The organism is Shimia sp. (assembly GCF_022448905.1).
Lineage (GTDB): Bacteria > Pseudomonadota > Alphaproteobacteria > Rhodobacterales > Rhodobacteraceae > Shimia.
In genome coordinates this window covers 56,330-113,482 of record NZ_JAKVCW010000009.1, presented here as the reverse complement: position 1 = coordinate 113,482, position 57,153 = coordinate 56,330, and the positions used below count along the sequence as shown (strand labels likewise).

Below are 57,153 nucleotides of genomic sequence, written 5' to 3'. Positions count from 1 at the left end.
AATCACCGTTGCGCCTTTTTCAAGTGCTTCAGCAAGCAGATCGCGAAACCCTCGTCCCTCGGCTTCCTGCTTTCCAAACTTGTTGAGCAGAAAAACATCAAAGTCGGCCTGCATGGAGTGCCCAACCGCGGTCACGGCAGACGCCATCGCATCTGGGTCCAACCGACAGCCCTTGGCCTCTTTGCCGAGATTCTGTGAAATCCGAATGATCGGTCCATCGGGCAGCACACGAACATCCATGTCGCAGCCATGGTATGATCCGCATTCTGTGTTGGTTTGCACAATTCCGCGCGCCGTCAGGCCACGCTCTTCCAGCCGCGCCGCGAGATCTGACAGCAGCAAATCCAGTTCGCCCCGTCCGTGGGCCATCGTGTATGCAATTTTCATCATGAGTCAGTAGATAGGTATGTTGATTGGGAAAGCAATTGCGATCCCAGTGTGCGGGTTACTCAAGGGACTTGGGCAACAGCTTGTTGATCAGGGAAACCAAAAACGCGGTCGAAATACCGAAGCACAGAATGCCGGTCACGCCGCCAAAGGCACCAAACACGCGAAACTCCACTGGCAGGACTACGTCGCCGTAGCCAACTGTGGTGTAGGTCACGAGTGAGAAGTAGAGCGCGTCATAGAGGAACTCAAAGGCGTCCATGTAGAGCAGTACAGCGGCCCAGAGCCAGACCTGGACTGTATGTGAGCTTACGATCATGACAAACGCTGCCCCTACCACAGTTACGGTGCGCACCATACGGTTGCGGTTTTTGACCCATCGGCCAATGTGCGCCAATGCCTCGATCATACCGGCCAGTAGTCCGACGTGGATAAGTGCGCAGGCACTTAGTACTACAGAGCCCCACAGCAACTGGTCGTGTTGGCTCATAAAAAGTGTCTCTGGGATCATAGCATCGCTCTTGATTGTCGATGCAAGTTGCCATGGGCGACTACAGGGCACAAGCCGGTCACAAGGTCACAAGGTCACATCGTTTCCACGCAGTGACGCCGAAACGCACGCTTCAACATGTCCAGTTCTGCGCGCAGAAGGTCAATCTCAGCGCGCAAATCGCCTGCCAGTGCTTCGCCTGCAATAAAGCTCACTGTATCGAGGCGCTTTTCGGTGGATTGATCTGTGATGACAACGGTTTGCACCCCATCCGACAGGCTCTCTTTCGGGATCGGGAAGCGCAATCGCCAGAGACCAGCTTCCTCCGTCTGGTCAATTGCTACATCGGCAACCGCCTCGCCAAGGTAGGTGACGTGCACCTGCGGCTTTGGTGCGGATGCCTCCATTGTCTTAAGGGTCCCTTCCCAAACACCTTCGAACAGGCGTGTCTTTGTCAGTGTGAGTTCGCTCATCTGGGCATCCTCAATAAGTGTTTAGAACTCGGCCCGCGGTCGGCGGGAGAAGGTGACATCCCTTAGGACAACCTGGTTCATTTCGGGACCCTCAAAGATCAGGTCGATCCACATTTTCTCGACGCGTTTTTCGTTGAGGTTGGAATATGCAAGATCAAACTCGACCCGAATGTCCTCGGCCTGCAAAGGGAGTTCGCGCACAATCTGTTCGGTATTCGGCCCGTGACGAATGTTCAATCGCGCAAAGATCTCCAGCGGCTTTTCCATTTCGACAATCGTGTCCATGCGCACCACATGCTCACGTTTCAACCCGGAGACCGCCTCTTGTGGCAAGTCGATCACCAAAGACAGGAACGAGCCATCAAACCGGAAAACATCCATGCGCAAACCAAAGGGCGCGAGGTCTTTTTCCCGATGGTTTCGAAGTTGGCGCAAGGTAAGTTCGGAGATCCGGCAGTCATGAAAAAGCGTTACCTCTTCGCCAAGCATTTCCTTGTTTTGTACAGCCGCGCGCCCCTTGGCCGGAATGGGTTCCCGCCACAGTGCGGGGCGCCAGGACCAATCCGTCCCATGCGGCTTTGGAAAAGCGTTTGAACCGATGATTGGCAAGGCCAACCGGCTCTCGGACACCGCAATAAGTGTATCCAGATGTTGCCGGAGAGTACGCGCGCGACGACGTTGGGCTCGGAGTGTAGCCAAATCGGTCTCGGACGCTTTGCGTGCATTGCGAGCCCAATAGCGCGCAAGACCGGAATGAAGCGCCTGCTGAAAGAAACGTCTGCTTTTTGCCATCTGCCCTGGAACCATGACCTATTGTTGCTGGCGGAGAAACGATCTGCGGCCTTCGTTCTGATTATTTAGCGAAATGCTTACGATAGGACAAATGGGCTTTCACTCCGTTCCTCATGAAATTTCAGTGTGTTGCATGCGCTCAATCGCCGTTGCGCAACAAAATAGGGAAAATTCCGCTTCGAATAGAACGCAAAACCCGCGTAGAAACAGAGTTTGGTGCTGATTTCGAGGCACGACATTGATTGCAATTTCTGACGTAGCGTCTTATCTCATCCCGAATTGGAACCAGAGGACTCCGATCACATGAACTGGATCACAAACTACGTCCGCCCGCGGATCAACTCGATCTTTTCTCGCAGAGAAGTTCCAGACAATCTCTGGACCAAATGTGATGAGTGCGGGACGATGTTGTTCCACCGCGAATTGAAGGCCAACCAGAACGTTTGCACGCAGTGTGACCATCACATGGCCATTTCGCCACGTGATCGTTTTGAAGCGCTTTTTGATGGCGGCGTATTTGTTGAAGTTGAGGTTCCAGAACCGGTTGCCGATCCGCTGCAGTTCCGCGACCAGAAGAAGTATCCGGAGCGCATGAAGGCCGCGCAAAAGAAAACCGGCGAAAAAGAAGCCATGTTGGTGGCGGAAGGTGAAATTGGCCGGACCCCGATTGTTGCGGCCTGCCAGGACTTCTCTTTCATGGGCGGCTCCATGGGCATGTACGTCGGCAATGCCATTATTGCTGCTGCTGAGCGCGCCATCGCGCTACAACGCCCATTGGTGCTGTTTTCTGCAGCAGGTGGCGCACGGATGCAGGAAGGTATCCTGTCTCTGATGCAGATGCCGCGCACAACCGTCGCTGTGCAAATGCTGAAAGAAGCGGGCCTGCCCTACGTTGTTGTGCTCACGCACCCGACCACAGGCGGTGTGACGGCGTCCTATGCGATGTTGGGTGACGTCCAGATTTCCGAGCCAAACGCCTTGATCTGCTTTGCAGGTCCGCGTGTGATTCAGCAAACCATTGGCGAAAAGCTCCCGGAAGGCTTCCAACGTGCAGAATACTTGCTGGACCACGGCATGCTGGATCGCGTGACCAAGCGGACCGAGCTGAAATCCGAGTTGGTGACGATCCTGCGGATGCTCATGGGGATGTCGCCGGCCGTAGCCGGAGATTTGCCCGCGCCTCAGAAAGCCGAAGAAGTGGCCGAGGCACCTGAAGAAAAAGCCGAAGAGGCGAAAACGGAATAATACGGTCGCGAATGCGTCGTTGGAAATGGGCTTTCGGCATGTAAACCGGAGGCCCGTTTTGTTTAGAACCACCAAGACTTTCGGAGCACACTATGGGCACTCCCGCAAACACATCCGACGCGATCCTCGCGCGCATGATGGCGCTTCATCCCAAAATCATCGATCTGACCTTGGACCGGATGTGGCGCTTGTTGGAGGCGCTTGGCAATCCTCAGGAAAAATTGCCGCCGGTTGTGCATTTGGCAGGCACCAACGGCAAGGGCAGCACGCAGGCGATGATCCGCGCCGGCCTGGAAGGGCGTGGTGACAAGGTACATGCCTACACAAGCCCTCATCTCACCCGATTTCATGAGCGCATCCGTCTGGCAGGAGAACTGATTGATGAGGCACATCTTTCCGCGGTTCTGGACGAGTGCTGGGAGGCCAATAACAAGCTAAACATCACCTATTTTGAGATCACGACCTGTGCCGCCATTCTGGCTTTTTCCCGCACCGCAGCGGATTACACCCTGCTGGAGGTCGGATTGGGCGGTCGATTGGACGCAACCAATGTTATCGATACACCAGAGCTCACAGTGATCATGCCTGTATCCAAGGATCATGAGCAGTTTCTTGGCGAAACCATTGCGGAAATCGCCGCCGAGAAAGCCGGAATTCTCAAGCGTGGGGTGCATTGTGTAGTGGGGCCGCAATGTGATGAAGCAATGGACGTCATCGAGCAGGTTGCCGCGCGCGTGGGAGCACCTCTCATTGCCTATGGCCAACATTGGCACGTGTATGAAGAACGCGGTCGTCTGGTGTTTCAGGACGAACGTGGGTTGCTGGACCTACCTTTGCCGGCGCTGGCTGGAGACCATCAAATCCAGAATGCCGGGGCTGCGCTTGCGGCTCTTCGCCATTTGGGAGCGGACGAGGCTGCTTGTGAAGCCGCCGTGCGCAACGTGAGTTGGCCGGCTCGGATGCAGCGGTTGAAAGAGGGGCCGTTGGTTGAGGCCGCTGCGGGTGCGGAATTGTGGCTGGACGGCGGACACAATGCAGCCGCTGGTAAAGCCTTGGCAGATGTGATCTCCAAACTGCCAAAGCGTCCCACACATTTGGTGTGTGGCATGCTGAACACCAAAGACATCCTAGGATATTTGTCTCCGTTGGCTGAGGTGTCGGATACTTTAACAGCCGTTTCAATCCCGGGTGAGGCAAACACGTTGCCTGCAGAAGAAACCGCCCGCGCGGCACAGGAAGCTGGATTTAAGGCGGGTGAAAGCGCAAATGTGTTGCAGGCCGTGGACGATATTGCGTCTCGGTTTCCTAAAGGCCGCATATTAATCTGTGGCTCGCTCTACCTTGCTGGCGCGGTGTTGCGAGAAAACGCCTAAACACCGTGCAAGCTTGGCCTTGCCAGTGAGGTAGCCGAATCACCCTGTTGACTGATTCGAATCGGTACACGTATAGTTGTCCCAACGTCTCTTTCGCCAAATTGAAATCTAAAAGCGAAGCGACCCTTGGACAGGCAGGCAGGAAAGTGGGGGGCGGACAGCCCCCCTTATAATGTGCAGGCTAATCAGCTGACCGGATGAGTGTGTATTCCAGCTGCGCTGGAGGCCGCGTCATCGCGATTTCCGGCTCTGCAGAACTTTTAATTACGGAGGCAAATTTGGCCGCCAAAGTTGTTTTTCACCTGCCAAAGCAGTTCCACGACAACTACCTTGAACTGACTCATCTTGCCCTATTTCACAAAATTCACGAGTTGGTCACAACGCGTGGCGGCGAAATTGAGGTGCGTCGGCGCCATGAGGCCTTGCGCGCGCCACAAAGGACGGATTGGTCCGACTATCTGGAAGCGGAAAACCTGCATATTATCGAAAACGGAATGGTGCAGCAGGCTAACGCGCTGAACACAGCGTTGGCTTACATACCTCCTTACTTTCATCTCGATGCAAAGGGCGTTCTTGCCGACAGCAGCGCAGGACATGTCGCCTATGACCCTGCAACCGTAAATACCGTCTTGGCGTCCTCCAAGTTCCGCAGTTTGCAAGACAGGTTGGTAAAGAAGCGCCGGTCGCGGTATGGCCCGAAAGAGGACGTTACCGAAATACCGGAAGGCTGTATTGCGGTGTTTCTTCAGGGCGATAACCCTCATCGCCAAGGTACTGCCTATTGTGACAATGAAACTCTGTTGCGCACCGTCGTCGAAAACGCCGAGGGGCGGACTGTGGTGGTGAAAGCCCACCCGATCAGCAAACAATTGGATGATGCGCAACTGATCCTGCAGCTATTGCAGGAAGGGTTGCCGGTAGAAGGTACAGACGCAAATGTTCATGATATCCTGCGGCAATGTGCGGTCACCGTGAGTTATAATTCTGCGGTGGCAATCGAAGGGTTCTTGCATCTCAAACCCGCCATTCTGTTTGGGAAGTCGGATTTCCACCATGTATCGGAGACGGTTCGAACACCCGAGGATTTTCCCAATGCTCTGAGCGCGGCTCTGACAGCGAAGTACGACTATGCGAAGTACCTGCATTGGTACTTTTCGCGGTTTGCAGTGTCGGTGGACGACTGGTTGTTGGATGACAAACTGGTGCAGATTTTTGGGGCAACGGGCTTTTCCGAAGAGCGGCTGGGTTTCCAGACATCTGTTCAAAAACACCAGAGCAATCAGCAGGCATCGCAGACCAAAGCGGCGATTTCAGAAACTCAAAGGCTTCTTAAGGGCCTTCCTGACGGGGCTAACATAAAGCTTCGACGCGTTGTAAGTTTAGACAACTCCTACCAAGAGTTCATTGGAAGACATGGGGATCAAAAACTTCGTATTTGTCGGCATCTTTCCGATGGCGGTCGCCAGGAAGTGCAGGGTCGTGTCGCTGAGATCGGCCGGCTAACAAAAGCCTTACGATTGGAGCACTGCACGGTTGAAGAGGCGGTGCTTTCGTATCCGGAATTTGGGGTGTTGTGCCTTTCGCAGGCGCCAGGCGTACCGCTGGCTCAGAAAATCGCGGGGGCGGCTGGCTCAAGACGCGCCAAGTTTGTGCGCATGGGCGCGGAATGGTTACGGGAGGCCACGTCGGGTCGGGTAAAGCACACAGAGTTGGCGTCGCTGTTCCGTCTAAAGCTCCTGAAAGAGTGGTCCCTGGATAACATCGAGGATGTTAATGATTGCGGGTTGTTGGAGCAGCTCTTGTCCAACTTTTCGAAACGTGCGCGCCAGGTAAAGGGAATGGAAATTCTTCAGATTGAAGGGCAGGGGTGGTTTTCTGCAGAGAACCTGATGTTCAAGGATGATGTCTTGTGCGGCATAAACATCCGTGAAGCGCATTGGACGTCTGTGTCACGTTCTGCCGCTCAGTTTCTAGTAGATGTGCAGCTGCGTTATCCTTTGAAGGCGGAAAGGCGTCGCTTTGGTTTGGCTCAAGATGATTGGCGGGCATTCCTTTTGTCAAATCTGGTGCCGGAAGCTGAGCGCCGAACTGCATTGCCTTTCTTTGTCGCAGAGCAATTGTTTCGGCGGTTTGTGTCTGATTATCGCCAACCAGAAATCAGAGAAAACGCACGCGATGCCATACGCGCTTTCTTGAGCTAAATTTTTTCTGACAAATCGTGGCGTTTCCTCGAAGATTACCACTGAGAGGCAGAGGAGGCGCCCATGCAGGTCGTTCAAGAGTTTCCATATGAGGTTGTTGAAGAATCTCATCTTTGGATCAAGATGCCGGATGGCATCAAATTGTCAGCTCGTGTTTGGCGTCCGCAAACGACAGAGCGGGTGCCCGCAATTCTGGAATATCTGCCTTATCGGAAGCGTGATGGCACCGCAGAACGCGATGCGCTGACACTTCCCTACCTTGCGGGACATGGCTACACCTGTGTGCGCGTGGACATGCGGGGGTGTGGTGACAGCGAAGGGTTGTTTGAAGACGAATACTCACCGCAAGAGCTTGACGATGGTGTTGCCGTCATTAAGTGGCTGGCAGCACAGGATTGGTGCAACGGAAACGTTGGAATGATGGGGATCAGTTGGGGGGGCTTCAATGGGTTGCAAATTGCCGCCTTCGCGCCGCCAGCGTTGAAGGCCGTTGCCAGCTTATGCTCGACCGTGGATCGCTATGCCGACGACATCCACTACAAAGGTGGGATCATGCTGGGCGAAAACCCAGCTTGGGCTGCAACAGTGCTGGGGTGGTTTGCGTTGCCCCCTGACCCCGAAATTGTGGGAGACCGCTGGCGTGACATGTGGCTGCACCGTTTGGAAAACACGCCTTGCTTGGCCGAGATATGGACACGGCATCAAAATCGCGACGAGTATTGGGAGCACGGCTCCGTTTGCGAAGGATATGATAACATCAAGGCGGCGGTTCTAAGCGTTGGCGGGTGGCATGATGGTTATCGCAACACGGTGTCTCATCTTGTCGAGAATCTGTCTGCGCCGGTGAAAGGACTGATCGGTCCCTGGAACCACAAGTATCCGCATTTCGCTGTACCTGGGCCACAAATCGATTTCTTGGGGGAATTGCTGGCTTGGTGGGATTGCTGGCTGAAAGGCAAAGATAACGGCGCAGACAAGTTTCCGGATATGCGCCGGTGGCTGATGGATGGCGTGGCTCCGGCGGTGCAGTACGATCATAGGCCTGGCAGATGGATTGCCGACGCGGCAGGTAAACCTTCTGATGTCCTGTCCTTGCATCTGGTCGGAGACACGCTGTCTGACACTATGGCGCCAGTGGGACGACAGGTGTTGCCCGATTTGGCGTGCGGTCAAATGGCGGGGGAGTACTTCCCATTTGGCTTTGGCCCAGGTGAATTACCGGACGATCAACGGCAAGATGACCTGCGGAGCTCGTGTTTTGACAGCATTGTACTGGAGGAGCCTCTGGATCTGGTGGGGGCGCCAAAGCTGCAGCTGAAGCTCACCTCGGATACATCCAAAGCGCAGCTTGCCGTTCGGCTATGTGATGTGCATCCGAATGGGGAAAGCACCCTCATCTCACACGGATTTCTCAATCTAAGGCATCGAAAAGGGCATCACGCAAACGTGGATGTGCCGGTCGGGAGTGAAATCGACGTGGAGGTGGTTCTGGACCAATGCGCTTATCGCGTTCCGGACGGTCACAAACTACGTGCTGCATTGTCTACAAGCTACTGGCCTTTTGTCTGGCCGGAAGCAGAGCTGGCCACCTTGGAGCTCCATGAAGGCACGATAATGCTTCCAGTTCGCGAGACCACTGACGGAGATGAGTGGACTTTTGATCGTCCAAAGTCTGCCAGCCCAAGGGAGACGGAACGGCTTACAGAGGGGCGCGAAAGCAAACGCATTGTGCGGGATGTAGGGCTTGGCAAGACGACGCAAGAAATTGAGAGCGATAGCGGATTGCTGCGGGATTTGAACATAAACCTGGTGAGCGGCACAAAACACTGGGAGGAATTTTCCATTGTTGATGGAGACCCAACGTCCGCCTGTGCCTCCTTTGCCTGGGAGCGCCACATGTCGCGCGGTTCGTGGTCCGTTGTGGTGAAAGCGGATTTGGAAATGACGGTAGATGCGGATCATTTCTTTATCAAAGCTAACCTGCGCGCCGAAGAAGGCGACATAGAAGTCTTTCACAAGGCTTGGGATGTTTCCGTGCCGAGAGAATGAGGGCCGCGTAAGAAGAAGCCCGCTTAAAAGCGGGCTTCCAAAAAGTTATCTAACAACAAATACCGATTGCTTCGCGTGTCGCGATATTCGGGCAGCGTTTGGCCCGATCAAATAGTCTTTCAGCTGCGATTTGTGGGCGCCCACAATGATCGCATCCGCCGATACGGCCTCGGCCTCCTTGAGGACCAAATCATAGATCGTGCCTTGATCCACATGCAGGCGCACGTTTGCGACATCCGCAAAACGCGCGGATGCCCAGGTCTCCAGCGCCACCTTGGCTTCCTGAAGGATCGCCTTGTTGTGGTCCGAGCTAAAGAACGAGCCAACAATCGACATCCCGTAATCCGGAACCACATTCATAATATGCAGCTCCGCACCGTCGCGTGTGGCCATGGACTTGGCAACCTCGGCCGGACGTTCGGACCCTTTCAGGTCATTTACGTCCACTGTCAGAAGTAGGGTCTTAAACATATCGCGTCTCCCTAGAATGCAGGCTGCGTGGCGCGAGGCCGCTGAATGAGCATCAGACCGGCCAACAACAGAAGCGCCGGAATGAAGAACAGCTCTTTCGGCATCCGCTCGTTTTCAACTTCCACTTGGGAAATCACCACTGGCGTATCACCGTAGTAGTCATACTCGGTGCCCAAAGACCCGAAGTACGGCGTGCCTGGGAACGGTTCTTCAAGGAACAGCTTGCCGTCTTCTTCAAATACAGTCAGCCCGTTCTCCATCATCGCGGCATCAGGCTCACCGCCCGGATAGACCATGGTGATGGTGGTTGCCCGGTTTTCGCCGGTGTCAAAATCGGGTCCTTCAACTTTGAAGCGGATCAAGCTGCCTTCCGGTTGCTCGCCGACAAGCTGCACAGCCTGTGGACCACTGACGCTTTGATACTTCTCTGTCACCAGATCTAGGAAGAAGTCCGGACGGAACAGCATAAAGGCGATGAAGAGCAAGGCTGCACTTTCCCAACGTTTCGACTTCGCGATGAAGTAGCCCTGCGTGGCGGCTGCAAATATCAACATCGCGATCAGGCTGATGAAAAACACCAGCACTGCTTTTGCCAGCCCCACATCGATCAGCAGCAGATCGGTGTTGAAGATGAACATAAATGGCAACAAAGCGGTCCGGATATCATAGGCAAAGCCCTGAATACCGGTCTTGATTGGATCGCCGCGAGAGATGGCCGCTGCGGCATAGGCCGCCAAGCCCACAGGAGGCGTGTCGTCCGCAAGGATGCCGAAGTAGAACACAAACATATGGACCGCGATCAACGGTACAACGAGACCTGCTTGTGCCCCAACGCTGACAATTACCGGCGCCATGAGCGAGCTTACCACAATGTAGTTCGCTGTGGTTGGCAGGCCCATGCCTAGGATCAGAGACAGGATTGCCACCAACACCAGCAGGATGATCAGGTTACCGCCTGAGATGACTTCAATGACCTGCCCAATCACTTGGTGCGCTCCGGTCAAGCTGATGGTGCCGACAATGATGCCGGCAGCGCCGGTTGCCACGCCAATTCCAATCATGTTGCGTGCGCCCATGATCAGGCCCTGCACAAAGTCAGCCCAGCCAACGGAAAACGCGGTGTTGAGCGCGGTTTCGCCTCGGAAGAAGGCTTTGATCGGGCGGTGTGTCAACGCGACAATGATCATGAAGATCGTGGCCCAGAAGGCCGAAAGCGCCGGTGACAAACGGTCAAGGTTTTCCGTTTTCACCATCAGGTTCCACACCAGAATGAAGATTGGCAGGGAATAGTAGGCACCGCCCAGAAGTGTCGGGGTCAGGCGGGGCGCTTCCAGCGGCGCATTGGGGTCATCCATCGCCACATCTGGATACTTGGAGGCCAAGTACAGTAGTGCGAGATACATAATCGCCAGAAGAACAATCGCTGCATAAATACTATCACCCATCACAGGATCGAGCAGGTTACGCACGCCAATCATCACGAAGGTGATTGCTGCCAGACCGAGGAAGCCGGTCAGGAACAGAACCATAATCATGATAGGCCCAATGTGACGACCGGCCTTTTTAAGGCCCTTCATCTCCATTTTCAAAGCTTCCAGATGCACAATGTATAGCAGCGCAATGTAGGAAATGACGGCGGGTAGGAACGCGTGTTTGACCACATCAATGTATGGGATATTGACATATTCCACCATCAGGAACGCCGCCGCGCCCATTACAGGCGGGGTCAACTGGCCGTTGGTAGAAGAAGCGACTTCAACCGCCCCGGCTTTTTCAGCAGGGAAGCCAATGCGCTTCATCAAGGGAATGGTGAACGTACCGGTTGTCACTGTGTTGGCAATCGAACTACCGGAGATCATGCCGGTCATCATCGAACTCAAAACCGAAGCCTTTGCAGGTCCACCACGTAAGGCGCCAAGCAAAGCAATCGCGACTTTGATGAACCAATTGCCGCCACCAGCACGGTCAAGAAGTGCGCCGAACAGCACAAATAGGAAGATCATCGAGGTCGACACGCCTAGGGCGACACCAAACACGCCTTCGGTCTGCATCCAGTAGTGGCCAAGAGCCTTGGAAAGCGATGCGCCTCCATAGTTGGTGATGTCGCGCACCCATTCAGAGTTGCCACCAAAGAAGGCAAACAACACGAAAGAGCCTGCGATGATCACAAGAGGCAGCCCCAAAGAGCGGTAGACACAGATCATCAACACCACCATGCCAATTGCTGACATTGTGATGTCGGCGGTTGTCCAAAGGCCGGGGCGGTCCGCGATCTGGTAGCGGAAAACAACGAGGTACAAACAAGCGCCAACGCCCAATGCGATCAGCGCCCAATCATAAAGTGGGATACGATCACGTGGCGACGACTTGAACATCGGAAAGGCCAAAATGGCCAAAGCGATGGCAAAGGCCAGGTGGATGTAGCGCGCCTGTCCCACGATGTTGGCAAACCCGGTAAAGCCGGTTGATTGCGCCAGGACACCTGGAAGTTTTGATGCGATGTAAAGTTGAAAAAGCGACCAGATGATGCAGATCGCGATGATTAGTTGACCTTGAAAACCTTCGGCGTTGCGTGCGCCAGTATCGACTTCCGCAACCAGCGCGTCGGCTTTGGCCGCGCCATCATTCTGATGATCTTGAGCCATAATCTTCCCCGTTGAACCCCTTGTTGAGAAGCGCCCCGAAATGGACTTCGGGGCGCTTCCAATACTTGTAAACTCAGGCTGACCTTACTTCAGTCCCAGTTCCATGTAGGCCTTCTCGGCACCTGGGTGCAGAGGTGCGCTGAGGCCGTCCTTGACCATCTCGGCTGGGTCCAGGTTTGCAAACGCAGGGTGCAGCTTGCGGAAGTCTTCCACGTTTTCCATCACGGACTTGGCGACAACGTAGACAACTTCGTCAGGAATGGTCGCGGAAGTCACGAAGGTTGCGCCAACACCGAAGGTGGTGGTGTCGCCATCGGTGCCTTTGTACATGCCACCCGGGATGGTTGCGACGCGGTAGAACGGGTTGTCAGCAACCAGCTTTTCGATTTCTGGGCCGGTTACGCTCACCAGGTTTGCGTCACAGGTGGTGGTTGCTTCTTTGATTGCCGCGGCTGGGTGGCCGATGGTGTAGATCATTGCATCGATGTTGCCGTCACACAGCTGCTTCGCCATTTCGGAACCTTTGTACTCGGTTGCCAGAGCAAAGTCGTCCATACCAATGCCATATGCGTCCATCACCACTTCCATGGTGGCGCGCTGACCGGAACCAGGGTTGCCAACATTTACACGCTTGCCTTTGAGGTCAGCAAAGCTGCTCACACCGGCGTCGGAACGCGCGATGACAGTGAATGGCTCAGGGTGAACAGAGAACACCGCGCGGATATCCGGGAACGGGTTGTCAGAGAATTTGGAGGTGCCGTTGTAGGCGTGGTGCTGCCAGTCAGACTGCGCAACGCCAAATTCCAGCTCACCAGCTTTGATGGTGTTGATGTTGTAGACAGAACCGCCGGTGGATTCCACAGCACAGCGGATGCCGTGCTCTTTGCGGCCTTTGTTGACCAGACGGCAGATTGCACCACCGGTTGGGTAGTAAACGCCGGTCACGCCGCCGGTGCCGATGGAGATGAACTCCTGTGCAGAGGCACCTGCAGAAATGCCCATGGAGGCGATAATGGCCGCACCGGCCAGTTTCAGTTTCGAAATCATCTTAGGCTCCCTAGTTGATGATAGTATTGAAATTTCAGTCTTTTTGTCTTTAGTCCACCCAGAAATCACCCAGGCGTTGATTGTGTCGCTCAACCTCTCGGATGCGCTCGTTTGTCCCTTCGCCGGACTGGGCCACCAACATTGCAACCATCGACTCCATTAATGTCAGAGTCGCCGCATAGGACGAGAAGAATTGTGGACTATCTGACGGAACAATAAAGGGAAAAGTTGCGAATTTGATCGCAGGACAGGCGTGGCTGTCACTGATCACGATGGTTCTTGCCCCGATTTGCTGTGCTGCTTCCACCGCTCGGACTGCCCGCGCAGCATATGGCGTCTTGGTGACAACCAGCAAAACGTCGTCTGGCCCCATGGCGGCGAGTGATGCCCCTAATGAGGCGCCCATACGGCCTGCCAGTGTCCAAGTCGTCGAGAAGTAGTTCGTCAGATAGGCCATGTATTCAACAATCCCGGTGGAGCCAAAGGCGCCAAAAAGCACCACGGATTTGGCCTCTGCCAGGGCGTTCACAGTTTTTTGTAATCGGTCTTTGTCTAGCGTATCGACGAGGGTTGTGATGTTGGAAATACAGGCCGCGGCTTGCCGGTCGTAGATCGGCACCGCTTCATCTGAGTCGTCTTGTAGTCTTTTAACCCGCTGGGATAGCGATTGGGATCGCTCTCCAACGGAGTCCCGACATAACTCCCGCAGTTCTTCATAGGTTTCAAAGCCTAATACGCGGGCCAGTCTGGAAAGGGTCGCGGGAGATACACCACTCGCAGCAGAAATTGCCCGCAAGGATCGCGCGGCTACGTCCATTTCATTGGCCAACACATAGTCGGCCGCAGCCCGCAGCTTGACGCTCAGGTCGGCATAATTGCCCGCTACCCGTTCCTGAAGACGGTTTGATCTGTTCACGAATCCCTCCACTTGACAGGATTTATCCAGATGTTTTAGCTCGGGTCAAGATTCGAAACGTTTGTTTCAAGATGTTCTGGCTTATCTCAACTTGGAAAGCTTCAAAGATGCCCAAAGACAGCATCACTACCCGTCACCAGCCTGCCGAATTGCCGCCTCTCAAGGTCACCGTTGCCCCCAATGGGGCGCGTAAGACCAAACGCGACCATCCCATGGTGCCGGTTACCATTGAGGAAATCGCGGCCACCTCAGCGGCGTGTTTAGAGGCGGGGGCGCATGAACTGCATTTGCACGTGCGCGACAAAGATCAGAAACATTCGCTGGATCCTGGATTGTACCGGGAAGCGATGGCCGCTGTGTCCGAAACGGCACGGGGGCTTCAGATACAGATCACCACGGAAGCAGCCGGAATGTACGGCGTCCAGGCCCAACTCGAAACCGTCAAGCAACTGGTGCCAACCGCAACCAGTGTTTCTGTGCGCGAAATGGCGCGAGACGAGCGCGTTGCCCACCGCATGTACGGCTTTGCGCAAGAGGCCGGAGTTCATTTGCAGCACATCCTCTACGACTCAGAAGATATTCACCAATACAAGGCCTGGTTAGCCAATGGAGTCATCAAGCCAACACAGCGCGATGTCTTGCTGGTTCTTGGCAGCTATGAGCCGCTCAAAGATGCGCAACCATACACACTTCCAGGGCTCCTAAACCTGTTGGGGGATGATGTGACATCGTGGACTGTCTGCGCCTTTGGTCCAACGGAGCAACGTGTTGTGCGCGACGTGTTGCGTTTGAAAGGTCACGTGCGGGTTGGGTTTGAAAACAACCTACACAAAAAGAACGGAGAGCTGCTCCGCGACAATGTAGAAAGCGTGTCGCTCGTTGTACAGCACGCCACCTCTTTTGGGCGACCATTGTTAGAAAAGGTGCAAGTTTCATGAGCCATGTATTTCCACGACACAGCCGCAAGTCGCTCCCAACTGTGGCCAGAGGAGAAGGTGTGTTTCTTTACGACACGGAGGGCAAGGCGTATTTTGATGGTTCGGGTGGCGCAGCTGTCAGTTGTCTTGGGCACTCTGATCCGGCCGTGATCGAGGCGATCAAGGCGCAACTTGATGCCACCGCTTTCGCGCATACCGGATTTTTCACGTCAGAGCCTGCGGAGGAACTGGCTGCCAAACTTATTGCCAATGCGCCCGGAAACCTGGATCGGGTCTATTTGGTGTCTGGCGGCTCCGAGGCTATGGAAAGTGCCCTAAAACTTGCGCGCCAATACATGCTGGAAAAAGGTGAACCGAAACGCCGGCACGTGATTGCGCGCCGTCAAAGTTACCATGGCAATACCCTTGGTGCGCTGGCAACAGGCGGCAACCTTTGGCGTCGCGAGCCGTTCTCGCCCTTGCTGATGGAGACCCATCATATCGTGCCGTGCTACGCCTATCGCGGCCAAGAAGTGGACGAAACAGGTCATAACTATGGGCAGCGGGTTGCGCAGGAGTTGGAAGACAAGATTCTCGAACTGGGTCCGGAAGAGGTACTCGCCTTTGTGGCAGAACCTGTGGTGGGCGCAACTTCGGGTGCAGTCCCGCCTGTAGAAGGCTACTTCAAGAGGGTCCGGGACATATGTGATAAGTACGGCGTCTTGCTCATTCTTGATGAAGTTATGTGTGGCATGGGGCGAACAGGCTCTTTGTTCGCCTATGAGCAAGAGCACATTAGCCCAGATATCTGCGCCATCGCAAAAGGTTTGGGGGCAGGGTATCAGCCAATTGGCGCAATGCTCTGTACCTCTGAGATTTACAATGTGATCAGAGATGGTTCAGGGTTTTTCCAACATGGGCATACCTACAATGGTCACCCGACCGCTGCAGCTGCGGCACTGGCGGTCGCGAATCGGTTGATTGATGACGATGTGGTATCCAATGTCGCGCCGTTGGGGGCAAAGTTACACCAAGAGTTGAACGATGCCTTTGGACAGCATCCTCATATCGGTGACATCCGTGGGCGGGGGCTGTTTCTTGGGTTGGAGTTGGTTAAAGACCGAGAGACCAAAGAGCCATTTGATCCTGATCTGGTCTTGGCTCCGCGTCTCAAGACGGCGGCGTTTGAGGCGGGTCTGATCTGTTATCCCATGGGCGGCACAATCGACGGCAAACGAGGCGCGCATATCCTTTTGGCGCCTCCCTTTATCATGGAGTCATCTCACATCGATCTTATTGTCGGCACGCTTGAGGCCGCGATTGAAAAGGTCCTCCCATAGCAGCCACTCAGGTTAAAAACGGTTCAGCCTTCATCGTGTCCGGTGCCGAAACCCCAAGCCGGTGTAGAATGGAGGGGGCCAGCTGTAACTGAGACAGCACTACATCAGGGGCGGGGCCTTTGGCCTCCCCGAAGTAGTAAAGCGCGAACTCCTGCTGCAGCGGATCATTGCCGCCGTGGTGTCCTCTTGCGTCTTGCCCGTGATCCGCGGTGACAATCACCTCATATCCCATCTGCCGCCATCGAGGGATGAAGGGTGCCAGCATTTCGTCCATCACAAAACAGGCATGATCCATTTCGTGGCTTTCGTGCTGAAAGCGATGCCCCATGCTGTCCAGCGTACAGGTGTGCAACATGCCGTAGTCGAGCTCGTGCTTGAGGCAGAGATTGGTGAGTGTCGCGAATAGGTCCACGTCGGAGGGTGTCATCTGGTTGGCCGCGCCATAGCCTGTCATGCTGTGGAACCGCCCGTGATTGATGGTGTTGCTCTCGGGCTCGTCATACTCAATATCCCGTACATAATCGAACGGATGGCGGTTGAAAAACTCCGACCAGAAGGAGTGGGCCACTGCGCCAGTCTTGCCACCCGCCTTGCGAACTTCTGAAAAGATGTCGGCCTGTTTGATGCGGAAAACATTGCCGTTTCCGGTGCAGCCGTGTTCCTGAGGTGTGACTCCGGTGTGGATTGAAGCATAGCAGCTTGCGGAAATCGAGGGCAGCACAGAGGTCATTTTCCACTTTTGGGCTGTGCCGTCTGCCACCCAACCTTCCAGATTGCCAAACAGGCGGCTCCAATTGCGCCAGGGCACGCCGTCCAGGATGATCAGAAGCAGTTTGTTGTCCATGCTAGGCTCCTCCTTAGTATCAAAAGTAATAAACCAGCGGTTTGTGACAGAACGTTCAAGACCGACATTTGATGGACGTTTTGAAGGTTAGAAACAAAAAATACGGCGCCGAAACCGACGCCGCAATTTGCGTTACAGCAATAAGGCCTAGTTGCCCGCGCTTTCCATCTTCCGGTTGGCGATGACCTCTTCCAGCCAGCCGAGTTTCATTTCTGGCACAGAGCTCAGCAGCAGGTCGGTGTAGTCGTCAAACGGTGGAGACAACACGTCTGTCTTGCCGCCGTAGCGCACAACCTCACCCTGATACATCACGGCGATGGAGTCTGCGATGGCCTTCACCGTCGCAAGGTCGTGTGTGATGAACAGATAGGCGACGTCCTCGATCTTCTGAAGGTCCAGAAGCAACTTGAGAATGCCGTCCGCCACCAGTGGGTCCAGCGCGCTTGTCACCTCGTCGCAAATGATCATCTTCGGCTTTGCCGCCAACGCGCGTGCGATACAGACACGTTGTTTCTGACCACCTGACAGTTCCGCAGGATAGCGATCAATGAAGCCTGCGCCCATCTCGATCTCATCCAGTAGCTCCACAATGCGTTTGCGTTTTTCGGCGCCGCGCAGACCAAAGTAGAACTCAAGTGGCCGACCAATGATTGTGCCGACGGTTTGGCGCGGGTTCATCGCAACGTCTGCCATCTGGTAGATCATTTGCAACTCGCGTAGATCCTCCTTGGATCGTCCGCCGAGATCCTTGCTCAGGTCGCGACCGGCAAAATGGACGCTTCCGTTACTTTGCGGCAATAGACCTGTGATGACTCGAGCCAAGGTGGATTTACCAGACCCACTCTCACCAACCACTGCGAGTGTTTGTCCCGGATGCAACTCAACATTGATGTTCTTGAGTACGTCAAAGTTGGTGCCCTTATAGCGCGCGGTGATGTTCTTTACCTTCAGAACGGGCTCTGGTGTTGGTGTCTTTTCCGCATGCTCGATCGAGCGCACTGAAACCAAGGCCTTGGTGTACTCCTCCTGAGGATTGTTGATGATCTGATCGACTGAGCCGTATTCGACCATGTCGCCCATCTTCAGAACAAGAATGTCGTCGCTCACCTGCGCCACAACCGCGAGGTCATGGGTGATGTAGAGCGCCGCCACACCAGTGTCGCGAATGGCTTCCTTGATCGCCATCAACACGTCGATTTGCGTGGTCACATCCAACGCGGTTGTCGGTTCGTCAAACACCACCAAATCCGGCTCGGGGCAAAGCGCAAGTGCGGTCATGCATCGCTGCAACTGCCCGCCAGACACTTGGTGCGGATAGCGGTTACCGATGTTTTCTGGATCGGGAAGGCCCAACTTGCGGAACAACTCCACAGCGCGACGCTCCGCCTCTTTCTTGGAAAACTTGCCTTGCAGGATCGCGGCTTCGGTCACCTGATCCATGATCTTTTTGGCAGGGTTGAAAGATGCGGCAGCAGACTGGCTCACATAGGTCACCTCACCGCCACGCAGGGCGCGTACGTCGGCGTTTGTGGTCTTCAGGATGTCTCGCCCGTTGACCCAAACTTCGCCGCCAGTGATTTTTACGCCACCACGCCCGTAGGCCATAGAAGCCAGGCCAATAGTCGACTTGCCTGCACCGGACTCGCCAATGAGGCCCAGCACTTTGCCTTTCTCAACCTCAAAGCTCACGCCATGTACGATCTCAATGTCGTGCGGTTTTTCGCCCGGAGGATACACCGTTGCGCCAATCTTGAGGTTTTGGACTTTGAGAAGCTTATCGCTCATCCGCGGCCTCCTTTCAGCGAAGTTGTGCGGTTCAGGATCCAGTCAGCGACAAGATTCACTGAGATCGCCAGTGTTGCGATGGCAACTGCGGGATAAAGCGCCGCGCCAATGCCGTAGACGATACCATCCGCGTTTTCTTTGACGATTCCCCCCCAGTCCGCTTGGGGGGGCTGAACGCCGAGGCCCAGGAATGACAGGGTGGAGACAAACAGAACCATAAAGATGAAGCGCAGGCCCATTTCCGCGATCAACGGAGACAAAGCGTTTGGCAGGATTTCCCGGAAGATGATCCAGCCGCGGCCTTCGCCGCGTAGCTTTGCAGCTTCAACGTAATCCATAACGTTGATGTCCACGGCTACGGCGCGCGCCAGACGGTATACGCGCGTGCTGTCCAACAGGCCCATAACTACGATCAGTACAGGCACTGTTACTGGCATGACCGACAAGACGACCAAAGCAAAGATCAACGAAGGGATCGACATTATTAGGTCCACGAAACGGCTCATGGCCTGATCCGCCCAACCGCCAAGCACAGCGGCAAGGAAGCCAAGGATGGAGCCTGTTGTGAAACTCAAGATGGTTGCAGCCGTAGCGATAAAGATCGTTGTACGTCCGCCGTAGATCATGCGGCTGAGCAAGTCGCGGCCAAGGTTGTCGGTCCCAAGCAAAAACTCGGAGGACGGTGGCAGCCACACATCGCGGCTGACCACTTCCGCCATGCCATAAGGCGCAATCCAGGGCGCAAAGATGGCGACGAAAAAGTACGCGAAAGTGAAGATGAGCCCGATTAGGGCAGCTATGGGTATTCTCATAACGTTTCCCCTATTTCGGATGCCGCAAGCGCGGGTTGGCGACGATCGACACGATGTCGGCGAACATGTTGAGACCGATATAGACAGCCGCAAAGATCAGGCCGCAGGCTTGAACAACGGGAATATCGCGTTTGGACACGTGATCGACCAGAAACTGCCCCATGCCCGGGTAGGTAAAGACCACTTCGATCACCACTACGCCCACCACGAGATAGGCAAGGTTGAGCATGACCACGTTCACAACCGGCGCGATGGAGTTCGGGAACGCATGTTTCCAAATAATCGTAAACATGCGCAGACCTTTGAGCTCTGCAGTTTCGATGTAAGCCGATTGCATTACGTTCAAAATCGCGGCGCGTGTCATGCGCATCATGTGCGCGAGAACGACCAGCGTAAGTACCGCGATTGGGATCGATATTGTGTGCAGTTTTTCACCAAGGCTCATGCTGTCGTTGATCGTGGTCACAGAAGGCGCCCAACGCAGACGCACGGAAACGAAGAAGATGGCGACATAAGCGATGAGGAACTCAGGGACAGAAATGGATGCCAGAGTGACCGCGGAGATCAGCTTGTCCGGCCAACGTTCGCGATAGCGTACGGCAATCAAACCAAGCAAAATCGCAAGAGGCACAGAGATGATCGCGGCCCAAAAGGCCAGGAACAAGGTGTTTCCGAGACGTTTGCCTATTGATTCAGCAATGTCTTTGCCGCTGGTGAGGGAGGTTCCCAGATCACCTTGCAGCACGCCGCCCAGCCAGTTGAAGTAGCGCTGAATTGGCGGGTCGTTCAACCCAAGATCGCGACGCATGTTGGCAAGCGCTTCGGGCGTGGCGGATTGTCCGAGAATTTGTTGCGCCACGTCTCCTGGCAAGATGATGGTGCCAGAAAAAATCAGGATCGAGACGAGGAAGAGCAGAAGCAGGCCCAGCGCAATGCGCTGGGCCAATAGTTTTAAAAGGAGCGACATATCAGCCTGTCACCCACATACGCTGTGCCGCGTAACCGTTCATCAAGGAGAAGCCGGCAACGCCTTCAACCCAACCGCCGATCTTGTCGTTGTGGGCGTCGATGAAGTCGTTGAACATCGGACAGATCAGACCACCTTCATTGCGGACCATCATGCCCATGTCGGCATACATGGACTTGCGCTTGTCCTGATCAAGCTCTGCGCGGGCTGCAATCAGAAGCTTGTCAAAGCTTTCGCTCTTGTAGCGCGTGTCGTTCCAGTCGGCGGTAGACAGATACGCGGTTGTGAACATCTGATCCTGCGTGGAGCGGCCACCCCAGTAACTGGTGCAGAACGGTTTGTTGTTCCAAACTTCAGACCAGTAACCGTCGTTAGGCTCACGTTTGATTTCCAACTCGATGCCGGCAGCCTTCAATGACTGCTGGAACAGGGCTGCCGCATCCGGTGCACCCGGGAAGGAGTTGTCAGACGTGCGCAGCAGGACTGGGCCTTCGTGGCCGGATTTTTTGAAGTGCGCGGCCGCTTTCTCCGGATCATATTCACGCTGTTCCATCTCCTGATACATCGGGTAGGCCGCGTTGATCGGAGAGTCGTTGCCGACGGAACCATAGCCAAACAGTATTTTGTCGACCATTTCCTGACGGTTGATGCCGTATTTCAGCGCCATCATCAGATCCGGGTTGTCAAACGGTGCCGTGTTCACATGCGCAATAAACACGTAGTGGCCAGGGCCTGCGGTGGAAGCAACGGTGATACCCGGTGCGCGAGATACTAGGCCAGCGGTACGCGGCGGTACGCGGTCGATGATGTCGACCTGACCGGATTGAAGCGCAGCAACACGCGCGGTGTTGTCGTTGATCACCAGCATTTCGATGGTGTCCGCGTGACCGATGTCGCCCCAATAGTTCGGGTTCTTTTCCGCCACAAAGCGCACGCCCATATCAACTTCTTTCATGATATAGGGGCCGGTACCGATCGCTGCGTCAGGCGCATCTTTGCCACCGTTCGGCTGCACGATCAGGTGATAGTCGCTCATCAGGTATGGCAGGTCAGCGTTGCCGTTGTTCAGTTCGATGATCACGTCACGGCCGTTGGTGCTGACATTCTTGATGTCGCGCAGTAGGCCAAGCGCACCGGATTTGGATTCTTCTCCCGAGTGACGATCCAGCATCGCCGCAGCGTCTGCCGCTGTGACTTCCTGACCGTTGGAGAAGGTGATGCCATGACGGATTGTGAAGGTCCATGTTTTGGCGTCGGCAGAGGCTTCAAAACTTTCTGCAACTTTACCCTGCAGACCGCCATCGTCGGTCAGCTCAACCAGTGGCTCACCCCACATGCGGATCAGGTTGACCGCAACGGTGTTAGTTGCCAGTGCCGGATCTAGGCTGTCGGTAGTAGAGCCGCCCTGTAGACCCATACGCAATGTACCGCCCTTTTGAGGGCCCGCCGCGTGCACTGCACTTGCCAGCATTGTGTTAGCCGCGGCAGCCGAAACGCCCAGTGCACCCGCGCGGCCGAGGAACTTACGGCGCGTGATTGTGCCCAAGGCAGCCTGACGGCTTAGGAACTTAAGCTCTTCATTCATTTGGAAACTCCCATGTTGAATCTTTTGTTTTTCTTCATGCTGCGGCCCGCTCGCGACACAAATCAAGAAAAATGTGTCAAAGCTCACAAAGTTTTCGTCGACTCTATGCGATCGAGTGGTTGCCTCAGCCATGTCTTCAGGAAACCGTCATATCATGGTTCAAAACCGACAGGTATGACGTTTTCAGACTTTCACGAAATTGTCGCCGGACAGAGAGGTTTTCGCCTTAAAGGGGAGTTTTTGAGTGTTGATAATCGCATGAGGCAGGCAAGAAATATGCTTACCCTACGGCACTTAAGGGTTGGGGCGCGCCGATCAGAAGAAGCGTGCGGCACGTTTACCAGGTTTTCTACGCGCTATTCGGCCGCCAGTTTCTGGCGCGTACCCGCCAAGAGTGCAGCCAACTCGGGGCGGCAGGATCCACAGTTTGTCCCTGCGGACAGAGCCGTGCCAATTTGCTCAACCGAGATCAAATTTCGACGCTCTATCGCGGACAAAATGGTGTTCACACCGACGTTGAAACAGGCGCAAACGGTCGGGCCTGGATCCACATGCGCCTTGCCTGGACGCCCTGCCAGAATGTGAGGGCTGTCTTGTCCCAAAAGCGATCCCGCAAAGTTGCGTGACACTTGAACCGGAACCCGATCCACAAACAATGCGCCGAAGAGCTTATTGTCTTTTTGAAAGGCTATGCGCGCGCGCCCTTTAGGGGCGTCAATCACACTGGTACATTCGAGCCCGTCGGCATGAAACAGGTTGCGGGCAAACTCTGTCCAGTCGTCTGGCATTTTGTCGTCGGCTAACTCGACTTGCCAGCCTGTGTTCAGCTTGGCTTTTGCCCAGTATCGGGTTGAAACGCTCATTTTGCAGGCGCTCACAGCGTAGCCATACCATTTGGCGCAGAATTTTGAGAGGCTGACGTAAGCGGACTTGCTGTCTGGCTGACCGGACACCGGGTCGACAACGGAAGGGACCAAATCGGATACGATGGACTGGGACGCAACCTCACCGGTCCAGTGTATCGGAGCGAAGACACTGCCTTGTGAGACGCGGTCGGTAATCAACGCTCTGAGAATTGCGACACCAAAGTCATTGCGCACTTCAATCAAGTCAGCGTCAGATACACCAAGGCTGTTCGCATCGCTCGGGTGAAGCTCTAAAAATGGCTCGCCATAGTGTTGGTTCAATCGAGACGCCCGCGCGGTCCGGGTCATCGTGTGCCATTGGTCACGTACGCGGCCTGTGTTGAGGCGGAATGTCTGAGCAACGCTATTAGGTACCAGTGCCGTTTGCTTAACCGGAACAAGACTTGCACGTTTTTCATGGGTAAAAAACTGGCCGTCACCAAAAAACCGTGATCGTTGCGTGTTTCCCTGACGGGGAAATGGCCATTTGGTTGGCGTCAAGTCCTCGTACTCAAGATCTGTGAGGCCTGCCAATCCGGAAATATCAAAATCCTTTCCGAGGCCTGCGGCATGTCCGGACAGCTCTGCGTGCTCGCGGAATATCTCTGCCGGACCTGAGTAGTTGAACCCGGTGGAGAAGCCCATGCGGCGGGCCACATCACACATTATATCCCAATCGTGCCGCGCTTGGCCTGGAGGAGGCAGCGCTGCTCTTTGCCGGCTGATTGTACGGTCCGAGTTGGTGACGGTCCCATCTTTCTCGCCCCAGCCAGTGGATGGCAAAACCACATCGGCAAGTTTTGCTGTGTCCGTGCTGGCAAACATGTCTGAGACAACCACAAAATCGCAATTAGCGATGGCGCCGCGCACTTTTCTAGCATTGGGCATACTTACGGCTGGGTTTGTACACATCACCCACAGAGCTTTGATTTTGCCAGACTCGACGGCGTCAAACATATCGACAGCCTTTAGTCCTTGTTGTGTCGGCATGGTTGGTGACTGCCAGAAGGTCTGCACGGTTTCTCGGTGTGTCGGATTCTCGATATCCAAGTGGCACGCAAGCATATTAGCAAGCCCCCCAACCTCACGCCCGCCCATCGCGTTAGGTTGCCCAGTCACCGAGAAGGGCCCGCTTCCAGGTTTGCCAATTCTTCCTGTTGCCAGATGACAGTTTATTATTGCGTTCACCTTGTCGGTGCCATGAACAGACTGGTTGACGCCCTGTGAGAAGATTGTGACGGCTTTCTCTGTGCTGAGCCAAAGTCGCGTGAAGGCGGCTAACTGCTGCTCAGACAGTCCGGTGACAGAAACATCTGTCATACTGGCGGTATCCAGCGTTTCGGCAAAGCCATCTGTGTGTTTGGTGACAAACGCTGCGTCCAAGGCCCCCTGAGCATAAGTTTGCGTAAACAGGTGATTGAACAGCGCAAGATCAGTGCCTGGTTCGAGTGCCAAGTGAAGGTCCGCAATATCACAGGTCGCAGTCCGGCGCGGGTCGATCACGACAACTTTCATCTCGGGCCGCTCAGCTTTGGCGGCTGCAATGCGCTGGTAGAGCACCGGATGGCACCAAGCTAAGTTCGAACCGGTAATGACTACGAGGTCCGCCAGCTCCAGATCTTCGTAGGTGCCAGGCACCGTGTCTGTTCCGAAGGCGCGTTTGTGACCAGCCACTGTAGAGGCCATACACAACCGCGAGTTGGTATCAATATTGGCAGAGCCGATGTAGCCTTTCATCAGCTTGTTTGCGACGTAGTAGTCTTCGGTCAACAGCTGACCAGAGACGTAAAACGCCACACTGTCAGGTCCATGCTCCGCAATCGTGGTGCGAAACTTTTCGGCCACCAGATCGAGCCCGTCATCCCAACTTGCGGGACGTTTGTCGATCTGCGGCGCGAGGAGACGACCGTCCGCAGTGACGGTTTCTCCGAGCGCCGACCCTTTGGAACATAGGCGGCCAAAGTTGGCCGGGTGATCAGGGTCCCCTTTGATGGTGAGCCCACCTGCACCGTCCGGCGTTGCCAACACGCCGCAGCCGGTGCCGCAATACGGACAAGTTGTGCAGATGTAATTGGTCATTCTGCCGCCACCGATGGGCTCACGGCAGTCGCCGAAATCAGAATGCGACCGTCTTCGCATTTGATGTCGTAGGTTGCGACTTTGCCTTCGTCGGCGCCTTGTGCTTCGCCAGTGGCGAGGTCAAAGACCCAATTGTACATTGGGTCAGTGACTTTCTCGTCGTGTTGGATGCCATTGGAGAGCGGTCCAGCTTTGCCTGGTAGATATTCATCCAAAGCGTAGACATTGTTCGTGGCCGTGCGGAACACAGCAATGTCGCCGCGATGTGTCCGAACCACCCTTGCGCCTCGCAAAGGGATGTCATTGATGCTGCCAATATCGATAAAATCGGTCATTCTGCGGCCACCTTTGTAAAGTCTGCAATCGGCGCAAATTCATGGGCGTCTTTGCCTTGTTTTGCGCGCTCCGCCCATGGGTCGATCTGGTAGAACTTCTGGGAATAGTGGAACCGTTCGGCCAGCGCCTTGCGGTTTTCCAGATCGTCGACAACCTGTTCCTTGACCCAATCAAGACCTACTTTGGCAATCCACTTGTATGGGCGATGCAGGTATTGCGCCCCTTCGCGATAAAGTTGGTAGAAGGCGCAGGACACCTCGATAGCCTCTTCTTCTGTCTCAACTTGCACCAGAAGATCAGTTTCCCGGAGGTCCAGACCTGCAGCGCCGCCGACGAGAATTTGGTAGCCGCTGTCTACGCAGATGATGCCGAGATCCTTACAAGTCGCCTCGGCGCAGTTGCGCGGGCAGCCACTCACAGCCAGCTTGAATTTATGCGGTGACCAGGCACCCCACATCGCGTCTTCGATCTTGATGCCCAAGCCAGTGCTGTCTTGCGTGCCAAAACGGCAATGCTCTGACCCCACACAGGTTTTCACAGTGCGCAGGCCTTTGGCATACGCTTGACCAGACATCATGCCAGCTTTGCCCAAGTCGTACCAAATCGCAGGCAAGTCTTCTTTTTTGACGCCCAGAAGGTCGATCCGTTGACCACCGGTAACTTTGACCGTCGGCACATCAAACTTGTCCGCAGCATCGGCAATGGCGCGCAGCTCGTCCGGCGTGGTGATCCCGCCCAACATGCGCGGCACAACCGAATAGGTGCCGTCTTTCTGAATGTTGGCGTGCACACGTTCGTTGATGAAACGGCTTTTGCCGTCGTCGTCGTACGTGCCGGGCCACGCCGCAACCATGTAATAGTTCAGCGCCGGGCGACAGACGTGGCAGCCGCAGGTGGTTTTCCAATCCAACTCCTGCATCGCTTGCGGGATGGACTTGAGTTCCTTGGCGACGATCAGCTTGCGCACGTCATCGTGCGACAGGTCGGTACACTTACAGACAACTTCCTTCTCAGGCATTTTGAAGCCGTCACCAAGGGTGACACCCAACAAATCGCCAACAAGGCCAAGACAGCTGCCACAAGACGAACCCGCTTTGGAGATGGCTTTGACATCGTCCAGCGTGTGGGCGCCGTCGTTGATGGCGGCGACGATTTGAGCTTTGGAAATGCCGTTACAACCACAGATTTCGGTATCATCCGGTAAGGCTGCAACGGCTGCCATAGGGTCCAGGGGGGACCCTCCCTGAAAAGCAGGACCAAAGATGAGCGTATCGCGCATCTCAGAGATGTCCTCTCGGTCTTTGATCAGGCCAAAGAACCAATTGCCGTCCGCTGTGTCGCCGTACATGACGGCGCCGACGATGCGGTTGTCTTCGATTACCAAGCGTTTGTAGACGCCGCGCGCCGGGTCGCGATACACGATGTCCTCACGGCCTTCTGCTTCGGCAAAATCGCCTGCGGAAAAAAGATCGCAGCCAGTGACTTTCAGCTTGGTAGCCACTTCTTTGTTCACAAAGGCCGCAGCTTCGCCAGCCAATGTTTTGGCGATTACCTTCGCTTGGTCATAAATCGGCGCGACCAAACCAAAGATGTCGCCGTTGTGTTCGACACATTCGCCAAGCGATAGGATGTTTTCGTCCGAGGTGACCATCTGGTCATCCACATGGATCCCGCGACCGGTTGCGAGACCCGCGTCAGCCGCCAGTGCGACGGAGGGGCGAATACCCACGGCCATGACCAGTAAATCACACGGCAGTTCAGTGCCATCATCCAGCAAGAGCGCTTTGACTTTGCCGTTTTCGCCAAGGATTTCCTTGGAGTTGGCAGAGCATTTGACGGTAATGCCTTTGTCCACCAGTGCCTTGCGCAACAAGTAGCCAGCCGCTTCGTCCAACTGGCGTTCCATCAGGTGTCCCATGATGTGCACCACCGTCACGTCCACACCGCGCAAGGCAAGGCCGGCAGCCGCCTCAAGGCCGAGAAGGCCGCCGCCAATCACCACGGCTTTGGCGTTTGGAACCTCGCCAAGTGAGATCATCGCGTTGGTGTCTTCGAGATCGCGATAGGCGATCACACCGTCAAGATCATGGCCAGGCAGCGGAATGATAAACGGGTTGGAACCGGTGGCGATGATGAGCTTGTCATAGGCAAGTACTTCGCCATTGTCAGATGTCACGGTCTGTGCGACCCGGTCGATGTTCACGACTTTTTCGCCAAAGCGTGTGGTAACACCATATTCCTCGTACCACTCGGCTGTGTGGGTGACGATCTCGTCAAAGGCCTTGTCGCCCGACAGAACCGGAGACAGCATGATCCGGTTGTAGGTGCCGCGGGGCTCGGCGTTGAAAAGAGTGACGTCGTAGGCGTCTGGGTTGGCCTCAAAGAGATGTTCGAGTGCGCGACCCGCGGCCATCCCGGCCCCAATGATGATGAGTTTCTGTGTCATAGCTTACTCCGCCGCGATGGCTTTGGATGGCTTTGGTTTGGGCTTTGCGCCGTGTTCGTACTCCTCAAGGAAATCAAGAACATCTTGGCGATAGCGGTAGTAGTCAGGGTGCTCGAGCAGGGCCTTACGGGTGCGAGGACGCGGCAGATCCACGTCCACGATTTTGCCGATTGTGGCCTGTGGACCGTTGGTCATCATGACAACGCGGTCGGCCAACAGAATGGCTTCGTCCACATCATGGGTCACGCAAATCGCGGTCACCTTGGTGCGGTCCCAGACTTCCATTAGAACCTCTTGCAGCTCCCAGCGGGTCAGGCTGTCGAGCATGCCAAAGGGTTCATCCAAAAGCAGAAGTTTCGGGGACAAAGCAAAGGCGCGGGCGATACCAACTCGCTGTTTCATGCCGTTGGACATGGAGTGTGCAGGGCGGTCCATGGCGTCGGCGAGGCCTACGCGTTCGAGGTAATATTCCACCACGTCCTGACGCTCACCTAGGCTGGCTTTGGGGTACACCTTGTCCACGCCAATCGCCACGTTTTCCTTGGCAGACAGCCATGGGAAGAGGTTGGGTGACTGGAACACCACGGCACGTTCTGGGTCTGCGCCCTCTACGTGGCGCCCATCGAGACGGATACCGCCTTTGGAAATCGGATTGAGACCTGCTGCCATGGTCAGAACGGTGGACTTACCACAGCCTGAGTGACCGATGAGCGAGATGAACTCGCCGCGCTGCACTTTCAGGTCGAAATCCTTAACCACGGTCAGCGGGCCTTTGGGCGTTGGATAGATCTTGTGCAGCTGCGAGAAGTCCAAGAAATTATGGTCGATCATCCCCTTTTGAGCATCTTTGACTGCCGCCGGGACACCGTGGATTGGCGTAACGTCGGGCAGCACTTTTTTGCCTTCCGCCTTGGCTGCAATGCCCACGTCCATCAGATACTTGGTGACTTCAGCACGAAGTTTCTTGAAGCCTTCGTGGTGGTTCATCTCCATACGATCCCGACGACGGGGGATGTCGACTTTGAACTCTTGGCCCAAGGTGCCGTCAGGGTTCAGCGCGATGATGCGGTCGGCGAGGATGATCGCTTCATCCACGTCGTTGGTGATCAGCACGCAGGTCTTTCTTTCCGCATCCCAGATCGCTTCGATCTCGTCCGCAAGGTTGGCGCGGGTCAGTGCATCCAACGCGCTAAGCGGTTCATCTAGAAGTAAAACTTCGGGGTTCATCGCCAAGGCGCGGGCCACGTTCACACGTTGGCGCATGCCGCCGGACAGCTCGGCTGGGCGGCGACTGGCGGCGTGAGAGAGACCAACCATTTTGATGTAGTGGTCAACACGCTCTTCTTTTTCGGCTTTGGGCATGTTGGGGAACACGCTGTCGAGCGCCAGGCGCACGTTGCCGTTCACCGTCAGCCAAGGCATCAGAGAGTAGCTTTGGAAAATCACGCCGCGCTCTGGACCCGGTTGGGTGATAGTTTCGTCCTTGAATGTCACGCTGCCAGAGGTGGGCATTTCAAGGCCCGCCATGAGGTTGATTAGCGTTGTTTTGCCAGAGCCGGAGAAGCCCAGGAGAACGAGGAACTCGCCCTCCTGCACTTCGAGATTGATGTTTTTCAGAACGCCGGTTTTGCCGGTGCCTTCGCCGAAGCTCTTGGAGACATTGTCAAATTTCAGAACACTCATGGCGATCACCGGTTTGATGTGAAGGTGAAGAGCGACTGGATCGCGTACATCAGACGGTCCAGCAGGAAGCCGATGATGCCGATGGTGAAGACCGCAACCATGATCTTGGCGAGCGAGCTGGACGAGCCGTTTTGGAACTCGTCCCAGACAAATTTGCCAAGGCCTGGGTTTTGCGCCAGCATCTCTGCTGCAATCAGAACCATCCAGCCGACACCCAAGGACAGACGCAGGCCGGTGAAGATCAGCGGCAGGGCGGACGGTAGCACGAGTTTGGTGATTTTGGTCCAAGTGTTCATCTTCAGAACCTTGGAAACGTTCACCAGATCCTTGTCGATGGAGGCCACACCCAGTGCGGTGTTGATCAGAGTTGGCCAGAGAGAACAAAGGGTTACGGTTATCGCCGAGGTCAAGAAGGACTTGGAGAACAAGCCGTCATCCACGGTGTAGGTGGCGGAGACCACCATGGTCACAATCGGGAGCCAAGCCAGTGGAGAGACCGGTTTGAAAATCTGGATCAGCGGGTTCACAGCGGCGTTAGCGTAAGGAGACAGGCCTGCCATGATGCCGATTGGCACGGCAATCACGGTGCCGATCAGGAAGCCAAAGAACACGGTTTTGATCGAAGTCCAGATCTGATCGTAGTAGCTTGGGCTGCCTGTGTACCTGATATCTTTAACTTTTTCAGGCTGGCCGTTGGCGATGAACTTGGCGTTGCGCTTCTCAACACGTTCGTTGAACTTCGCTTCTTTGGCCGCCTTGGCTTGGGCGTCTTCGTGCAGGAGCACGGCTTCGGTCCAGACCGCTTTGGGGCCGGGAACAGCGCCAAGGGAGGTTTGCACCTTGGGTGCAAGACTGCCCCAGAGCATCAGGAAGACGGCGATGGCCAGCAACGGAACGCCCAAAAGGCGCCAGATTTCAGCGGCTTGCGCTTTTGGGTTGTCTCCAGCAGCGGCTTTCAGAATGGGGGTGAGGAAACTGAGACCGATGACCTGAAACCAGGCGTCGGCCTTGTTGATGCGGGTGAAGAGGCGGGCGCGGCGGGCTTCGCGCTCTTCATCTGCGATGTTTTGCGGGTCGATTGTGGTCATTGGCGTGTCCGTGGCTCTGGGCGCTGTTGCGGTATTGGTTAATGCCGGGGAGCGGCTGATTTTGACGTCGGTATTTTGTCGGTATCGCGACTGTTTCGCGGAGGTGTGGTTTGGCGGGACGGGCGAGAGTTAACCGCCCGTCCGTTGCGTCGCGGGAGAAGGGGGGAGCCGTCCTTCCCGCGACGAGGCGCGTTAGCCTTGCACCTCAGTGCCGACGACACGTTGGTCGCCTTTCAGGCCGATTGGCAGGCTGTCGAGGTAGGCATTTGGTGTGCGGCCGTCGTAGGCGATGCCGTCGATGATGTCCTCAGACGGAGTTGGCGCTTTGTAGCCGTCGCTGTCCCATGGGAAGTCAGCTTCGTTGGCGAGACCTTCGTCCACCAGCAGGCGCGCGGCTTCGAGATAGATCGCAGGCTTGTAGACCGACTTTGCAACTTCGTCATACCAGCTGTCTGGCTTGGCTTCGGCGATCTGGCCCCAGCGGCGCATCTGGGTCAGATACCAAACCGCGTCGGAGTAGAACGGGTAGGTGGCGTTGTAGCGGAAGAACACGTTGAAGTCTGGCACCTCACGTTTGTCGCCCTTCTCGTATTCAAAGGTGCCGGTCATGGAGTTGGCGATCACGTCATAGTCCGCGCCGACATACTCCGGTTGGCTCAGGATGCGGACGGCCTCTTCGCGGTTGGCGTTGTCGTTTTCATCCAGCCACATCGCCGCGCGGATCAGCGCCTTGGTCACGGCCAGCGTGGTGTTTGGATATTTCTCGGCAAACTCGGCGTTCAGGCCGAAGACTTTCTCTGGATTGTTCTTCCAGAGTTCGTAGTCGGTGATCACAGGCACACCGATGCCTTTGAACACGGCCTGTTGGTTCCAAGGTTCCCCGACGCAGTAGCCGTAGATGGTGCCGGCTTCCATGGTGGCTGGCATCTGAGGCGGCGGAGTCACGGACAGCAGCACGTCTGCGCCAATCTGGCCGGTGATGTTTTCCGGGGAGTAGTAGCCTGGCTCCAGACCACCGGCGGCCAGCCAGTAACGCAGTTCGTAGTTGTGGGTGGAGACTGGGAAGACCATGCCCATGTTGAACGGCTTGCCTTCTGAGGTGTATTTCTCAACCACAGGTTTCAGCGCGGAGGCGGAGATTGGGTGCTGTGGACGGCCATCGTCCATCAGCGGCACGTGCGGCTTCATTTCTTCCCAGATCTGGTTGGACACGGTGATGCCGTTGCCGTTCAGATCCATAGAGAAAGGCGTGATGATATGCGCTTCCGTGCCGTAGCCAATGGTGGCGGCGAGTGGCTGACCTGCGAGCATGTGCGCGCCGTCCAATTGACCATCGATCACGCCGTCCAGCAGGACTTTCCAGTTGGCTTGGGCTTCGAGCGTCACGAAAAGGCCTTCGTCATCAAAATAGCCCTGCTCATAAGCCACGGCGAGCGGGGCCATGTCGGTCAGTTTGATGAAGCCAAAGGTCAGCTCATCTTTTTCGAGTTCCAGTTCTGCGAGGGCTGGAGACACGAACACGGTCGTGGCTGCCAGGATCGAAGCAATGCGTTTCATCTTACTGTCCTTCATGTTGTGCCCTTTGGATGGAGGAGAGGGCGGAAAACGAAAAAAGCCGCGCGACCAGCACCGAAGGAGGAATTTCGGCGGGTCGAGCGGCTTTGCTCAGATAGGTCCCCAATCATTCGGGGCGGTTTGCGTAGCGTCCTTGCTGCGCGTTGATGCCATTAGGCGTGCTGTGAGAGTGAGTCTCAAGGCCGAAGCGGTTCAATTGCTGCGATGCAGCGGTCGAACACTGTGTTTGCACAAAAAACTAGCATTCCGGGCGGCGCGGGTCGAAAACTTGGTCATCAAAGAAGCGGTCTGGGCCCAGAATCAGGGTGCCGGAGTCCGTCGCCGCCGATGTTGGTGAACTCAGCGCGCCTTCGAGCTTCTCAGACGCAGCAGGCAGGTCTGCGCCTAGTGGGCCGAGGTGGCGGCGGTAGAGATCAGAGCGGAAAACGGCGGCGGCTTTGGCGGCAGATTGCGCCCGGTCCAAGCCAAAGCGCGCGGCCATGCGCGCGCCGATCCAGGCGCCCTGACTTTTCCAGGGGAAGGTGGCGGCGCCGTCAAAAAACTCCATCATGCGTGGCACAGTGCGGGACTTGCCGCGCGCGTTGATCAGCAGATTGCCAGTCAGGGCGCGTTCGGTGATTTCGGTAGAAACACCGAGGTATTCCGGCCAGCTCAGGATTTCAGAGGCGGTGGCGCGTTTGTCTACGCGCCCCAACCAGCGACCCGCTTTCCAGACTGCACGCATAAGGCGGCCTGTGAGGTCATCTTCGGACGCGGCCCAGTCGCGGCGCACGGCGAGAACTTTTTCCGGGGCGAATTGCCAAATCGCGGCGCCGGGTAAGAGCAGGCTGCCGCCGCCTTGTTCCACGGTGATCGAGCCCCAAGGTTCGCCGACGCAGAAGGCGTCCACTTCGCCCGCGGTGATGGCATCGGCCATCAGAAGCGGCGGGATGGTGCGTAGGTCGAGCGACTTGGCGACGTTGAGGCCGGAGGCCGACAGCCAGTAATGCAACAGTTCCGCGTGCATTGAAAACGGGAAAGGCACGCCGATGCGCAGTGGCTTGTTGAGGGCCGCGAGGGCTTTGCCCGCCGCTTGAGCGTCGAGAAAATCGGGAGTGGCACCGAGAGAGGCGATCTCATCGGCCAGAGCGTTGGAGATGCCTATCACATTGCCATTTATGGACAAAACGCTAAGGGCATCGAGCTGGGTGGGCAGGCCGCCAAGCCCCAGCGCCATGGCCACTGGCACCGGGGAGAGCATGTGGGCGGCTTCGATTTGGCCCAAAATGAGCCGATCCCGCAGAGTGGACCAGCTGGGCGCGCTTTGCAGGTTCAGCGCGAGGCCTTCCTCTTCGGCAAAGCCCAATTCGCGGGCGATGATCAGCGGGGCGGCATCGACCAGCGGCATGAAGCCCACGGAGAGTGGCAGAGTTCTCATGACAGCAGCTCCGAAGCGGTGACCAATGCCTGCGCGACGTCGGCGATCTTTTTGTTCTGGCTCATCGCGGTTTTGCGGATGAGGGCGTAGGCTTCGTCCTCAGACATGTTGCGGGCGCGCATGAGAATACCTTTGGCGCGGTCGAGGATCTTGCGTTCCTCCAGCGCGCGTTTGGTGGCCTGAAGTTCCGAGCGCATGCGGGAGAACATGTGGAAGCGAGCGATGGCCGCATCCAGCACAGGTTTTATGCGGTCCGGGTGCATGCCGTCGACGACATAGGCCGACACACCGGCTTCGATCGCCGCCTTTGTGAGGCCATCGTCGGACCGATCAACAAACATGGCGACGGGGCGTTCGAGCGGCGAAGAGGCCAGCGTGAGCGCGTCGATGGCATCGCGGCTGGGATTGGCGACGTCAACCAGCACGAGGTCCGGATTGAGTTCGGCAACGGAACGGGCGAGGCCTGTGGATTCCGACAGCACACGAATGTGGTGGTCGCCCGTTGCGATCAAGCTGTCGATGATGGCATCGGCGCGGGTCTTGTCGGGTTCGACAATCAGGATGGTGAGCTTGGCGGTCACGGCTCTTTGGGCTCCGCTGGCTGGTAACGCGCCAAGCTAACGCTGCGCTGCGGCGAAGGGCCAGAGAGAGGGGGGATAGATGCCGTGGCGCAACCGCCCGAAGTGCTGAAACTTTGGGCGGTTGCGGTTGCAGTGCTTGATTGTGAAGCGATTTAGATACAGCGCCCGCCGTCGACTTCCATCAGGGTGCCGGTGATCATGCTGGCTTCGTCAGAGCAGAGGAAGGCGGCGGCGTTGCCCATGTCTTCGGGTTGGGAGAAGCGGCCCAACGGAATGGTCGACAGAAATTTGGCGCGGATTTCCGGGGTGTCTTCGCCCATGAAGGAGGCCAGGAGCGGGGTTTCACCGGCGACCGGGTTGATGGCGTTGACGCGAATGCCGTGGGGGGCGAGTTCGACAGCCATGGCTTTGGTCGCCGTGTTCACCCAGCCTTTGGAGGCGTTGTACCAGTTGAGGTTGGGACGCGGGGAGAGGCCCGCGGTGGAGGAAACGTTGAGGATGGCGCCGGTTTGACGGGACTTCATGTGTGGTACCAGAGCTTGGGCAATCAGGTAGATGGATTTGCAGTTCACGGCAAAGACGCGGTCAAAATCGCTCTCAGTGACGGTTTCCATGGGCGCGGGCAGGTGGGTGACCCCGGCGTTGTTGACGATGATGTCGATGTGGCCCCAAGCGGAGAGAGCGGTGTCAATCATGGACTGCACGCTTGCGGCGTCGGCCACGTCGACGGTGCAGGGGGTGGCATCCTCATGCTCGGCGGCTTTGGTCGCGGCCATGTCGCCGTTGATGTCGGCGACGAGCACCTTGGCGCCCTCGGCGAGGAATTTGTCGACGATGCCCGCGCCAAAGCCCTGAGCGCCGCCGGTGATGATGGCTGTTTTGTTTTGAAGACGCATTGCGATGGTCCTTATTTGCGCCCGCGGAAGCCTCCGGCGGGGATATTTGTAGACAGTGAATGTTAGCCGTGCAGGGCGGCGACGGTTTTGAGTTGGCTGAAGTGGAACAGGGCCTCAAAGCCTTTTTCGCGCCCGTGGCCGGAGTGGCCGGTGCCGCCGAAGGGCAGTTCCACACCGCCACCAGCGCCATAGTTGTTGAGGAAGACCTGACCAGCTTTCAGCGATTTGGCGAGGCGCATTTGGCGCGCGCCGTTTTGACTCCAGACAGAAGCGACAAGGCCGTATTTGGTGCCGTTGGCGATGGCGAGCGCTTCTTCCTCGCTGTCAAACGGGATCAGCGCTTGGACTGGGCCGAAGATTTCGTCTTGGGCCAGCGTGTGGTTTGGCGGTACATCGGCAAAAAGGGTTGGTGCAACATAATGGCCGGGGGCATCGGTGACGATTTGGCCCTGGGCGGCGGTGTTCAGGTCAGCGCCTTTGGCAAGGAAGCCGGAGACAATTTCTTTTTGACGGCCAGAGATCAGCGGACCAAGTGTGGCGTCCTCGAGCGCGGGAGCGACGCGCATCTCGGCATAGGCGGCGGCCATGCGGCTGGTGACTTCGTCATAGACCGAGCGCTCTACAAGGATACGCGATGAGGCGGAGCAAGTTTGGCCCGCGTTCTGGATACCTGCATTGACCAAGAATGGCAGCGCGGCGTCGAGATCAGCGTCTGCAAACACAAGTTGCGGGCTTTTGCCGCCGAGTTCCAGCGTGACAGGCACGACGTTTTGCGCAGCGGCGGTTTGCACCAAGCGGCCAGTGTTCACCGAGCCGGTGAAAGATATGTGTTGGATGTCGGAATGGCCCGCAAGGGCGGCGCCGGCCTCGGCACCAAGGCCGGGCACCACGTTGAGGGCACCGGCGGGCAGGCCGGCCTGTTGGGCAAGTTCGGCAAAGGCCAACGCGGTTAGGCAGGCTTCTTCCGCCGGTTTCAGGACACAGGCGTTGCCCATGGCAAGCGCCGCGCCAACGGAGCGGCCAATGATCTGCATCGGGTAGTTCCACGGCACGATGTGGCCGGTCACGCCAAAGGGCTCGCGCAGGGTGTAGACGGTGTAGCCATCCATGTAGGGAATGGTTTCGCCATGCACCTTGTCGGCCGCGCCACCGTAAAACTCCATATAGCGGGCCAGCGCGATCACGTCGTTGCGGGCCTGGGTCAGGGGTTTGCCGACATCCAAAGCTTCGAGTTTTGCCAGTGTGTCGGTGTGTTCCAGAACCAGTTGTCCGATGCGGGTGAGGATGCGGCCGCGTTCGACAGCGGTGGCGCGGCCCCAATCGCCCGCGCGGGCGGCATGGGCGGCGGCCACAGCGGCGTCGATGTCCGCGGATGTGCCTCGCGCGATGGTTGCCAAATGGGTGCCGTCCGACGGGTTGGTTAACTCCAGTGTTTCGCCAGAGGCAGCAGGTTGCCAGTTGCCACCAATCAGGCATTTGGATGGGTCAAAAAACAGATCAGGCAGAGTCATGGGATGTCTCGGTTTGGGAGGTCAGCGCGGCCAGATCCGGCAGGACCGGCGCGGCGTTGATCAGGGCTTGGGTGTAGGGGTGTTGTGGCGCGGTGAAGACCTTTTCGGTCTCGCCTTGCTCGACAATCTCGCCGTTTTGCATGACCAACACACGGTCGGTCACGGAGCGCACGACGGAGAGATCGTGGGATATAAACAGATAAGCCAGGTTGTGGCGGCGTGACAGCTCGGCAATCAGGTCGAGGATCTGTGCGCGGATGGAGACGTCCAGCGCAGAGACCGCTTCGTCAAAGATGATCAGCTCGGGTTTGGTGATCAGAGCGCGGGCGATGGCGATGCGTTGCCGTTGTCCGCCGGAGAACTCGTGGATGTATTTTTGCGAGTCTGAGGGCTGCAAACCGACGTCGGTGAGCACATCAGAGATGACTTGTGTGAGTGCGTCGCCTGTTGGCGGCGTGTCTACCAGATGGAAAGGCTCGGTCAGGATACAGGCCACCCGATGGCGTGGGTTAAAGCTGCTATAGGGGTCCTGGAACACCACTTGCGTTTTGATGCGGGAGGTTGCGGGCATGTCGGGGCCAACCGGCGCGCCAAAGGCGGTGATGCTGCCGTCTTGCAAGGGCTCAAGGCCCAAGATGGCCCGTGTTAGGGTCGATTTTCCACAGCCGGACTCGCCCACCAGCCCAACCCGTTCGCCGTGGTGAATGTCAAAGCTGACGCCTTTTACTGCGCGGTGGTAGGCGCGGGGGGCAAAGAGTTGGGTGCGCGGCAGGGCGTAGTCTCGCACGGCGTCGCGCACAGATAAGATGGCGGGGGTGCCGTCTTTGGCGCTGGGCAAATCCACCTGATGACCGGAGGCCTTAAACAGGGCTTTGGTGTAGGGATGCTGCATGTTGGCGAGCAGGTGTTTGGTGTCGCCCTGCTCGACCACTTCGCCTTTGCGCATGACGACGATGCGATCCGCCATGTCGGCCACAACGGCGAGGTCGTGGGTGATCATCAACAGACCCATGTCGTATTCTGCGACGAGGTCTTTGAGCAGGTCGAGGATCTTGGCCTGTGTGGTGACGTCGAGCGCGGTGGTGGGTTCATCCGCGATCAGCAGGCGCGGGCGGCGGGCGATGGCCATGGCGATGACCACGCGCTGGCGTTGGCCACCGGAAAGCTCATGCGGGTAGCGCGACAGTGGGAAACGGTCTTGGGGCAGGCCCACGCGGGTGAGCATGGCGGCGGCTTGGGCTTCGGCCTCGGCTTTGGGCATGACGGCGTGCATGCGGATGGTTTCGACCACTTGCTGTCCAATGGTGTGCAGCGGGTTGAGCGCGGTCATCGGTTCTTGAAACACCATGCCGATGCAGTTGCCACGCATGGCGCAGAGGGATTTTTCTGACTGCGCGGTGAGCTCTTCATCGCGCAGCATGATGTGGCCGGTGGTCTGGGCGCTGTCGGGCAAAAGCTGCATCACCGCGAGCGCTGTCATGGATTTTCCGGAGCCGCTTTCGCCGGTGACGGCCAAGATTTCGCCCGGCGCGATGGAGAAGGTCACGTCTTTCAGGATCGGTAGAGGGCCGATGGAGAGGGACAGGTTTTGGACGGAGAGCAGGCTCATGTGCGCATCACCCAGATTTTGGGGTCAAGGTGATCGCGTAGGCCGTCGCCCAGCAGGTTGAGGCCCAAGACCGACGCGATGATGGCGAGGCCGGGTATCAGAGCAAGGTGCGGCGCGAAGGAGACCATGGTTTGGGCGTCGGCCAGCATGCGGCCCCATGAGGGCGTCGGGGGCTGCGCGCCAAGGCCCACGTAGCTGAGGCCCGCTTCGGCGAGGATGCCGAGGGAGAACTGGATGGTGCCTTGTACGATCAGGAGGTTGGCAACGTTGGGCAGGATGTGTTCGGCCGAGATGCGGGCGCGGGATTTGCCAGCCACACGCGCGGCGAGGATGAAGTCGCGTTGCCAGAGCGGCAGGGCGCCGGCGCGGGTGAGGCGGGCGAAGACCGGGATGTTGAAGATGCCAATCGCGAGGATGGCGTTGACGGCACCTGGGCCGAGGATGGCGGTGATCAGGATGGCGATCACGAGGCTGGGGAAAGCAAAGATCAGGTCATTGCCGCGCATGATCAATTCATCCAGCCAACTGCCGGAGTTGGCGGCGGCCCAGAGGCCTAGGGGCACACCGAGACCCATGCCGATGCCGACGGCCACCAGCGCAACGGCAAGCGAGGTGCGGGCGCCGACCATGATCATTGAGAAGATGTCCCGGCCAAAGTGGTCGGTGCCAAACCAATGGGTGGCGCTGGGTTTTTGCAGTTTGTTGGGGATGTCCATTTGCGTGATATCAAATGGGGTCCAGAGGAAGCTGATTAGAGCTGCGGCGACCACGCAGAGGCAGAGCAGACCGCCTAGGAGGATGTTGCGCGACAGGCTCATGTGCGAGACCTCAGGCGGGGGTCGACGGCGGCATAGGCGAGGTCGACAAGGAAGGTCACGAGGATCACCAGAAACACAAGCAGCATGACCACGCTTTCCACCACGATCAGATCGCGGGCGGAGATGGATTGGAAGATCAGGCGGCCAAGGCCGGGCAGGAAGAAGACCTGTTCGATGATGATGGCGCCGGCGAGCAGGAATGAGAATTGCATGCCGATGATGGTCAGCACGGGGATCATGGCGTTGCGCAGGCCATGGCGCATCAAGGCTTGGCGGCGGGTCAGGCCTTTGGCGCGGGCGGTGCGCATGAAGTCTTCGCCCAGCACATCCAACAGGGCAGAGCGCATGACGCGGGCGAGGATAGCGGATTGCGGCAAGGCCAGTGCGATGGCGGGCAGGGTCAGCGATTTCATGGCGGCGGCGGCGCCTTTGTCCCAACCGGCAAAACCGCCGGCAGAGAACCAGCGCAGGTTGATGGCGAAGATCAGCACCAGCATCATGGCGAACCAGAAGTTCGGCACCGCGATGCCCAGTTGAGTGGCACCCATGACGGCCATGTCACCGGGTTTGCCACGACGGGAGGCAGCGTAGATGCCTGCCGGGAAGGCGATTAGGGTGGAGAGCGTGAGCGCGTAGAGGGCCAGAGGCAGGGAGACCCAAATGCGGTCGCCAATCATCTCGGTCACGGGGGTGCTATAGGTGTAGGAGGTGCCAAAATCCCCTTGCAACATGCCGCCGACCCAGACGAGGTAGCGCTCCAGTTTGGAGACATCCAGCCCCAGTTCACTGCGCAGGGCGGCAATGGTGTCCGGTTGGGCGTTGAGGCCAAGCATAAAGCTGGCAGGGTCGCCGGGTACCACTTCGATCACGAAGAAGATCACCAGCGAGGCCACCACGAGGCTAAGGCCCAGAGACAGGGCGCGTTTGAGAGTGTAGCGGAGCATGGGCCGTCAGGTTGGGGGCTTGAGGTAGTCGTCGTCGGAAACGTGTTCGAGCCATGTGGCACCGGAGCCGTCTTCGACCTGTTGGATGGCCATGTGGGACATGGCGGTGTCGGGTGTGGCGCCGTGCCAATGCTCGACGCCGGGTTCGATCCAGATGCTGTCGCCGGGGCGGATGGTGCGCGGGGCTTCGCCGCGCAGCGCAATCAGGCCAACGCCAGAGAGCACATGCAGGATTTGGCCCACGGGATGGGTGTGCCATGCGGTGCGCGCGCCGGGTTCAAAGGTGACGCGGGCGGCAAAAACTTGAGAAGGGGGGCGGCTTTCTGTGATCAGATCCATGCGCACGTCGCCGGTGAAATACTCTGATGGTGCTTTGCGGCTGGGCAGGGTGCCTGCGGGGATATGCTCGATCATGGCAGCGGCTTTCGATTGGATTTGCGCCGGAGCCACATGATGTGGCCCCAGCGCGGGGGGTGTTACTCTGACCAGCTTACGGCGGTCAGGTCGGTGGCTTGGGTTGGCGCGTTGAGCCAGAGGCCCTGCACACCAGCTTTCGCTACGGTTGGGAACGCCAGCTGGAACAAGTAACCATTGACATAGTCTTCGGCGATCATGGTCTGCGCGACTTTGCGCAGGGCGGTGCGCTCTGCCGGGATGGTGGCTTTGTTCAAGGTTTCCATGATCTGCTGGAACTGCGGATTGTCATACTGGAAGTAATAATCCGGGCGGCCGTAGATGCCGATGTCGTTGGGTTCGGTGTGGCTGACAATGGTCAGGCCAAAGTCCTTGCCGCGGAAGACCTGCTCCAGCCACTGCGCCCACTCCAGATTGGAGATTTCGGTGTTGATGCCAACGGCACGCAGTTGCGCGGCGATGATTTCGCCACCACGGCGGGCATAAGAGGGCGGCGGCAGTTTCAACGTGGTGGTGAAGCCATCGGGATAGCCTGCTTCGGCAAGCAGTTTCTTAGACTGTTCGGGATCATAGGCTGAGTTGCCGGTCAGGTCGACGTAGTCCGGGTGATGCGGAGCAAAGTGCGTGCCAATTGGTGTGCCGAGGCCAAACATCGCGCCATCAATGATGGCCTGACGGTCAATTGCGTGGGCGATGGCCTTGCGCACTTTCACGTCATCCAGTGGCGGCATCTTGTTGTTGGTCGACAGGATGGTCTCGCCTTCGGAGTTGCCAACCAGCACTTGGAAACGTGGATCGGCTTCAAACTGCGGCAGCGCCTCTGGGGTTGGGAAGCCTGCAAAGACGTCAATGTCTTCGGCCATCATTGCGGCCATGGCGGCTGTGGGATCGGAGATGAATTTGAAGGTCACATCGGTGAGTGTCGCAGGCGTGCCCCAGTAGGCGTCGTTGCGGGTGAGCGTGATCTTGTCGCCTTGTACCCAATCCGCAAACTTGAACGCGCCTGTACCGATGGGGGTGGTCTTGATGTTGTCGATGCTTTCGGACGCGACAATCACGGCGTCGCCCCAGGCCATGTTGAACAGGAAGTCGCCATTGGGGCCATCAAGCGTGACTTTGACGGTCAGCGGATCGACCACGGTCACTTCGGTGATGCCGGCAAAGAGCGCTTTTTGCGCGTTGGCGCTGTCTTCTGCGCGGGCGCGGTCCAGCGAGAATTTCACATCCTCGCCGTCCATGGCGGAGCCGTCGTGGAAGGTCACGCCGTCGTGCAGCATGAAGGTGTAGGTCAGGCCGTCTTCAGAAATTTCCCAGCTTTTGGCGAGGCCGGGGATGATCGAGCCGTCGGAGGCAAAACGAGTGAGACCTTCAAAGACATTGGCATAAAGCACACTGTCAATCGCGCCAGCGGCGGCAGAGGTTGGGTCCAGATGCGGCGGCTCCAGTTGCATGGCAACAGTGATGTCGGTTTGCGCGGCTTGTGCGGCCAGTGTCCCTGCAATCAGTGCAGCGGCGCTGGCACTGGCCAGTCGTGACGTGAAAAATGTCATTGTGTCTCTCTCCCTTAACTGTTTGCTTTTTATGATTATTGGGCCTTAAGCCGAGTTCTTGTCTTGTGGTAGCAGCAGCTGAGTCAGGCTGTGGGCCATAACCTTGGCGCTGTCGATCATGTCGTCGATGCCGATGTATTCGTCAGGCTTGTGGGCCATCTCCAGAATACCCGGCCCGTAGGCGATACAGTTGCTGAGCTTGCCGATGCGATCAATATGTTTCTGGTCGTAAGTGCCGGGACTTGCGACATAATCCGGGGTCTTCCCCAAAATGTCCTGAATGGCGCGGTCCACGGTGGTCACTACGGGGGCTTTGCGGTCGGTCATCGATGGGGCGACGTGGTTGAGCTCGCGCATGTCATAGCGGAAGTTCTCGCGCTGGGCGGAGAGGTCATCCAGCAGGGACCGGACTTCGCCTTCGACCTGGGCGTGGTTTTCCTCGGCCAGATAGCGGCGGTCGATCACGATGCGGCAGCTGTCCGGCACGCAGTGGGCGGGCAATCCGTCGAAGTCTTCGGCCTGTTCGGCCTGGCCGCCGTGGATCGAGTTGATGTTCATGGTGGAGCTGCGCGCGCCTTCGGGCACCACCGGCATATCTGTACGCCGCGCGGCCATGGCGGGATAGAGGTCGCTCTCAAACTTGTCGATCACCGCGCCCATGTGGCGCACGGCGCAGTCACCCAGAAATGGCATGGAGCCATGAGCAATTTCGCCAAAGGTCTCGATCTCGGCCCACCAGCCGCCGCGATGGCCGAGGCAGATGCGGTCTTTGTGCAGGGGTTCCGGGATAATCACGTGTTGCACGCGTTCGGGGGCAAAAAAGCCCTGTTCCGCCAGATAGGCCACGCCGCCGTAGCCGCCGGATTCTTCGTCCGCCGTGCCGGAGATTTCGATGCTGCCGTGGAAGTCAGGGAATTCGGCGATGAAGGCTTCGGCGGCGATGATCGACGCGGCAAGGCCGCCTTTCATATCACAGGCCCCGCGGCCGTAGATTTTGCCGTCACTGATCTCGCCGCCAAAGGGATCAAAGGTCCAACCGTGGCCCACTTCGACCACATCGGTGTGGCTGTTGAAATGTACACATTCGCCAGGGTGGTGGCCGGATTTATGGGCGATGATGTTCCAGCGGGGGTATTTGTCGCTGTCGCCCGGAGCGCCGTGGGCGCGGACCAGTTGGGTGTCAAAGCCGTGGCGGGTCAGGCGGGTGTCGAGATAATCGCAGATGTCGCGGTAACACTCGCCCGGTGGGTTTAGTGTGGGGATGCGGATCAGGTCCTGGGTTAGCTGCACCAGCTCGTCGCGCATGGACTCGATGCGGATCATCAGGCGGTCGGTGTCGATGGGCATAGTGGCGGGCCTCTTGCGCAGTGCGGCGGTTTTTGTGGGGCCTGCGACGGAACGTTTTTGCAAATCGTGCGGACACAGGTGTGGTCAGAGTGGCGCGGAGGCGGTTACGGTATCAATACCGTAGGATTACGGTTAGGGGGACGTAAATGGATTGGGATCAGCTTGCGTTTGAGGCCGCGCCTGTGGGCATTGTAATGGCTGAACAGCGGGTTATTCGCGCATGCAATCAGGGGTTTGCGCGGTTGGTGGGCTATGAGAAAGAGGCCTTGGTGGGGCAGTCCTTTCGCCTGCTGTATGACAGCACAGAAGAGTTTGAGCAGGTGCGGGACATTGGGTTGAAACCGTTGATGCAGGACCACGCCTATAGTGATGAGCGCATGGTGCGGCGGCGGGATGGCGGGCAGGTATGGTGCCGATTTCGTGCGCAGACGCTGACGCCGGATGATCCACTGGCGCGGCTGGTGATGACATTTGCCGCCATTCACGAAGGGCCGCCGGTGTCGCTTACGGCGCGGGAGCGGCAGGTGGTGGGCGGCTTGGGGCGCGGGCTGACCAGCAAGGAGATTGCGCGCGAGTTGGGGATGTCGCCACGGACCATTGAGGATGTGCGCGCACGGCTGCACAAACGGTTCCAAGTGAAGAATGCCACCGAGCTGTTGGCGCGGTTGACGATTGGATGAGGATTTAGCGTGCGTCTACCAGATGGGTATCAGGAGCGGGTGTATACGCCGCAACAGGCGCGCAGCATGGAGGCGGTGTGGCGCCATGAGGAGCCGCGCGCAGGGCGCAGTTTGATCCTGCCGGATGGGCGCTGTGATGTGATTGTACGGTTTAATGCGGACCCAACCGTGGTGCCACGGTTGGTGGTGACCGGACCTGCGACGCAGCCTTATTGGGTGGAATTTGAGGCCGGGGATCGGTGGATTGGCGTGCGGTTGCGTCCGGAGCGGGGCGGTGTGCTTTGGGGCGACGCTTTGGCGCACGCGAAAAATCAGGTGGCCTTGGAGGATGAGGCGGAGGCATTGGTGCCGGAACCGGCGGGGCTTTGCGTGGCAGGCGTATCGGCAAAGGACTTGCGACAAGCTTTAGTGCGTTTTGTGGAAGGTAGGCCCTTGTCGCCGGAGGGGTATCGAGTGGGGGAGACCGTGCGTCGATTGCACCTGACGGGCGGGCGGTTTTCTGTGACGGAGCTGGCGGCGCGAGCAGGGTGCTCGACGCGGCATTTGAACCGGATGTTTGCAGGCACGGTGGGGCTTTCGGTGAAAACCTACGCATCGTTGGTACAGTTTCATCGGGCGTTGCGCTTGGTGTGTGAGGCAGGCGGGTCGCTGTCGGACGCGGCGTTTGAGGCGGGCTATGCGGATCAGGCGCATATGACGCGGGCCATGCGGCGGTTTGGCGGGTTTGTGCCGTCAGCCATTCCCGAGGGCTTGATCCGGCCGGATGTGTCCGGCGGTCTGTGGGGAAACCGCGCGGCTCAAGAAGGCGATGTCCGATTTCTTCAAGCGCATTGATGTTGGGGGGCTTAGGTCTAGGCCAACCAATGTGAGGTGTTTGATATGAAGCTTGGATACACAATTATTTATGTGAAGAACGTGCCGGAGACGGTGGTGTTTTATGAGACGGCCTTTGGCCTGACCCAGCGGTTTATGCATGAAAGCACGCTTTATGCGGAGATGGAGACCGGGGACACGGTGCTGTCGTTTTCCGCCGAGGAGGTGATTGAGCTGGATGGCTTGGCCTTTGCGCCCAATGAGAAGAGTGCCATTCCGGCGGGGTGGGAGATTTGCTTTATCACTGAGGACGTACCTGCGGCATTTGAGAAGGCGCTGGCGGCGGGGTGTTCACCAGTGAGCAAGCCGCATGAGGTGCCTTGGGGGCAGACGATTTCCTATGTGCGGGATCTCAACGGCTGTTTGGTGGAAATTGCCACGCCGATGAAACTGGAGGGCTGAGATGGACGGGACCACGCAAGCTGCCATCATAGACGCCTTGGAGGAAATGGTGGCCGAAGTGGCGCCAGAGCTTCACGGGCGCCGCATGTATGGCGGGCAGATGTTGGAGCGCGAGGCCGGTGTCGCAGCCACCGCGGTAGGGGGATATTTCGGCTACAAGCCGCATGTGTCCTTTGAGTTCTCTCATGGGGCGCGGTTGAGCGATCCAGATGGAATGCTTGAAGGCGGTGGCAAGGCGCGGCGGCATCTGAAACTGCGCAGTGTGGCGGACATCGAGGCGAAGGGCTGTGCGGGTTTTCTCGCGCAGGCGGTGGCATTGGGGTGATTTTGTCCGGCGGATTGCGCCCAAGACACAGGCATCGTTCTTTGTGGAAGCTTTGCGCGCGATTTTGAGTAACATTCTTTCCGGACTCTCTTGCATTCCCCTCTTTTGGATGGCACCCGTTCTGTCCAGACACGCAAGCGGCGCGATGGGGCGCCCAAGCCATCCGCAGGAGTGCATAAGATGCCTGATCTTCGTTCCAAAACCTCGACCTTCGGCCGCCGTATGGCCGCCGCCCGTGCGCTATGGCGTGCGACAGGTATGAAAACCGAGGACTTTGGCAAGCCGATTGTGGCGGTGGTCAACTCCTTCACCGAGTTTGTGCCCGGTCACGTGCACCTCAAAGACATGGGCCAGTTGGTGGCGCGTGAGATTGAGAAAGCCGGTGGTGTGGCCAAAGAGATGAACACCATTGCGGTGGATGATGGCATTGCCATGGGCCACGATGGGATGCTCTATTCGCTGCCGTCGCGCGAAGTGATTGCCGACTCGGTGGAGTATATGGCGAACGCGCATTGTGCGGACGCGTTGGTGTGTATTTCCAACTGTGACAAGATCACACCCGGCATGTTGATGGCGGCGATGCGCCTGAACATTCCGGCGATCTTTGTGTCCGGTGGCCCGATGGAAGCCGGTAAGGTGATCCTGAAGGACGGGGAGCACAAGGCGGACCTGGTGACCGCCATTGTCGGCGCGACCGATGAAGACCGCAGCCAGGAGGAAGTGGACAAGCTGGAACGGTCTGCGTGTCCAACCTGTGGCTCTTGTTCCGGGATGTTCACTGCAAACTCGATGAACTGTCTGGCGGAAGCGCTGGGTCTGGCGCTGCCGGGCAACGGTTCGCTGTTGGCGACACACTCTAAGCGTCGTGGGCTGTTTGAAGAAGCCGGTCACAAGATCATTGAGCTGTGTGAGCGCTGGTACAAAGAGGGTGATGAGACCGCACTGCCGCGTGGCATTGCGACCTTCAAAGCCTTTGAAAACGCGATGGCGCTCGATATTGCCATGGGTGGCTCCACGAACACCGTTCTGCACCTGCTTGCGATTGCCCATGAGGGTGGCGTGAATTTCACCATGGCCGACATGGACCGTCTGAGCCGTGAGATTCCGCACTTGAGCAAAGTGGCGCCTTCAACACCGAAGTACCACATGGAAGATGTGCACCGCGCTGGCGGGATTGCGCGGATCATGGGCGAGCTGGAACGCGAAGGCAAAATCCACCGCGATTGCGCGACCGTGCATGAGCGCACCATGGGTGAATTCATCGACAAGTGGGATGTGCGCCGCGAGAGCGCTGGCAATGAAGCGCGCGATCTGTTCATTGCGGCGCCGGGAGGTGTGCGCACGACGCAGGCCTTTAGCCAGTCACGGATGTATACTGAGCTGGATCTGGATATTGAAGACGGCTGCGTGCGCGACTTCGCGAATGCCTATTCCCAGGAAGGTGGCCTGTGCGTGCTGTTTGGCAACATCGCGGAGCAGGGTTGCATCCTGAAAACCGCCGGTGTGATCAAAGAGATGTATGAGTTCGAGGGCACCGCGAAGGTGTTTGAGAGCATGGAAGACGCGATGCACGGCATTCTGCAGAATGAGGTGAAACCCTATTCTGTGGTGGTGATCCGCTATGAAGGCCCCAAGGGCGGGCCGGGCATGCAGGAGATGCTCTACCCAACCGCTTATCTGAAATCCAAGAAGCTCGACACCACCTGTGCGCTGCTGACCGATGGGCGGTTCTCTGGCGGGACCGCGGGTTTGTCGATTGGCCACGCCTCGCCGGAAGCGGCTGAGAAAGGTGTGATTGGTCTGGTGGAAGATGGCGACAAGATCAAAATCTCCGTGCCAAACCGGACCATTCATCTGGATGTGAGTGACGAAGAGCTTCAGCGCCGGCGTGACAACCACCCGCAGGCGGATAAGAAGTTCTGGAAAGCCGAAGGGCGGCCGCGGGCGGTGTCCAAAGCGCTGAAAGTCTATGCGGCGCATGTGTCCAACGCCTCGCTAGGCGCGGTGCGGATGCTGGACGAAGACGACGAATAAGCCAGTCGCTTGGTATGAGATTAAGACGGGGTCGCAGGGGCGGCCTCGTTTTTGTTTGTGGCGATGTTGGAATGAGGGGCCAGCCCCTCCGGCGCGCTGCGCCTCCTCCCCGAGATATTTGGGGAATGAGAAAGCGAACTAAGACGCGTCTTGTGCGATTTGCACAACGGCGTCGCCGCGTTTGACTTGGGTCAGGTGGCGTTTGGCCAGGACGATGCCTTCGTAAGGCGAGGTCACGGGGATTGGCGCGCGCCAGGGGGTGGCGGGGTCGTGGATCAGGGCGATAGTGTCGCCTTTTGTGACCGGATTGCCGATGTCTTTGAGGAGTTCCAACAGGCCGCTGTCATAGGCAAAGACAGAGCATTGGGCGTTTAGCGCGCGGGTGCCGCGTGGGGCGCCTGGTTCATAGGCGGGGAGCATTTGGAGTGCGTGCAGGATACGTTGCAGGCCGCGTTCGGTGTCTGCCAAGATGTCGGGTGTGATGGTGCCGCCGCCGCCAAGTTCGGCCATGACGTTGATCACGCCTTTGCGGTTAGCTGCGCCCATGGCGGTGCGTGCGGTGGAGGATTTGCCGCCGCCGCCGGTGAAGACCCATGCGTAAGGCAGGTCAAATGCGTCCGAGAGCAGGTTGAGACCGGCTTCTTCTTCGGGAGTGTGGGCGGGGCCGCGCAAGAGGGTGGCGGGGTAGTGCAGCGAGGTGCCGCCGGAGTGCAGGTCGACGGTGTAGTCACACATGGGCAGCAAGACCTCTTCGACGTAGTGCGCGATCATTTGGGTGGGTGTGCCTGCTGGGTCACCTGGGAAGGACCGGTTGAGGTTGCCGTTGTCGATGGGGGAGGTGCGGGTGCCGGCCTCGGCGGCGGGGGCATTGGCCGTGGGGAGCAGGATCAGGCGACCTTGGATGTCTTTTTCTTCAAGGCTCTGGATCAGTTTTGTGACGGCGATCTGGCCTTCGTATTCGTCGCCGTGGTTGCCTGCGGAAATGAGTAGCGTCGGGCCAGTGCCGTTTTGGATCACGCAGATCGGGATCGGGAGCCAGCCGTAGGCGGAGGAGGTCACCGAATGCGGCACACGCAGGAAGCCGGTGTGTTTGCCGTCTTGGTCAAAAGGGACTTCGGAGGTGATGAGGGAATTGGCCATAAGATGTCCTTTGTGTTGGGAGGACTATGGCAATGAGCCGTTGTGGGCTCAAGCCGTTCAGAGGGTTATGGGGGAGAAGGCTGCGGTGAGGCCTTGGCCGCCGCCGATGCCGATCATGGCCATGGCGAGGGCGTTTTCAGTGGCGTTTTGGCGGATGAGTTGGCTGAAGAGGCGGGTGACGAGGATGGTGCCGGAAGCGCCGAAAGGGTGGCCGAGGGCGATGGCACCGCCTTGCTGGTTGGGTAGGCTTTCGTCGATGGCCAGAGCGTGGAGGCTGGCGAGGACTTGGGATGCAAAAGCTTCGTTGAATTCGAGGTGCGTGAGATCGTTGAGCGATAGGCTTGGGTTTTGGCGTAGGAGCTTTTGCGTGCTGGCGACGGGGCCAATGCCGAGGACATTGGGGTCCACACCCGCGGAGGCGCCGCCGAGGTAGGCGAGGGCTTTGGCGTGGCCGAGGGCGCGGGCGTTTTGGGCTGTCGTGACAAGTACGGTGGCGGCGCCGTCGTTGAGAGGGCAGGCGTTGCCGACGGTGACGGTGCCATCTGTGCTAAAGGCCGGACGTAGGCGGGCGAGACGCTCGGCTGTCATCGTGTCGCGGATGCACTCGTCGGTGGCGTGGCCAGCGATAGGGACAATTTCGGCGTCAAAGGCACCTGCGTCTTGGGCTTGCGCGGCGCGCTGTTGGGAGCGCAAGGCGAAGGCGTCTTGGCGCTCTCGGGAGATGTTGAACTGGTGGGCAACCGTGTCAGCGGCGGCGCCCATTTCCGGGTCGCCGATGGCTTCGGGAGAGAAGCGGGCGCGGGTGTAGCTGTGTTCCGGCAGAGTGCCGCTCGCGGGTAGGGCGCGTAGGGGCGCGCGGGATTGGCTTTCGACCCCGCCTGCGAGGTAGGTGGTGCCCGCGCCGGCCATGATCAGGTGGCAGGCCATCATCACCGCTTCCAGGCCGGAGCCACATTGGCGGTCGACGGTGACGCCTGGGATGGATGTGGGGAAGCCTGCGTGCAGGGCGGAGAGGCGGGCGATGTTGCCACCGGGGCCTGCGGCGTTGCCGAGGATGACGTCGTCGATTTGGTCTGGCGTGACGTTGGCATCCGCGAGCGTGGCCATCATGACGGGGGCGGCGAGGTCTTCGACATCAAGGCTGGCAAACATGCCGCCAGCGCGGCCAATGGCGCTGCGGCGGGCGGCGATGACCACCGGCTGGCGATCGTCAGGCAGCAGGTCAGCCAGTGGCGGGGACAAGGCGCGGGTCCTTTTTGTGTAGCCACGACAGGAGGCGACCGCGGTCGGGTTTGCCGGAGGTGGTCAAGGGCCAGTCGCTAAGCCGGTAGAAGTGCCTGGGCAGTTTGTAGCGCGGCAGGCGGATGGCGAGTTGGGATTTGATTTCGTCTAGCGGCGTGTCGCCGTTGAGGATGGCGACCAGTTCCTGCCCGCGCGATTGATGGGCGACGCCCAAAACAGCCGCCCCGTTGATGCCGGGGATTTCGGCCAGCGCGGTTTCGATTTCTTGCGGGTAGACGTTGTGACCTGCGGTGATGACCATGCCGCCCTCGCGCCCCAGGAGGCTGAGGCTGCCGTCGTAGTTCAGCTTGCCAACGTCGCCGACCGTGGCCCAGGGGCCTTCGCGGCGGAAACCGGAGTTGCGGCCGCCCCAGAGGTAGCCGTCGATGGCCAGGTCGCCGCGGACAAAGATGGTTCCGGGCTCGCCTTGGGCGACTTCTTGTCCATTCTGGCGCAAGGAGAGCTCCACATGCGGGAAGGGACGCCCCACTGAGTAGGCTGGTGCCGAAGAGCTTTCGCGGCCGTGGGTGTTGAGGCTGACAAATCCAAGTTCGCTGGCGCCGTAGTACTCGTGGATGCGGGCGCGTGGGAAGAAGGTGCGGGCTTTCTCGAGCAAGGCGGGATCGAGTTTGGCTCCGGCGGTGGTGATTTCGACAATCTGATCTAGCGGTTTATCGCGACAGAGCGCGCCAAGCAGGCTGGGCACGGCGACGATGCGGCGGGTGTGGGCCATGGCGCGGTGGGCCTCGGCGAGGTCAAATTTTGGCAAGGCGTGAAAGGTGGCGCCAAGCTCAAGGGTTTCCGCGAGCGCATAGAGTGTGATGCCGTGGGACAGTGGGCCGGGCACAAAGGTGTGGCTCTGCTCGGTCAAGGCAAAGGCAAGGCGGCTGGCGTCAAGCGAGGCGCGCCAGCTGTGACGGGCGCGTGCGAAGGCTTTGGGCTCAGATGTGGTGCCGGAGGTGAAACCGACCATAAAAATCGCGCGCGGATCGGTGAAAGGGATGTCTTCGGGCGCGGCAAGGAAGGTCTCAAATGCGTCGGTGTCCACACAGATGGCCGGGATGCCGAGACGTTTGGCGGCATCGATCAGGCCGGTTTGGCTTGAGAGGCAGAACAGCGCGTCAGGCGGCAGTTTTGCGAGCACACGTTGGTGCAGCGCGTCAGGCCAATGTGGGTCCAGCAGGGTCACGGCGTGCGGCGTGGCAAGCGCCGCTGCGAGCAGTGTGGGCGCTTGCGCGTGATTGCCGATAGAGAGGGCAAAATTGCGGGCGCCGTCTGGTAGCGGCAGGTCAGGGCGGGGTTGCAGGGGCAGCTTGCTGAGCGCAGCGTGAAGTTGTTTGAGCCGGTCATACAGTGCGCCGTAGGTAAGGCGCGTGTCTGAAATAGCAACCGCCAGCGCGTCTGAGCGCTGGCGTGCGTGGTGATCTAATGCGTGTCGTAAAGGCAACCGCGTCCTCAGAGGTTTGGGTAGGCGCGGCGCAGACCGCGGGCGATGATCGTCGCCAGTACCACCTTTACCAGATCGCCGGGGATGTAGGCCACCATGATGGTGAGGGATTTGGTGAGGCCCAGTTTGCCGATGAAGGCCATCCACGGGATACCTGCAGCATACATGACGACGATGCCACCAAAAGCCACATAAAGGCCGGTTTTGATGGCGTTGGCAGCGGTGTCTTTTTCCATCAGATAGCCGATGATGTAGGCACACAGAGGCCAGACCAGTAGGAAGCCGCCGGAGGTGCCCATCAGCACGCCAAAGCCGCCGCGTCCACCGGAAAGAAGCGGTAGGCCAACCGCCACCAGACCGATGAACAACAGCAGAGCAAGGCCGCCGCGTTTTGAGCCGAGAACGGCGCCAGCCAGCATCACACCCAGAGACTGAGCGGAAATTGGAGGTAGGGCCGCGCCAGCAAAGTGGATTGGTGGCATCAGGCCCAGTGCTGCTGTCAGAGCAGCGAAGAGAGCGATGTAGACGATGTCTTTGGTGGCGAGGCCACGGGATGCTGTGGTGTCCATGGGGTCCGTCCCTTTTGGTCTTGTTCGTTTGACGGACGGATAGGGAAGGCGTTCTGGTATGCTCAAGCGCTGGGCGCGATGTTAGCGCAACTCAGGAACGATATCCTCGGGAATCGATGGCGTCAGAAATATCGTCCGCCATCTTGATGGCGCGGATCGCCATGGGCATGGCGACGGCAATCACGGAGCGTTCGAGACCGCGCGTTTTTTGGGCTTCACGGACCTCTCGGGTGATTTGGGCCAGCACTGGGATGAAACGCAGGGCGAGTGATATGGCGAGGCTGACCTTTTCCGGGTTTACGCCCAGCGGTTTGAGGTGACGCAGGCCGCGCGTCATGGTGTCGATCATGTCGCTACTGCGGGTGGTCAAGGTCACAAGGCTTGCCAGCAGGATCAGCGCTGTGAGGCGCAGGACAACGTAAGCGGCCAGTTCGAGGCCGGAGAAATACCATTGCACCGCGAAGAACAGCACAAAGATGATCAGCAGGGGGCGGATCTGCGCAAAGGCCTGTTTTAGGGTGAGCTGTGCAATGGGGTAGAGGGCCAGGATACCAAGGGTTGCAGCGACAGTGATTGGTAGGCTTTCATTGAGAAAGAGTAGGGTGGCGCCGATCAGCATGGCCAGCATTTTGGCCGCCGGCGGCAGGCGGTGCAGCAGCGAGGTTCCGGGAGAGTAGAGGTCCAGCATCAGGCCATGAGCCTTTCATAGGCAGGGATGACCTCTTTAGGCGCGCCGTCGGCAAAGATCTGACCTTCATCGATCACGATCACGCGGTCATAATCGGCGATCAGGTCGAGGTCATGGGTGACGGTGATGACCATCTGATCCAACGCGGCAACGGCGCGGGCGATGCGGCGTTTGTTGCGTAGATCCAGCAACGTGGTGGGTTCGTCCATCACCAGAATGTCGGGGGTCATCACAAGCACACCGGAGATGGCAAGCAGCTGTTTTTGGCCGCCAGAGAGCAGATGCGCGGGATGTTCGCGCAGGTCGCTCATATTGTAACGCGCGAGGATTTCATCGGTTTTGGTGGCAATGTCGGCTTTGGAGAATTCGAGGTTTTTCATGCCAAAGGCGAGGTCTTCTTCGACCACAGGCATGACAATTTGATTGTCTGGGTTCTGGAAGACAAACCCAACTTTGCGACGCACGTCGCGGCCTTTTTTGCGGGTGTTGAGGCCATCGACCAGGACGTCGCCGGAGGTGGGCAGTGCGAGGCCGTTGAGTAGGCGAGCGAAGGTGGACTTGCCGGAGCCGTTGGCGCCGATGATGGCGATGCGACGTTCCGCTAGGGACAGGGAGATGTCGTGCAGGACGGTGCGCTCACCGAAAGACACGCTGACGTTTTGAAGGTCGATCATACTGAGTCTCGACGGTTGCTGTTGCCGCGCTCTTTAACCTGCGCTGGGTACAGGGTGAAGCGGATGGTGCCTCCGGCCGGGAAATTTAGGGTTAGAAGAAGGCTGGGGCAGGATTTTGTGGAACAGTTTCCCAACCATGGGCCTTAGTTGGACATCAGGGCAGGCACGCCGCCGATTTCGCCGATGAGCGGCAGGAGTGCGTCGAGCCCTTTGCCGTGGCGCAGGGAGGTGAAAACGAAAGGCCGCGTACCGCGCATTTTGTTGGCGTCACGTTCCATAACCTCAAGCGACGCGCCGACGTAGGGCGCAAGGTCTGTTTTGTTTATGATCAGGATGTCGGAGCGCGTGATGGCTGGCCCGCCTTTGCGCGGGATTTCTTCGCCTGCCGCGGTGTCGATCACATAGATGGTGAGGTCCGCAAGTTCGGGCGAGAAGGTGGCTGACAGGTTGTCGCCGCCGCTCTCGATCAGGACGATGTCGAGGTCGGGGATTTCGCGGGTCAACTCGTCGATGGCGGCGAGGTTGATGGAGGCGTCTTCGCGGATGGCGGTGTGCGGGCAGCCGCCGGTTTCCACACCTTTGATGCGTTCCAGGGGCAGGACCTGTTGGCGCATGAGTTCTTCGGCGTCTTCGCGGGTGTAGATGTCGTTGGTGACCACGGCGATAGAGAGTTTGTCGCGCAGGGCACGGCAGAGGTTGGCGGTGAGCGTGGTTTTGCCCGCGCCGACGGGGCCGCCGATGCCGATGCGAAGGGGGCCGTTTGGAGAGGTCATGTCAGGCTCCTGAAAGAGTGAAAAGGAGGAAGCTTGCGCCCAATAGAAGGCAAAGCGGGCCGTAGCAACGTTGATCCAGCGTGGCGAAGGGCTCTTCGGGGACCAGTTTGCGCCAGGCGGGCAGGTAGGCGGCGATGCCGCGCAGCAAGAAGACGGCGGCGATGGCCAGCAAGAACAGGCTGCGCAGTGGGAAGGTTGTCAGATGGGGTAAGGCGGCGGCAAAGCTCAGGGCCACGAACACCACCGCGCAGGGAATGGGGCCGGGCATTTTGGTGATGCCGGGCGCGCCAACGGTGGCGCGGGCCAATGCCGCCTCGTCGCGGATCGGCACCCAGGCGCCGATGGCCCAGAGCAGGTGCAGGACAGCGGGGACAAACAGCAGAGCGGAAATCAGGACGGCGAGCCAGGTCATGAGCGAAAGAGCCTCGAATATTGCGTTTCGTGGCGCATGGAAGCGATGTCAGAGGCAAAAGTCGACGCGGCAATGTCATCCAGTGACAATGTGACCGCGTGGTCCGCCACGTCTTGGCAGAGCGGTGTCACGGCGGTGAGGGTGGCCTGAGATTCGGTTTGGCCCAAGGGCACGAGGCGGGTGGCGGCGGAAGTCAGGTTGGCGGCAAAGGCGTGCAGGAACAGGCGCGCGGTGTCGCGTAAAGGCAGGTTTTGTAACTGTGCGGCACGGCCAACGGCCACCGGATAGGTCAAAGTGCTGAGGTCCAAATCGTGGATGGCGGCAGCGGTGCGTGCAAAGGCGGCGCCCTGTTGGTCGGTTTCAAGCAGGCGTTCGGCAGAGGGCGCAAGGGCGCGGGCGAGTGAGTCGATCTCGGCCAGTTCTTCGACGGTGTCGGCGTTGTAGGCATGTGCCAGCAAGATCACATCGTTTTGGCCCGCGCCGTGTTGGAGCGTGTGGGTCAGCCACGCGGAAAAGCTGTCGGCATCATGCACCGTGCCAGCGTCCACGAGCGCTTCAAGTCCATGGCTGTAGGTGAACGCGCCCACCGGGAAGGCGGGCGAGAGCCATTGGGCCAACGTCAGGATCGGATCAGTGGTCATGGTCGTGGCTGTGACTATGGCCGTGGTCCATCGTGTGATCGTGGGCGTGTGGGTGGCTGTGGTCGTGGCTGTGGGTGCGGCCATGGCCGTAAGCCCCGCCTTCGGGCGTAAAGGGCTCGGTCACTTCGGTGACGGTTGCTCCCAGAAGTTCCAGCATTTCTTTGATCACGTGGTCGCGCTGAATGAGCAGGCGGGTGTCTTCGATCTGACAAGGGGTATGCCGGTTGCCGATGTGCCAGGCGATGCGTGGCAAATGCGTCGCGGTGACCTGCAAAAGCGGTTCCGGCGCGGCAATCACGGTGATTTCGCCACCATCGGTCAGGCGCAAAACGCCGCCGTGATCCAAAGATGTGGTTTTGGGCAGATCTACGAGAATCCGGGTGCCATCCTCAAGCCGCAACGTTTTGCGGCGCAGGAAGCGGTCTTCGTAGGTCAGGGCCACACGCCCCTGTTCCGGGGCGTGGCCGTGCGTGTGGTAGTCATGTGCTGTGGGAAGGGCGCTCATGATGGGCGCCCCCCAAATGCACAGATTACAGGTGCATGTGGTCGCGGAAGACGTGCTGCACGATTTCGTCGCGCTTGATGCCTTTGGCTTCCAGTTGTTCGTCGGACATCGCGTTCAGACGATCGACGTATTGCACGCGGCTGTTGCTTTCCATGATCGCGATCAGGCCGTTGCCGATGACGCGGAATGGAGCTGCCAGGATGTGACCCAGCGAGTGGTGTGCGGTGTGTGTAGCTGTCAGTGCCATTTTGAACCTCAGTTTCGTATAAACCTATGGTCCTCCCTTGGCTCTGAATATGGGTCAAAACGGTTGCCATGTGCAGTCGGTCTTTCGTCATAGCCGTCTTGCATCTGATGCAAGGCGAGTCAGAGTTTATTTATTTTTCAACGGCTTCAATGCGGATGTAGGTGTAGCGCTCGGCCTTTTCGTTCTTGGCGCGGGTTTCCACCAAATAGGCAAAGCCAAGTTCCGGCAGGTAGTGCAGGGTTTCCTCATAGCCGTCATCGTCGTGATAGATGCCAATGACCGGCATCATCTCATATGAGCAGCCGCCAATGGTGACCTGCGTGCTGGGGCCAAAGATATGGCTTTCGCGGGTCGTCAGCGTGCCTTCGGAATCCAACGTGATCACTTCGGTGTCCCAGCGTCCGTCTGCAACCGGGACCGGCGCGTCGGCCGGTTTGAGCGGGTAGGCGTGGGTGCTGCGGCTGCCGGAGACCACGTCGCCATCTTCGGTGTCAAATTGCTCCACCACATAGAGGCCTTTGAGCAGCAGGAAGCGTGTGCCGTAGTCCTGGCCGTCGTCCCATGCGCCACGGATGAAGTGGGCACCGTCGCGGGTGTAGGTCTCGGTGATGCCGTCCAGATCGGTGAGGCGCACGCCCGTGTCCATGTCCGCTGCGGTGGGGCATTGGGCAAAGACAGGTGTGGCAAGGCAAGTGAAGGCAAAGAGGGCTGCGCGCATTTGGGGGCTCCGGTCAGAACATAAAGTACCGCTGTGCCATCGGCAGCACCTCGGCAGGCTGACAAGTTAGGAGCTCGCCATCGGCGCGCACTTCGTAAGTCTCTGGATGGACTTCAATTTCAGGTGTCGCCGCGTTGAGTTTCAGGTCTGACTTGCCAACGTTGCGGGTATTTTGGACCGCGAGCGTTTGTTTTGCCAAGCCCAAG

Annotated in this window: 53 protein-coding genes (2 of these 53 only partly in view); 11 read left to right on the top strand and 42 right to left on the bottom strand. The window is 58.1% G+C overall.

Annotated elements, in window-relative coordinates; translation table 11 throughout:
• From MK208_RS12480 to MK208_RS12465, 4 genes are all read right to left on the bottom strand, one after another.
• Window positions 1–390: the 5' portion of a DUF2478 domain-containing protein gene (locus MK208_RS12480; protein ID WP_366010970.1), read on the bottom strand. Its footprint begins 123 nt before the window's first position; 390 of the gene's 513 nt are visible here — the first part of the coding sequence; the start codon lies at window positions 388–390; its stop codon lies beyond the left edge, outside the window.
• 55 nt (window positions 391–445) lie between these two features.
• Window positions 446–898, bottom strand: a complete 453-nt coding sequence (locus MK208_RS12475; protein ID WP_294116967.1) for a potassium channel family protein — start codon at window positions 896–898, stop codon at window positions 446–448.
• 74 nt (window positions 899–972) lie between these two features.
• Complete coding sequence (locus MK208_RS12470) at window positions 973–1,350, bottom strand: hypothetical protein (protein WP_294116965.1); 378 nt, start codon at window positions 1,348–1,350, stop codon at window positions 973–975.
• A 21-nt stretch (window positions 1,351–1,371) separates the two neighbouring features.
• Complete coding sequence (locus MK208_RS12465; RefSeq protein ID WP_294116963.1) at window positions 1,372–2,142, bottom strand: DUF6478 family protein; 771 nt, start codon at window positions 2,140–2,142, stop codon at window positions 1,372–1,374.
• Window positions 2,143–2,445: 303 nt separating this feature from the next.
• Between MK208_RS12465 and accD the strand changes: the two genes are divergently transcribed.
• The 4 genes from accD (at window position 2,446) to MK208_RS12445 (ending at window position 9,010) form a co-directional block, all read left to right on the top strand.
• Window positions 2,446–3,387 (top strand): acetyl-CoA carboxylase, carboxyltransferase subunit beta, encoded by a 942-nt coding sequence (accD, locus tag MK208_RS12460; RefSeq protein WP_294116961.1) that lies wholly within the window; start codon window positions 2,446–2,448, stop codon window positions 3,385–3,387.
• 92 nt (window positions 3,388–3,479) lie between these two features.
• Window positions 3,480–4,760 (top strand): folylpolyglutamate synthase/dihydrofolate synthase family protein, encoded by a 1,281-nt coding sequence (locus tag MK208_RS12455; protein ID WP_294116960.1) that lies wholly within the window; start codon window positions 3,480–3,482, stop codon window positions 4,758–4,760.
• 197 nt (window positions 4,761–4,957) lie between these two features.
• Window positions 4,958–6,961 (top strand): hypothetical protein, encoded by a 2,004-nt coding sequence (locus MK208_RS12450; protein ID WP_294116958.1) that lies wholly within the window; start codon window positions 4,958–4,960, stop codon window positions 6,959–6,961.
• A 63-nt stretch (window positions 6,962–7,024) separates the two neighbouring features.
• Window positions 7,025–9,010, top strand: coding sequence for a CocE/NonD family hydrolase (locus MK208_RS12445; RefSeq protein ID WP_294116957.1), 1,986 nt, complete (start codon window positions 7,025–7,027; stop codon window positions 9,008–9,010).
• 45 nt (window positions 9,011–9,055) lie between these two features.
• On the opposite strand, the gene MK208_RS12440 is transcribed toward MK208_RS12445, so the two are convergent.
• The 4 genes from MK208_RS12440 to MK208_RS12425 all read right to left on the bottom strand — a co-directional run bounded on the left by MK208_RS12440 (window position 9,056) and on the right by MK208_RS12425 (window position 14,089).
• Window positions 9,056–9,481: a universal stress protein gene (locus MK208_RS12440; protein WP_294116955.1), complete on the bottom strand. Its 426-nt coding sequence runs from the start codon at window positions 9,479–9,481 to the stop codon at window positions 9,056–9,058.
• An 11-nt stretch (window positions 9,482–9,492) separates the two neighbouring features.
• Window positions 9,493–12,126, bottom strand: coding sequence for a TRAP transporter permease (locus MK208_RS12435; protein ID WP_294116953.1), 2,634 nt, complete (start codon window positions 12,124–12,126; stop codon window positions 9,493–9,495).
• Between the two features lie 84 nt (window positions 12,127–12,210).
• The gene (locus MK208_RS12430; RefSeq protein WP_168590971.1) at window positions 12,211–13,173 is read right to left on the bottom strand and encodes a TAXI family TRAP transporter solute-binding subunit; all 963 of its coding nucleotides are present in this window, start codon (window positions 13,171–13,173) and stop codon (window positions 12,211–12,213) included.
• A gap of 49 nt (window positions 13,174–13,222) precedes the next feature.
• Window positions 13,223–14,089 (bottom strand): MurR/RpiR family transcriptional regulator, encoded by an 867-nt coding sequence (locus MK208_RS12425; protein ID WP_294116951.1) that lies wholly within the window; start codon window positions 14,087–14,089, stop codon window positions 13,223–13,225.
• Window positions 14,090–14,196: 107 nt separating this feature from the next.
• Between MK208_RS12425 and MK208_RS12420 the strand changes: the two genes are divergently transcribed.
• Entirely contained in the window at window positions 14,197–15,027 is an 831-nt protein-coding gene (locus tag MK208_RS12420) for a 3-keto-5-aminohexanoate cleavage protein (protein ID WP_294116949.1), read from the top strand.
• The gene (locus MK208_RS12415) at window positions 15,024–16,346 is read left to right on the top strand and encodes an aspartate aminotransferase family protein (RefSeq protein ID WP_294116948.1); all 1,323 of its coding nucleotides are present in this window, start codon (window positions 15,024–15,026) and stop codon (window positions 16,344–16,346) included. Before MK208_RS12420 ends, MK208_RS12415 begins: the two co-directional genes overlap by 4 nt.
• A gap of 7 nt (window positions 16,347–16,353) precedes the next feature.
• Here MK208_RS12415 and MK208_RS12410 read toward each other — a convergent pair whose 3' ends face one another.
• The 21 genes from MK208_RS12410 to MK208_RS12310 all read right to left on the bottom strand — a co-directional run bounded on the left by MK208_RS12410 (window position 16,354) and on the right by MK208_RS12310 (window position 43,538).
• Window positions 16,354–17,190, bottom strand: coding sequence for an alkaline phosphatase family protein (locus tag MK208_RS12410; RefSeq protein WP_294116946.1), 837 nt, complete (start codon window positions 17,188–17,190; stop codon window positions 16,354–16,356).
• A 147-nt stretch (window positions 17,191–17,337) separates the two neighbouring features.
• On the bottom strand, window positions 17,338–18,975 hold the full coding sequence (locus MK208_RS12405) for an ABC transporter ATP-binding protein (protein WP_294116944.1): 1,638 nt from the start codon (window positions 18,973–18,975) through the stop codon (window positions 17,338–17,340).
• A complete protein-coding gene (locus MK208_RS12400) occupies window positions 18,972–19,787 on the bottom strand; it encodes an ABC transporter permease (protein WP_168590965.1) in 816 nt (271 codons plus the stop codon). The genes MK208_RS12405 and MK208_RS12400 overlap by 4 nt, the downstream gene beginning before the upstream one ends.
• Window positions 19,788–19,797: 10 nt before the next feature.
• On the bottom strand, window positions 19,798–20,754 hold the full coding sequence (locus MK208_RS12395; protein ID WP_294116943.1) for an ABC transporter permease: 957 nt from the start codon (window positions 20,752–20,754) through the stop codon (window positions 19,798–19,800).
• Window position 20,755: 1 nt separating this feature from the next.
• On the bottom strand, window positions 20,756–22,339 hold the full coding sequence (locus MK208_RS12390) for an ABC transporter substrate-binding protein (protein WP_294116942.1): 1,584 nt from the start codon (window positions 22,337–22,339) through the stop codon (window positions 20,756–20,758).
• A 356-nt stretch (window positions 22,340–22,695) separates the two neighbouring features.
• The gene (locus tag MK208_RS12385) at window positions 22,696–25,323 is read right to left on the bottom strand and encodes a nitrate reductase (RefSeq protein WP_294116940.1); all 2,628 of its coding nucleotides are present in this window, start codon (window positions 25,321–25,323) and stop codon (window positions 22,696–22,698) included.
• Window positions 25,320–25,658 (bottom strand): nitrite reductase small subunit NirD, encoded by a 339-nt coding sequence (gene nirD, locus MK208_RS12380; RefSeq protein ID WP_294116939.1) that lies wholly within the window; start codon window positions 25,656–25,658, stop codon window positions 25,320–25,322. The genes MK208_RS12385 and nirD overlap by 4 nt, the downstream gene beginning before the upstream one ends.
• Window positions 25,655–28,105 (bottom strand): nitrite reductase large subunit NirB, encoded by a 2,451-nt coding sequence (nirB, locus tag MK208_RS12375; RefSeq protein ID WP_294116938.1) that lies wholly within the window; start codon window positions 28,103–28,105, stop codon window positions 25,655–25,657. Before nirB ends, nirD begins: the two co-directional genes overlap by 4 nt.
• 3 nt (window positions 28,106–28,108) lie before the next feature.
• A complete protein-coding gene (locus MK208_RS12370) occupies window positions 28,109–29,788 on the bottom strand; it encodes an ABC transporter ATP-binding protein (protein WP_294116937.1) in 1,680 nt (559 codons plus the stop codon).
• Between the two features lie 5 nt (window positions 29,789–29,793).
• Window positions 29,794–30,876: an ABC transporter permease gene (locus MK208_RS12365; RefSeq protein ID WP_294116935.1), complete on the bottom strand. Its 1,083-nt coding sequence runs from the start codon at window positions 30,874–30,876 to the stop codon at window positions 29,794–29,796.
• A 192-nt stretch (window positions 30,877–31,068) separates the two neighbouring features.
• Window positions 31,069–32,433, bottom strand: a complete 1,365-nt coding sequence (locus MK208_RS12360) for a CmpA/NrtA family ABC transporter substrate-binding protein (protein ID WP_294116932.1) — start codon at window positions 32,431–32,433, stop codon at window positions 31,069–31,071.
• Window positions 32,434–32,689: 256 nt separating this feature from the next.
• Entirely contained in the window at window positions 32,690–33,868 is a 1,179-nt protein-coding gene (locus MK208_RS12355; RefSeq protein ID WP_294116930.1) for an ABC transporter substrate-binding protein, read from the bottom strand.
• Window positions 33,865–34,449 (bottom strand): ANTAR domain-containing protein, encoded by a 585-nt coding sequence (locus MK208_RS12350; protein WP_294116927.1) that lies wholly within the window; start codon window positions 34,447–34,449, stop codon window positions 33,865–33,867. Before MK208_RS12350 ends, MK208_RS12355 begins: the two co-directional genes overlap by 4 nt.
• Window positions 34,450–34,601: 152 nt before the next feature.
• Complete coding sequence (locus MK208_RS12345) at window positions 34,602–35,345, bottom strand: SDR family oxidoreductase (protein ID WP_294116925.1); 744 nt, start codon at window positions 35,343–35,345, stop codon at window positions 34,602–34,604.
• 62 nt (window positions 35,346–35,407) lie between these two features.
• The gene (locus MK208_RS12340; RefSeq protein ID WP_294116924.1) at window positions 35,408–36,856 is read right to left on the bottom strand and encodes an aldehyde dehydrogenase family protein; all 1,449 of its coding nucleotides are present in this window, start codon (window positions 36,854–36,856) and stop codon (window positions 35,408–35,410) included.
• On the bottom strand, window positions 36,843–38,465 hold the full coding sequence (locus MK208_RS12335) for a dipeptide ABC transporter ATP-binding protein (protein ID WP_294116922.1): 1,623 nt from the start codon (window positions 38,463–38,465) through the stop codon (window positions 36,843–36,845). The genes MK208_RS12340 and MK208_RS12335 overlap by 14 nt, the downstream gene beginning before the upstream one ends.
• Window positions 38,462–39,277, bottom strand: coding sequence for an ABC transporter permease (locus tag MK208_RS12330; RefSeq protein WP_294117173.1), 816 nt, complete (start codon window positions 39,275–39,277; stop codon window positions 38,462–38,464). Before MK208_RS12330 ends, MK208_RS12335 begins: the two co-directional genes overlap by 4 nt.
• Window positions 39,278–39,279: 2 nt before the next feature.
• Window positions 39,280–40,227 (bottom strand): ABC transporter permease, encoded by a 948-nt coding sequence (locus MK208_RS12325; RefSeq protein ID WP_294116921.1) that lies wholly within the window; start codon window positions 40,225–40,227, stop codon window positions 39,280–39,282.
• Between the two features lie 6 nt (window positions 40,228–40,233).
• The gene (locus MK208_RS12320) at window positions 40,234–40,641 is read right to left on the bottom strand and encodes a cupin domain-containing protein (protein WP_294116920.1); all 408 of its coding nucleotides are present in this window, start codon (window positions 40,639–40,641) and stop codon (window positions 40,234–40,236) included.
• Between the two features lie 62 nt (window positions 40,642–40,703).
• The gene (locus tag MK208_RS12315) at window positions 40,704–42,191 is read right to left on the bottom strand and encodes an ABC transporter substrate-binding protein (RefSeq protein WP_294116917.1); all 1,488 of its coding nucleotides are present in this window, start codon (window positions 42,189–42,191) and stop codon (window positions 40,704–40,706) included.
• Between the two features lie 45 nt (window positions 42,192–42,236).
• The gene (locus MK208_RS12310; protein ID WP_294116914.1) at window positions 42,237–43,538 is read right to left on the bottom strand and encodes an acetylornithine deacetylase/succinyl-diaminopimelate desuccinylase family protein; all 1,302 of its coding nucleotides are present in this window, start codon (window positions 43,536–43,538) and stop codon (window positions 42,237–42,239) included.
• A gap of 146 nt (window positions 43,539–43,684) precedes the next feature.
• Here MK208_RS12310 and MK208_RS12305 point away from each other — a divergent pair, with 146 nt between their 5' ends.
• From MK208_RS12305 to ilvD, 5 genes are all read left to right on the top strand, one after another.
• The gene (locus MK208_RS12305; RefSeq protein WP_294116912.1) at window positions 43,685–44,218 is read left to right on the top strand and encodes a LuxR C-terminal-related transcriptional regulator; all 534 of its coding nucleotides are present in this window, start codon (window positions 43,685–43,687) and stop codon (window positions 44,216–44,218) included.
• Between the two features lie 9 nt (window positions 44,219–44,227).
• A complete protein-coding gene (locus MK208_RS12300; protein ID WP_294116910.1) occupies window positions 44,228–45,052 on the top strand; it encodes an AraC family transcriptional regulator in 825 nt (274 codons plus the stop codon).
• A 45-nt stretch (window positions 45,053–45,097) separates the two neighbouring features.
• Window positions 45,098–45,493: a VOC family protein gene (locus MK208_RS12295; RefSeq protein WP_294116908.1), complete on the top strand. Its 396-nt coding sequence runs from the start codon at window positions 45,098–45,100 to the stop codon at window positions 45,491–45,493.
• Window position 45,494: 1 nt separating this feature from the next.
• The gene (locus MK208_RS12290) at window positions 45,495–45,818 is read left to right on the top strand and encodes a DUF1801 domain-containing protein (RefSeq protein WP_294116906.1); all 324 of its coding nucleotides are present in this window, start codon (window positions 45,495–45,497) and stop codon (window positions 45,816–45,818) included.
• A 180-nt stretch (window positions 45,819–45,998) separates the two neighbouring features.
• Window positions 45,999–47,852, top strand: coding sequence for a dihydroxy-acid dehydratase (ilvD, locus tag MK208_RS12285; RefSeq protein ID WP_294116903.1), 1,854 nt, complete (start codon window positions 45,999–46,001; stop codon window positions 47,850–47,852).
• A gap of 138 nt (window positions 47,853–47,990) precedes the next feature.
• Here ilvD and MK208_RS12280 read toward each other — a convergent pair whose 3' ends face one another.
• From MK208_RS12280 to ureC, 13 genes are all read right to left on the bottom strand, one after another.
• On the bottom strand, window positions 47,991–48,992 hold the full coding sequence (locus tag MK208_RS12280) for a succinylglutamate desuccinylase/aspartoacylase family protein (RefSeq protein WP_294116901.1): 1,002 nt from the start codon (window positions 48,990–48,992) through the stop codon (window positions 47,991–47,993).
• Between the two features lie 57 nt (window positions 48,993–49,049).
• On the bottom strand, window positions 49,050–50,234 hold the full coding sequence (locus MK208_RS12275; RefSeq protein WP_294116900.1) for a thiolase family protein: 1,185 nt from the start codon (window positions 50,232–50,234) through the stop codon (window positions 49,050–49,052).
• Entirely contained in the window at window positions 50,215–51,720 is a 1,506-nt protein-coding gene (locus MK208_RS12270) for an AMP-binding protein (RefSeq protein ID WP_294116899.1), read from the bottom strand. Before MK208_RS12270 ends, MK208_RS12275 begins: the two co-directional genes overlap by 20 nt.
• Window positions 51,721–51,728: 8 nt before the next feature.
• Window positions 51,729–52,289: a biotin transporter BioY gene (locus tag MK208_RS12265; RefSeq protein WP_294116898.1), complete on the bottom strand. Its 561-nt coding sequence runs from the start codon at window positions 52,287–52,289 to the stop codon at window positions 51,729–51,731.
• A 91-nt stretch (window positions 52,290–52,380) separates the two neighbouring features.
• The gene (locus tag MK208_RS12260; RefSeq protein ID WP_294116897.1) at window positions 52,381–52,977 is read right to left on the bottom strand and encodes an energy-coupling factor transporter transmembrane protein EcfT; all 597 of its coding nucleotides are present in this window, start codon (window positions 52,975–52,977) and stop codon (window positions 52,381–52,383) included.
• A complete protein-coding gene (locus MK208_RS12255; RefSeq protein ID WP_294116896.1) occupies window positions 52,977–53,651 on the bottom strand; it encodes an ATP-binding cassette domain-containing protein in 675 nt (224 codons plus the stop codon). Before MK208_RS12255 ends, MK208_RS12260 begins: the two co-directional genes overlap by 1 nt.
• A gap of 143 nt (window positions 53,652–53,794) precedes the next feature.
• A complete protein-coding gene (gene ureG / locus MK208_RS12250; protein ID WP_294116893.1) occupies window positions 53,795–54,424 on the bottom strand; it encodes an urease accessory protein UreG in 630 nt (209 codons plus the stop codon).
• Window position 54,425: 1 nt separating this feature from the next.
• Window positions 54,426–54,836: a DUF3995 domain-containing protein gene (locus tag MK208_RS12245; RefSeq protein ID WP_294116892.1), complete on the bottom strand. Its 411-nt coding sequence runs from the start codon at window positions 54,834–54,836 to the stop codon at window positions 54,426–54,428.
• The gene (locus MK208_RS12240; protein WP_294116891.1) at window positions 54,833–55,477 is read right to left on the bottom strand and encodes an urease accessory protein UreF; all 645 of its coding nucleotides are present in this window, start codon (window positions 55,475–55,477) and stop codon (window positions 54,833–54,835) included. Before MK208_RS12240 ends, MK208_RS12245 begins: the two co-directional genes overlap by 4 nt.
• The gene (ureE, locus tag MK208_RS12235; RefSeq protein ID WP_294116888.1) at window positions 55,467–55,982 is read right to left on the bottom strand and encodes an urease accessory protein UreE; all 516 of its coding nucleotides are present in this window, start codon (window positions 55,980–55,982) and stop codon (window positions 55,467–55,469) included. Before ureE ends, MK208_RS12240 begins: the two co-directional genes overlap by 11 nt.
• Before the next feature lie 25 nt (window positions 55,983–56,007).
• Entirely contained in the window at window positions 56,008–56,229 is a 222-nt protein-coding gene (locus MK208_RS12230) for a DUF1127 domain-containing protein (protein WP_294116886.1), read from the bottom strand.
• Window positions 56,230–56,359: 130 nt separating this feature from the next.
• Entirely contained in the window at window positions 56,360–56,947 is a 588-nt protein-coding gene (locus tag MK208_RS12225) for a hypothetical protein (protein WP_294116883.1), read from the bottom strand.
• A gap of 13 nt (window positions 56,948–56,960) precedes the next feature.
• Window positions 56,961–57,153, bottom strand: the end of a protein-coding gene (gene ureC / locus MK208_RS12220) for an urease subunit alpha (RefSeq protein ID WP_294116881.1). Its footprint extends 1,520 nt past the window's final position; 193 of the gene's 1,713 nt are visible here — the last part of the coding sequence; its start codon lies beyond the right edge, outside the window; it ends in the stop codon at window positions 56,961–56,963.

What these genes read in the sequence shown, in the direction of transcription:
- MK208_RS12475 (WP_294116967.1), bottom strand. Translation starts at nt 898, where the DNA reads ATGATCCCAGAGACACTTTTTATGAGCCAACACGACCAGTTGCTGTGG.
- MK208_RS12470 (WP_294116965.1), bottom strand. Translation starts at nt 1,350, where the DNA reads ATGAGCGAACTCACACTGACAAAGACACGCCTGTTCGAAGGTGTTTGG.
- MK208_RS12465 (WP_294116963.1), bottom strand. Translation starts at nt 2,142, where the DNA reads ATGGCAAAAAGCAGACGTTTCTTTCAGCAGGCGCTTCATTCCGGTCTT.
- accD (WP_294116961.1), top strand. Translation starts at nt 2,446, where the DNA reads ATGAACTGGATCACAAACTACGTCCGCCCGCGGATCAACTCGATCTTT.
- MK208_RS12455 (WP_294116960.1), top strand. Translation starts at nt 3,480, where the DNA reads ATGGGCACTCCCGCAAACACATCCGACGCGATCCTCGCGCGCATGATG.
- MK208_RS12450 (WP_294116958.1), top strand. Translation starts at nt 4,958, where the DNA reads ATGAGTGTGTATTCCAGCTGCGCTGGAGGCCGCGTCATCGCGATTTCC.
- MK208_RS12445 (WP_294116957.1), top strand. Translation starts at nt 7,025, where the DNA reads ATGCAGGTCGTTCAAGAGTTTCCATATGAGGTTGTTGAAGAATCTCAT.
- MK208_RS12440 (WP_294116955.1), bottom strand. Translation starts at nt 9,481, where the DNA reads ATGTTTAAGACCCTACTTCTGACAGTGGACGTAAATGACCTGAAAGGG.
- MK208_RS12435 (WP_294116953.1), bottom strand. Translation starts at nt 12,126, where the DNA reads ATGGCTCAAGATCATCAGAATGATGGCGCGGCCAAAGCCGACGCGCTG.
- MK208_RS12430 (WP_168590971.1), bottom strand. Translation starts at nt 13,173, where the DNA reads ATGATTTCGAAACTGAAACTGGCCGGTGCGGCCATTATCGCCTCCATG.
- MK208_RS12420 (WP_294116949.1), top strand. Translation starts at nt 14,197, where the DNA reads ATGCCCAAAGACAGCATCACTACCCGTCACCAGCCTGCCGAATTGCCG.
- MK208_RS12415 (WP_294116948.1), top strand. Translation starts at nt 15,024, where the DNA reads ATGAGCCATGTATTTCCACGACACAGCCGCAAGTCGCTCCCAACTGTG.
- MK208_RS12410 (WP_294116946.1), bottom strand. Translation starts at nt 17,190, where the DNA reads ATGGACAACAAACTGCTTCTGATCATCCTGGACGGCGTGCCCTGGCGC.
- MK208_RS12405 (WP_294116944.1), bottom strand. Translation starts at nt 18,975, where the DNA reads ATGAGCGATAAGCTTCTCAAAGTCCAAAACCTCAAGATTGGCGCAACG.
- MK208_RS12400 (WP_168590965.1), bottom strand. Translation starts at nt 19,787, where the DNA reads ATGAGAATACCCATAGCTGCCCTAATCGGGCTCATCTTCACTTTCGCG.
- MK208_RS12395 (WP_294116943.1), bottom strand. Translation starts at nt 20,754, where the DNA reads ATGTCGCTCCTTTTAAAACTATTGGCCCAGCGCATTGCGCTGGGCCTG.
- MK208_RS12390 (WP_294116942.1), bottom strand. Translation starts at nt 22,339, where the DNA reads ATGAATGAAGAGCTTAAGTTCCTAAGCCGTCAGGCTGCCTTGGGCACA.
- MK208_RS12385 (WP_294116940.1), bottom strand. Translation starts at nt 25,323, where the DNA reads ATGACCAATTACATCTGCACAACTTGTCCGTATTGCGGCACCGGCTGC.
- nirD (WP_294116939.1), bottom strand. Translation starts at nt 25,658, where the DNA reads ATGACCGATTTTATCGATATTGGCAGCATCAATGACATCCCTTTGCGA.
- nirB (WP_294116938.1), bottom strand. Translation starts at nt 28,105, where the DNA reads ATGACACAGAAACTCATCATCATTGGGGCCGGGATGGCCGCGGGTCGC.
- MK208_RS12370 (WP_294116937.1), bottom strand. Translation starts at nt 29,788, where the DNA reads ATGAGTGTTCTGAAATTTGACAATGTCTCCAAGAGCTTCGGCGAAGGC.
- MK208_RS12365 (WP_294116935.1), bottom strand. Translation starts at nt 30,876, where the DNA reads ATGACCACAATCGACCCGCAAAACATCGCAGATGAAGAGCGCGAAGCC.
- MK208_RS12360 (WP_294116932.1), bottom strand. Translation starts at nt 32,433, where the DNA reads ATGAAACGCATTGCTTCGATCCTGGCAGCCACGACCGTGTTCGTGTCT.
- MK208_RS12355 (WP_294116930.1), bottom strand. Translation starts at nt 33,868, where the DNA reads ATGAGAACTCTGCCACTCTCCGTGGGCTTCATGCCGCTGGTCGATGCC.
- MK208_RS12345 (WP_294116925.1), bottom strand. Translation starts at nt 35,345, where the DNA reads ATGCGTCTTCAAAACAAAACAGCCATCATCACCGGCGGCGCTCAGGGC.
- MK208_RS12340 (WP_294116924.1), bottom strand. Translation starts at nt 36,856, where the DNA reads ATGACTCTGCCTGATCTGTTTTTTGACCCATCCAAATGCCTGATTGGT.
- MK208_RS12335 (WP_294116922.1), bottom strand. Translation starts at nt 38,465, where the DNA reads ATGAGCCTGCTCTCCGTCCAAAACCTGTCCCTCTCCATCGGCCCTCTA.
- MK208_RS12325 (WP_294116921.1), bottom strand. Translation starts at nt 40,227, where the DNA reads ATGCTCCGCTACACTCTCAAACGCGCCCTGTCTCTGGGCCTTAGCCTC.
- MK208_RS12320 (WP_294116920.1), bottom strand. Translation starts at nt 40,641, where the DNA reads ATGATCGAGCATATCCCCGCAGGCACCCTGCCCAGCCGCAAAGCACCA.
- MK208_RS12315 (WP_294116917.1), bottom strand. Translation starts at nt 42,191, where the DNA reads ATGACATTTTTCACGTCACGACTGGCCAGTGCCAGCGCCGCTGCACTG.
- MK208_RS12310 (WP_294116914.1), bottom strand. Translation starts at nt 43,538, where the DNA reads ATGCCCATCGACACCGACCGCCTGATGATCCGCATCGAGTCCATGCGC.
- MK208_RS12305 (WP_294116912.1), top strand. Translation starts at nt 43,685, where the DNA reads ATGGATTGGGATCAGCTTGCGTTTGAGGCCGCGCCTGTGGGCATTGTA.
- MK208_RS12295 (WP_294116908.1), top strand. Translation starts at nt 45,098, where the DNA reads ATGAAGCTTGGATACACAATTATTTATGTGAAGAACGTGCCGGAGACG.
- MK208_RS12290 (WP_294116906.1), top strand. Translation starts at nt 45,495, where the DNA reads ATGGACGGGACCACGCAAGCTGCCATCATAGACGCCTTGGAGGAAATG.
- ilvD (WP_294116903.1), top strand. Translation starts at nt 45,999, where the DNA reads ATGCCTGATCTTCGTTCCAAAACCTCGACCTTCGGCCGCCGTATGGCC.
- MK208_RS12280 (WP_294116901.1), bottom strand. Translation starts at nt 48,992, where the DNA reads ATGGCCAATTCCCTCATCACCTCCGAAGTCCCTTTTGACCAAGACGGC.
- MK208_RS12265 (WP_294116898.1), bottom strand. Translation starts at nt 52,289, where the DNA reads ATGGACACCACAGCATCCCGTGGCCTCGCCACCAAAGACATCGTCTAC.
- MK208_RS12260 (WP_294116897.1), bottom strand. Translation starts at nt 52,977, where the DNA reads ATGCTGGACCTCTACTCTCCCGGAACCTCGCTGCTGCACCGCCTGCCG.
- MK208_RS12255 (WP_294116896.1), bottom strand. Translation starts at nt 53,651, where the DNA reads ATGATCGACCTTCAAAACGTCAGCGTGTCTTTCGGTGAGCGCACCGTC.
- ureG (WP_294116893.1), bottom strand. Translation starts at nt 54,424, where the DNA reads ATGACCTCTCCAAACGGCCCCCTTCGCATCGGCATCGGCGGCCCCGTC.
- MK208_RS12245 (WP_294116892.1), bottom strand. Translation starts at nt 54,836, where the DNA reads ATGACCTGGCTCGCCGTCCTGATTTCCGCTCTGCTGTTTGTCCCCGCT.
- MK208_RS12240 (WP_294116891.1), bottom strand. Translation starts at nt 55,477, where the DNA reads ATGACCACTGATCCGATCCTGACGTTGGCCCAATGGCTCTCGCCCGCC.
- ureE (WP_294116888.1), bottom strand. Translation starts at nt 55,982, where the DNA reads ATGAGCGCCCTTCCCACAGCACATGACTACCACACGCACGGCCACGCC.
- MK208_RS12230 (WP_294116886.1), bottom strand. Translation starts at nt 56,229, where the DNA reads ATGGCACTGACAGCTACACACACCGCACACCACTCGCTGGGTCACATC.
- MK208_RS12225 (WP_294116883.1), bottom strand. Translation starts at nt 56,947, where the DNA reads ATGCGCGCAGCCCTCTTTGCCTTCACTTGCCTTGCCACACCTGTCTTT.